Genomic DNA, 57,671 nt, shown 5'->3' with positions numbered 1-57,671 from the left:
CAGCCGTAAGCGCCTATTTCCGGGCCTTCTCCGCAGCGATCCACGTATTCGTCTGCGCGTCGAGCGCATCCATCGGCACCGCGCCCTGACCGAGCACGGCGTCGTGGAACCGGCGGATGTCGAACTTGTCGCCCAGCTCCTTTTCGGCGCGCGACCGCAATTCCTCGATCTTGCGCTTGCCGATCATGTACGCGAGCGCCTGTCCGGGGACGGAGATGTAGCGGTTGACCTCCGCGTCGATGTTCGCGTCCGTCAGCGCTGAATTGTCCTTCATGAAGGCGACGGCGCGCGCCTTGTCCCAGCCCTTCCAGTGGATGCCGGTGTCGACGACCAGTCGTGTTGCCCGCCACATCTGGTAGCTCAGGCGTCCCATCTCCTTTTGCGGCGTGTCGTAGAGGCCCATGTCCGTGCCGAGCCGCTCGGAATAGAGGCCCCACCCTTCGACGAACGCGGTGAAGAAGGTCGTCGACTTGCGCCACTGCGGCATGTCCAGCTCCTGCTGGATCGCGATCTGCTGGTGGTGGCCGGGCACCGCTTCGTGGACCGACAACACCGGGATTTCCCACAACGGCCGCTGGTCGAGCTTGGTCGTGTTGACGAGGTAGTTGCCGGCGATGCCGCCCTCGGGGCTTCCCGGCTGGTAACGCGCCGTCGTGTCGGTCGGCGCGGTAGCGGCGGTCATCGGCTTGATCCCGTAGGGCAGTCGCGGAAGACGCCCGAAATAGGCCGGCATCTTTCCATCGATTGTCTTGGTGACGATCGCGGTCTTCTCCATCAGCTCTCCCGGAGTTTTGACATACCACTTCGGATTAGTGCGCATGTCGGCGATCATCGCCTCGCGGCTGGCAAAACCCGCCTTCTTCGCGACCGCCTCCATCTCGGCCCGGATGCGCGCGACTTCCTGAAGTCCGATCTCGTGGATCTGGTCCGGCGTGAGATCCGTCGTCGTATGGTAACGAACCAGCGCTTTGTAATAGTCTTTGCCCTGGGGCTGCGTGGAGACGGAATCTACCTTGCGGCACTTCGGGACGAGCTGGCGCGCCGCGACGGTCGAAAATGCGTGGTAGGACGTGGCGATCGGACCGGCGATGGCCTCACTCGCGCGAGCTTGCAGGCCATTCCATTCGGACGCCGGGATGGCCTGCGGACGCGCCGCCGCGAAGGGACTGTAGAACGGCGACTGGGTAACGTCCGCCGGCACGAGCGCAAGCGTCGAGCCGGGCAGCGTCTTCATCCATTCGCATGCCTGCGTGTAGCCTTCCGAAGCGGCCTTCACGCTCATGTCGCTGTACGCCTTCATTCGTGCCGGAACGAGCGCCAGCCGGGCGAGATAATTCTCATAATCGGCCTTGGTTCGCATGGGGATCGTCTCCCCCATCGTCGCCAGAGCTTCGTGGTAGCTTCCAAGCGAAGAGTAGAGCAACTGGCGCTGCCCGAAGTGGTTGAGCAGGATCTGGTCCTCCAGCGTCCGCTGCAGCACCGCGCGGTTGCTCTGGTCCATCGGGCTCAGTGAGCCGGCGGGGATCGCCTGCAGGCGAACGAGAATGGCCTGCGCTTCGGATGCCTGCCGGTCGAACTCGGTAAGGCTCAGTTCGCCAAGATCGCGGTCATAGGTCTGGACGCCGACCGAACTTGCCGTGAGCGGATTATCCTTGAGATAGGCCGCCCAATAGTCGTCCATCAGCTTGTGGAAGTCCTCGGTCGGCCCGGCGATCGCGGGCGTTGCAATGGCGATCGAAGCGACGGTCGCGAGTGCAAGCGTCAATTGGCGCATGTCTGAATCCTCCCCTGTTGCACCGGAGCCTAGCCGTGCAGCGCTTTGGCGCAACGCGCGTTTCGACGGACGGCGGCGAGCCTCCATTGTGCTGCGCCTTCGGGGCGACTAGCCCTTGCTTCACGCTGCTCGGGAGACTGCAGATGACCGTTGCCGACGCCACTCCGGACCTCGAACATATCGACCAGTCCGATCGCGCTTTCATCGGTCATCCAAAGGGACTCGGCTATCTCGGCTTCACCGAAGCCTGTGAGCGCTTCTCCTATTACTCCATGCAGACCCTGCTCACGCTTTACATGGTCAATTACCTCTTGTTGGCTGGCCACATAGAGGGTGTTGCCGGACTTGGCTGGTTGAGAGAGTGGCATTACCCGGGCTTGGAGGGCCAGCCGCTCGCATCGGCTATTTTCGGTGATTACACGTCGCTCGTTTACCTCATGCCAATTCTCGGCGGGATTATCGCCGACAAGTTGACGGGGCGCCGGGTCGCATTGATCGCCGGAGGGCTAGTCATGGCGCTAGGCCATTTCCTGATGGCGATCGAAGGCGCATTCCTGTTCGCGCTACTAGCGCTGATTGTCGGGGTCGGCCTTTTCAAGGGCAATATCGCGACCCAAGTCGGTGAACTCTACGGCGAGCATGACCTGCGCCGTGCGATGGCGTTTCAGATCTTCTACATCTTCATCAACGTCAGCGTGATCGCTGCCCCGCTCATATCGGGGACGCTCGGACAGGAGGTCGGCTGGCATTATGGCTTTGGCTGCGCCGGAGTGGTGATGGTCCTCGGCCTAGGCATTTATTTGTCCGGCCAAAAATGGTTGCCGGCCGATCTAGGCGTCGCACAGCAGGATCGCAGCAAACTCATAGGCCGCGTCGTCGGCGGTGCCATCGGCATCGCGGCGCTGGTTATCCTGTGGCTGATGATCTCGGGCATTCTGTTTTCGAGCTGGGTTGTCGGAACGATCAGCGCCCTGGCGCTCATCGCCTTGCTCTACTGGTTCCTGACGAGAAATCTCGGAGATGCCGATAAGTCGCGGGTGCTTTCGCTTTGCATCCTGATTCCAGTGCTGGCCATCGCGCTGCTGACCAATCAGGAGATTTTCAACGCATACCTCATCTGGGGCGACCAGCAGTTCAACCTGACATTCATGGGGAGAACACTGCCGTCGAGCTGGCTCATCACCCTGGACGCAATTCTAAGCTTCTCGATGCTCGTGGCTGTCGCCGCTTTCTGGAAGTGGTGGAGTTTCAAGCGCCGCGAGCCCGACGAAATCAGCAAGATGATCATCGGCAGCCTGTTCACGATCGCCGGCGGCCTGTGCCTGTTCATGGCAGCCCTGACACAACCCGAAGGCGGGAAAATCGGCCTCTTTTGGCCCGTGATGTTTCACCTGATGAACAGCATCGGCTTCGCGCATATCCTGCCGATCAGTCTTGCGCTGTTCACCAAAATCGCGCCCAAGCAGATTACGGCCACGGTGATCGGACTGTACTATCTGTCCTTCTTCGCTGCGAACAAGGCCGTCGGCTATGTCGGCGGCCTCTATTCCAGCCTGCCGACCACGACCTTCTGGCTGCTTCATATAGCGAGCGCGGCCTTCGGCCTCGTCGCTTTCATCGTCTTCAAGATGATGATCGGAAAGAGGATGACGGGTGGAGCGCCGGCCAGCGCGACGGCGTGAAGCCTGAGGACGCGCTTCCCGACGATCTCGCCGGCGAGAGCCGCTTCCAGCTGCTGACCCGGCTGGGCTTCGCCGGGCGGGGCCTGCTGTACATCATCATCGGCCTGCTGGTGATCTTCGCGGGCCGCACCGAAGACCTGACCGGAGCGCTCGAGTATCTTGGCCACGGCGTCGGCAAACTGCTTCTGGCCGTGCTCGTCGTCGGCACGGCCGTGTATGGGCTCTGGAGGCTCACTGACGCCGTGTTCGGGATCGAGAGCGGGAGGCATCACTGGAAGGCCTGGCGCAAGCGTGTCGCTGCCGGGACAAGCGGAATCATCTACTCCTTCCTCGCCTACAAGGCGGTCCGCATCCTCTTCTCCCAGCGAGTGAGCGGGAACGACGCGCAGCAGCACGCGGCCGATGCTTTCGATCTTCCGGGCGGCGAGATAATAGTCCTGATCGCCGCGGCAATTCTCTTCGGCGCGGGCATCGTCCAGCTGGTCAAGGCAGCGAAGTGCAGCTTCCTTGCACGTCTCGACTGCGACGATCGCCAGAAGGTCTGGATCCGATGGCTGGGCCGAATCGGTTATGCGGCGCGCGGGATTATCTTCCTGGTTGTCGCCTGGCAGCTCGAACAATCGGCCATCCATCGCCGGGCATCGGAAGCAGGCGGGCTGGAACAGGCGCTGGATTTCTTCTCGCCAACGGTTCGAGGCTGGGTCGCGGCGGGCCTGATGCTGTTCGGCTTCCTCAGCCTCGTCGAGGCTCGCTTCCGCCGAATTCACCGGCCTCCGCCGGTCGATCGAGTCGCAGATGGTCTGAAAGACGCAGTCCGCCGCTGATCCGCGCCAGGCCGACTCCCTTCATCGACCGACAGCGAAGCTTCGTCGAAGCCGAGGTCCGGTGGTCGAAAACGACTCCGGCTCCGGCGAAATCGCAATGCGGGACCCACCAAGGCAGTTCATCCCACCGCCGTCCACAAGCGGACAGATGGGATGGCAACAATGCGAAAGAGTAGAATTCTTTCCACGTTGGCAGCCGCCTCGGTAGCAACCGCGGGCCTGTTCCTGCCATTTGCGTCAGCCACGGCGAAGGACCGACCCGTGCTCGTCACGGCTCCGTCCGACCTTGTCGTGCGTCATGTGAGCTATTCGGACCTCGACCTCGCCGCGCCGGCGGGAAAGGCGGCCCTTTACGACAGGGTCGGCTTCGCGATCGGCGACGTGTGCACTGAGGCGAACCATTTCGACAATGGGAGCTTCGCCTTCAAGTCCGGCCTGAAGCAATGCTCGAACGTCGCCTGGAGCGACGCTCGCCCGCAGATCGCTCGTGCCGTGGAAAGGGCGACGGGCACGTCTTCCATCGCCGCCGCTGCGATCACGATCTCGACGGCGCGTTGACCGGCTGCGCAGGGCGTGGCTCCGGCGCCTCGGAGCCACGCTCGAGCGATACCGCTAAACGCCTGTATGGACAGGAGAAGTCTTAGAACATATTGAGAACGAATGGCCCAACTGGACCTGCAGTCGAAGCTCGCGATTCTCGCCGATGCGGCCAAATATGACGCATCCTGTGCGTCTTCGGGATCGTCAAGACGCGACAGCCGCGGCGGCAAGGGGCTGGGCTCGACGGAGGGGATGGGCATCTGCCACGCTTACGCGCCGGACGGCCGCTGCATCTCCCTGCTAAAGATCCTGCTGACCAACAGCTGCATCTTCGACTGCGCCTATTGCATCAACCGCAAGAGCTCGAATGTCCGACGGGCGCGCTTCACCATCGAGGAGGTCGTCCGACTCACGCTCGAGTTCTACAAGCGCAATTACATCGAAGGACTGTTTCTCTCCTCCGGCATCATCCGCTCGTCCAATTATACAATGGAGCAACTGGTCGAGGTCGCGCGGTCACTGCGCGAAGAGCATGACTTCCGCGGCTACATCCACCTCAAGACCATTCCCGACGCAGATCCGGAGTTGCTGAGTCAGGCCGGGCTTTTCGCCGATCGCGTTTCGATCAATATCGAGCTTCCCACCGAAAGCGGGCTTCAGCGCCTTGCGCCTGAAAAGGATGGCGGCCGGATCGAAAGCGCGATGCGGGACACGCGCGCAGCCATCGACGACGGCGCAGACGCCAAGTCGAAATACAAGTCCGCTCCACTTTACGCTCCGGCCGGCCAATCGACCCAGATGATCGTCGGTGCCGACACGGCCAGCGACGGCGACATCATCGTTCGGGCGAGCGCGCTCTACGACCGCTTCCGACTGCGGCGCGTTTATTATTCGGCCTTTTCACCGATCCCGGATGCGAGCGCCGTGCTTCCACTGAAGCGCCCGCCGCTGATGCGTGAGCATCGGCTTTACCAGTCCGATTGGCTGATGCGCTTCTACGGCTTCAAGCCGGCGGAGGTGGCAGGCGCCGCCGACGCAAGTGGCATGCTTCCGTTGGACATCGATCCCAAGCTCGCCTGGGCGCTCAAGTTCCGGGAGAGCTTCCCGGTAGACGTAAACCGGGCACCGAAGGAACAGCTTCTGCGTGTGCCCGGCCTTGGCACCAAGGCGGTCGACCGGATCCTGTCCTCGCGGCGCTGGCGGAATCTTCGGCTCGCCGATGTTGCACGACTGACGCTTTCGATCGCCAAGGTTCGGCCCTTCATTACCACCGCGGATTGGATCCCGACCCTCATGACCGACCGAGCCGACCTGAAGGCGCTGGTCGCGCCAAGACAGCAGCAGCTGGAACTGTTCGCTGCCTGAAGTTCTATTCTGGGATAAGCCCCGTATCGGTCAGCCAGCGGCGGCGCGTGGCGAAGGCAAACAGCCGATTGATCACCGGGTTCGACCAGCCGCTGTTGGTCGCGAAATCGCGGGTCAGTGTGTCGTGGTGGAGTTGATGGGCCCGCGGGGTCATCAACAGGCCGACAGCCCGCATCGCTCGGACGATCGCAGGATTGTCCTCGCGGTGCAGCGTGCCGTGGAAATATTGGGCGAACGTGCCGCCAATGATCAGGACGACCGCTCCGAACGTGAACCAGCCGGACAGCGGCAGCAGCAGAGCCGTCAGATTGAGCGCAAGCGATGCTGGGAGCGCCACGAAGATGATGGTCGACCCGATCTGCATCAGCATCGGTCGTCGGCCCAGGGCCTCTGGCCGCGGATGGTGGTTCTTGAAATCGTAGACCAGCTTTTCGAGTGGCCCGATCTTCCGCCAAATGCTGTCCCTCAAAGAGAGATAGTCCTCGGATTCACGCGACCCCGGGTAGAAATACAGACGGTCGAGGCCAATACCCGGCGTGCACGGTCGGTAGTCCATGTACATGTGCGTGAGGCCCGACAGCAGGTCGGCGACATACCAGGCGGCGAGAGCAGCCGGAGCCCACAGCCAGTCCGGCGCTCCGGCGAGCCACAGGTTGAACGCCATCGACGCCAGGAACAGGGCCGTCACCGGCCAAGGCGCTGCCTTCATCATTGCTCTGCGTTAAAGCCTTTGAACTCTTTGGGAAACCCGAACCGGGCGCAACTCGCCGCGGTTAACTCGGTTAACGTCTGACGTGTTGCAAGAAGGACCCATGATCGACGCGCATCGCGTCACCCTGGCCTCGGAGGACGACTTCGACGGCTGGCGCGATGCCGCCCGCGACCTCGCCGAGGCAGGCGTCCCGCCGGACGCAATCGTCTGGCGCGTGGACGGATCGGAAGACGACCTTTTCGCCAAAGAGGCTCGGCAGCCGACCGGCGCCAGCTTTCCCGTTCCACGGCCCTTCATCGACCTCGCGAAGAGCGTCGTCTGCCACACCGACCCCGAACGGTTCGCTTTGCTCTACGCAATGCTCTGGAAATTGCGCTCCAACCGCCATGCCATGGAAGATCGCGCGGATCCGCTGGTCGACCGGCTCGAGAATTTGGCCAAGGAAGTCCGCCGCGACGTGCACAAAATGCACGCTTTCGTCCGCTTCCGGGTGGTCGAGCAGCCCGACGGAATGACGCGCTTCATCGCCTTCTTCGAGCCCGACCATCACATCGTCCGGCACGCCGCCGGCTTCTTCGTACGCCGCTTCACAAACATGCGGTGGTCGATCCTGACGCCCGAGCTTTCGATCCATTGGGACGGCGAAACGCTTTCTGAAGGTCCTGGCACGACGCGCGCGGAGGCGCCCGGCGGCGATCCGCTCGAGGCGATGTGGACGACCTATTATGCCTCCATCTTCAATCCGGCACGCCTGAAGGTCGGCGCAATGCTGAAGGAGATGCCGAAGAAATACTGGCGCAACATGCCGGAGACCTCACTCGTTCAGCCTTTGATTGCGAGCGCTCGCAATCGGGAGTTGGAAATGATCGACCGGGCAGCGGCCAAGGAAGGCCTCAGAGAAGCGCTGGAAGCGGAACGGCGGATTGAGCCAGGCGGAAACCTGCGCAAGTCCTGGGAGGCCCTGTTCAAGGAGGCGCGCGGGTGCACCCGATGCGACCTCTACAAGCGCGCCAACCAGACAGTGTTCGGCGAGGGCCCGCTCGACGCGTCCATCATGTTCGTGGGCGAGCAGCCCGGGGACCAGGAGGACGTCGCCGGACGCCCGTTCGTCGGACCGGCCGGCCAGGTTTTTGACGAGGCCTTGGAGAGAGCAGGGATCCCGCGTTCGGAAGTCTACGTCACCAATGCGGTCAAGCATTTCAAGTTCGAGCAGCGCGGCAAGAAACGCATCCACAGCAAACCCAATGCGGGCGAGATCGAAGCTTGCCGCTGGTGGATCGACCAGGAGCGCTCGCTGATCCGCCCGCCGGTCACCGTCGCGTTGGGAGCGACCGCTGCCCGCTCGATCCTCGACAAGGTCGTCACGATCAGCCGCGTGCGCGGCTCGCCCATTGCGCTTCCGGACGGCGGCGAATGCTGGGTGACCGTCCACCCGAGCTTCCTGCTCCGCATCCCCGAACCGGACCGTAAGCGCGAAGAACGGGCGAAGTTCGTCGACGACCTCAAACGCGTCCGCGATCGCGCGGCGGAGCTGGCTTCCTAGAAGCCGAACCTCAACTGTGCCTTGATCGCTCGCGGTCCGCCGGGAGCGATGTTGTTGTCGCTGTGGGCGGTCGGGAAATAGTCGGCCCCGAAGATGTTCTCGACGTTGATCTGCGCCTCGATGCCCAGCATCAGCTTGTAATAGGCGGCAGCGTCGACCCGTGCGTAGCCCGGCAGCTTCACGTTGTTGCTGATCGAAGCATAGGACTTCGACCGGGCAATCACGCCAAGCCCGAGACCGATCGTGTCCGAGACATCATAGCGGTTCCAGAGCGAGAAACTGTGCTTCGGAACCAACGGCACGTCGCGGCCTGCCGGAGCTGACGCAGTCGTCTTGGTAATCTCCGCCTTCTGCCAGGAATAGCCTGCCGAGACCTGCCAGCGGTCACTGATGCTGCGCTCGAGACCCAACTCTAAGCCCTTGCTTCGCTGGGCGCCTGTCAGCACGGTCTGCTGCGTAAGCGGGTCTATCGCACGCGTGTTGGTACGGTCGAGCCGATAGATTGCGGCGGTGGCGAGCAGACCGTCGATCGGGGCCCACTTCGCGCCCAGCTCGTAATTGTCGAAGCGTTCTGGCTTCAGGTCGGCGGTCGTCGAGGTCAGGCCGCTGAACTGGTCCCCCGATTGCGGCAGATAGGATCGGCTGTAGCTGGTGTAGAGTGACAGATTGTCGCGCGGCTTCAGGATCAACCCGAAGCGCGGCGACCAGAGCTCGTCCCGTCGGCTGAAGTCTTCGCTCGCAGGGCGCAGGTCGTTCACCGATAGCTTGAAACTGTCGAACCGCAGGCCCGCGACGATCTCGAGCCATTCGGCGGGGCGGATCTGATCCTGGACGTATACTGCCGCGACCGTCGCCCGGGTGCGGTTGTTCGCATCGCTCGCAGACGAAGTGAAGGAAACGTTCTTGTCGACGCTCGCATCCGAAATCGGCGTCGTATTTCCGTTCAGGAAGGTACCCGACATCCGCTGGTTGCGGGACTTCTGCCGCCCGAACTCGAAGCCGAACAGCAATGTCTGGTCGATCCCGCCAAGGCGATTTTCCCAGACCAGGTCCGTCTGGCTGAACAGGTTCTGGCGGTTGTTGCGGTTGTTGTAGGCGCCGAGCGTAACCAGTCCCGTCGCGGAGCTAAACGAGCTCGGATAGATGTTCTGGTAGAACTTGTCGTAGTCCGCGAATTGCGTGTGGTTCTTGAGCGTCAGGCCGTCCGCAAGCTCATGCTCGACACTGAATGTGCCGATGTTGACGTTCGCCTTCGAATGGCTGTCCTCGGGATCGCCGAAGAAGGTCCGGTCAAAGCCCTTGATCGGCCGGTCGCCGTCGGCCGGGACGCCGCGGTCTGACGTCCGGTAGTCATGGAAATATTCGTAGCCGATATCGATGCGGGTGTTCGGGCCGGCCTGGAACGCGAGCGTAGGGTTCACGCCATAGCGTTCGAGGTTGACGTGCCGGCGGAAGCTGTCGCCATTCTCGTAAAGGCCGTTGACCCGGAGCCCGACACCGGAGGCGATCCCCTGATCGACGTCGCCGGTGAGACGAAACCCCCCGAAGCTGTCTGTCGAGGTCAGCGCCTCGCGATAATCGCCAAAAGTCGCGCGCTTCAGGACGCGGTTGACGACCCCACCGCCACCGCCGCGTCCGAAGATCATCGCGTTCGGGCCCTTCAACACCTCGACGCGATCGACGTTGTAGAAGTCGCGGAAATATTGCGCGTCGTCACGGACGCCGTCGATGAAGAAGTCGGCGGTCGAGTTGTTGCCGCGCAAGGTGAACTGGTCGCGATTGCTCTCGCCAGTCCCTGGAGTGGCGCCGGGAACGAATGTCAGCAGCTCCGCGACGGAGCGGATCGACTGGTCCTCGATCTGCTTCTCCGAGATGACCGTCAGCGCCTGCGGGATGTTGCGGATGTTGGTGTTGGTCTTGGTAGCCGTGCTCGTGTCTCGCGCGCCATATTCGCTGCGCTGGCCCGTGACGATGATCGCCTGGTCGGCCGCTTCGGCAGCCGCCGCCGACGTCGCCTCGGACCCAGCCCCTTCGGACAAATCCGCCGCGGCAAACGCTGGAGAAGACATGCCTGCCAACAATGCGGCGGCGAACGATACAGTGGTGAGCCCCTTCATGCGGACGGCTACTATCGTTATTGATAGTCATTCGCAATAGCAGAACTGGCGCTTGCCGAACTGTCCGATCAAGCTTCCCGATAAACCCCTGAATTCGTTCAGCGCGTCGATAGCATAAGCGGAAGACCACCTTCCTGGCGCAGAGTGACCATTCCGGACGGACGCACCTTTCTTCCAGGGACGGGGGCGAATCTCCACTGGCTGAGCCACGTCGCGAGGATCGTCAGCGCTTCAGCCATTGCGAAGCGAGCGCCGACGCAAGTGCGCGGGCCAGCGCCGAACGGCAGATACTGGAAACGGTGCCGTTCCTGCCTGCGACCAGCAAACCGATCGGGATCGAACGCATCAGGCTCGTCCCACAGGTTCCTGTGACGCTGAATGATCCACGGCCAAATGGACACCAGGTCGCCAGAATTCACTTCATGCTCTCCGAGCATGTCTGGCCCGACCGCCTCGCGATCGAAGCGCGGAACGGGCGGATAGAGGCGGAGCGTTTCGTCCACGACCGCCCGAAGGAATGGCAGCCGATCCGAAAGACCCGCATCGACCCCATTCTCCAGGGCCGACCGCGCCTCCTTGGCGACCCGCTCCTGCAATTCCGGCTGTTCGCTAAGGACAAACAAGGTCCAGCTCGTCAGGTTGGCCGTCGTCTCGTGGCCGGCGAGATAGAAGGTTGCAGCGTTGTCGATCGCCAACTCGATCGCTTCCTCACGCGGGAATTGGTCGAGCAGCGCCCGGATCATTGCCGTGACGAAATCGTCCGGCGCGTCGCTACCGAGCCGCTCGCGCACGATCGCGCCCAGCGTCGAACGCAGGAACTGCTGCCCTGCCCGGCCCCGCCGCCCCTTTCGAGTTACCGGGATCAGTGGCATGCCCAGCAACGCCTGGATCCGGGCTTCGCCGACGCCCTCCATGGCGGCGGTGATATGGTCCATCGCCTCTGGCGTCGTGAGCCGAGGGTCGCCGCTGAACAAAGCCGTGGCGATCACCCGCATCGTCGCCGAGGTCGCTTCGACGGCCATGTCGCGCGTGCCGGCCTGCCATGACTGCGCAATGTCCTGCCCGACTTCGCCGAACAAAGGCATGAGCGCGTCCACCGCGGGTGGTGTGAAGCTCGCCGCAACAATCTTGCGCTGGGCGCGCCAAAGCTCGCCCTCCGACGTCAGAAGGCCCCGCCCGATCGTCGGCCCGAGGATGCGCTTCACCAGCTTCGGCTTCTCGTAGTTCGACGCGTTGTCGAGCAGCACGCGCTGCACCCAGTCGGGTTGCAGGACAACATGCACCGTGTGGCCCAGGATGTTGCGCTTGAAATACCAGTTCTGGAAGGCGAGCTGGGACCAGCCGTACACCGCGGTCCGCGCCCGTTCCCCCAGGAAGCCGCGCCAGGTCGGAACGGGCTTCGGCCGGCGTGGAGGATGCGGCGGGACCCAGAGCTTTGTCACCGGCCTGCCAAGCGCTCCGCAGCGGCGCGGACGCGCTCCTCCCTGTCGGGCGCCATGCGATCCGAGCGCTCGTAGACTTGTTTCACGAGCTGTTCACCCGCCTTGGACGGAGTGCCGGAATCGAACGGCGGATGCGGATCGTACTCGAGCCCCAGCTGGATCGCGCGTGCGTAATCCTCTCCCTCGATCTGCGCGGTGAGTGCCAATGCGAAATCGATCCCGGCCGTCACTCCGCCGCCCGTGACCCGGTTGCGGTCGAACACGACGCGCTCCGCGACCGGCTCCGCCCCAAACAGCTTGAGATAGTCGCGCCATGCCCAATGAGACGTCGCACGATAGCCTTCGAGCAGTCCGGCCGCACCGAGGATCAGCGAACCAGTGCACACGCTCGTCATCCATTGCGCCCGTTCGCCGACGCTCCAGACCCAGGCAAGCGCGTCGTCATCGTGCATGACATCGACGCAGCCGAAGCCGCCGGGGATGCAGAGAATGTCCGCTTCGGTCACCTCGTCGAGCGTTCCCGTCGGAAGCAGTGCAAAGCCGCTGTCGGTCTGGACCGGATCGAGCGACTTCCAAACGAGATCGACCTTCGCATTTGGTAGGCGCGAAAGCACCTGCGCCGGACCGGTAAGGTCGAGCTGCGTGACGTTGGGAAAGACGAGGAAGACAACGCGTGTGGGCTTCATACCCCTATTCTGCAGCGAGAAGCGTCTCCGCGCCACCGAGGTCGACAGAAACCAGCCTGCTGACGCCTTTCTCGATCATGGTCACGCCGTAGAGCCGATGCATTCGGCTCATCGTCACTGCGTTGTGAGTCACGATCAGGTAGCGCGTGTCCGTCTCGCGGGTCATGCGGTCGAGCAGGTCGCAGAACCGCTCGACGTTCGCGTCGTCCAGCGGCGCGTCGACTTCGTCCAGCACGCAGATAGGCGCAGGATTGGTCAGGAACAAAGCGAAGATCAGCGCAACGGCCGTGAGCGCCTGCTCGCCGCCTGACAGCAGGGTGAGGGTCGAGAGGCGCTTGCCAGGAGGCTGCGCCATGATCTCCAGTCCCGCCTCCAGCGGATCGTCGCTTTCGACCAATTCGAGATGCGCCTGCCCACCATTGAACAAGGTCGTGAACAGGTCGCGGAAATGCGTGTCGACCTCGCGGTATGCGTCGAGCAGCCGCACCCGGCCTTCGCGATTGAGATTGCCGATGGACCCGCGCAGGCGATGAATCGCCTGAGTCAGTTCCTCTGCTTCCTCGGCACCCTTCACCCGGGCCTCGTCTAACTCGGCCAGCTCCTGCTCGGCAACGAGGTTGACCGGGCCGATCCGTTCGCGCTCGGTGGTCAGGCGTTCTAGCAGCGCCGATTGCGCGTCCGCATCGACCACTTCGTTTTCGTCGAAGCCAAGCTTCTCGGGTAGCCGCTGAGGAATGCACTCGAAACGCTCGAAGCAGACGCGGCCATATTCCGTGCGGCGCGCTTCTTGCGCTTCTGCCCGCGCCGAGGCCGCGGCGCGGCGTTCGCGAGCAGCAGACAGAGATTCGTTGGCGGTCGCAAAGGCCGAAGCCGCCTTGGCGACTTCGCCCTCCGCAGCACGCTCGGCCTCCGCAGCGGCGGAGGTCAGGCGGCCGCACTCGCCGGAGCGATTCTCCAATTCGCCGATCGCCTCGTCGAGGCGCGCGGGTTCCTGGCTGAGTTGCTCGCGCTCGGCGCTTTGCTGGCACTGGCGTTCGACGGCCAAGGCGAGGCGGCGTTTCGCGTCGGCGTGACGCTTGCGCCATTCCTCCTGCTCACGGCCCGCAGTTCCGTGACGTTCCCGCGCTGCGGCAGTCTCGCGCGCACGCGTCGCGGCTTCGGCACGCTTGTCGGCGACGGCCGATCCCGCGCCCGACGCCCGCGACCGCGCACTTTCGACATCGGCTTCAAGCGCCGCCGGATCGGGCAATCCAGCGATGACCGCTTCAGCAGCGCGGAGTGCTTCGGCCGAAGCTTCGGCTACCGGCTTCAAGTCTTCCGCGCGCTGCGAAATAGCTTCGCGCTGGTCGTTCAGCCGATCGATCGCAGCGGCCGCGGCGTCGGCTGCGCGATCCGCCTCGCGGCCGTCGCGCTCGGCAGCGGAGGCAGCTTTACGCTGCTCGTCACCCTCGGTGCGCCAGCGTTCGACATCGCGAGCCGCCTGGTCGCGCTCTGCCGAAGCCGTGTCGACCGCCTTCTCCAAGCCCGGAAGCTGCTTTTGCAACTCGGCCAGCCTGTTCGCGCGGATCAGGCGCTCAGCCGCGGCCGCACCGGAGCCGGTCGAGACAAAACCGTCCCACCGGCGCAGCCCGCCCTCCAGCGTTACGAGCCGCTGGCCGACTGCAAGCTGCTGGCCCTTATCTTCATCTGCCACGCCGATCTGACGAAGGCGCCGAAGAAGCTGCGCGGGCGCCCGGACATGATCGATCAGCGGCTCCACGCCGGAGGGGAGCGATGGATCGCTCGCCATAGCCTCGCTTCCGGTCCACCGCCTCGGGCCGCCTCCGCCGATCGCCGCATCGGCATCTTCGCCGAGTGCCGCGGCCAAGGCCCGCTCATAGCCCGAATCCGCCGACAGGCTTTCGATAGCCGAGCCACCGCCATGCTGGAGCGCCCGCTCCAGCGCCTGAGCCTCTGCCTTCGCTGCGGATAGCGCGGCGCGTGCCGCCGCCAGGTCGCTCTCCGAAGAATCGCGGCGCTCGGCGGCGGTTGCGCGTTCGCGTTCGGCGGCCTCGAGCTTCTGCTCGGTATTTGCCTGCGACCTTTTCGCGGCCTCTGCGCGTTTCAGGGCCTCGTCGCGTGCCGACTGCTCGGCTGATCCCGAGCCGAGCGCCTCTAGCTGCGAAGCAAGCCGCTGCTTTTCCTGCTCGGTCCTTTGAAGCTGCGCTCGCGCGGCCTCGAGGGCAGCTTCGGCAACCCGGCGCTCGGCTCGCATCGCGGCCTGGCGGGTCAGGAGGTCGGCAAGAGCCGCCTCGGCTTCGCGCGATTTGGTTTCGAGATCGGCGAGCTCACGCCCAATCCGGGCCGACTGCGCTTCATCATCGGACAGGCGGTGATCGATTGCCGCACGCTCGGCGTCCAGCTCGGCGATCCGAGCCTCGGCGTCGTGACGAAGCGCCTCCTCGCGCTCGACATCCGACGCAAGCGAGGCATCCAACCGGTCGAGCTCGGCAAGCCTCCGAACGACCGTGTCTCGCCGCGCGCGGGTCGTCGCCAGCTCATGCGCAAGCTCGGTCGCGCGTTCGCGCGCTTCCGCCAGTTCGTGACGGCGCTGGTTGAGAAGCGCCGCGGCCTGATCCTGCGCCTGCTGCGCGTTCGCCATCGCGCCCTGCAGCGCCGAGACCTGCCCTTCGGCTTCCCGCGCCTCTTGCGTCGCTGCGGTCGCTGCCAAATCCGCCTCGACCCAGCGGGCGTGAACCAGCCGAGCCTCAGCCGAGCGGATCTTGTCCGACAGCTGGCGATAACGCTCGGCCGCGCGCGCCTGCCGCCTCAGTTGCGCAGCGCGCTGCTCCTGATCCGACAGAAGCTCGGCCAGCCTCGTAAGATTCGCCTCGGTCGCACGAAGTTTCTGCTCGGCGTCCTTGCGGCGGGCATGAAGGCCGGAAATGCCAGCGGCTTCCTCGAGCAAAAGCCTCCGCTCGGTCGGCTTGGCCGCGATGATCGAGCCGACCTTGCCCTGACTGACCAGCGCCGGAGAGTGCGCGCCAGTCGCCGCGTCGGCGAACAGCAGGGAGACATCCTTGGCGCGGACGTCGCGACCATCGATCCGGTAGGCCGAGCCGGTGCCCCGCTCGATCCGCCGGGTGACCTCGCTCTCGCCCGCCTGCCCTTCATCGCCGTGCTGACGCTCGAGGAGGATCGAGACTTCGGCGAAGTCGCGCTGCGGCCGCGTCGCGGTGCCGGCGAAGATGACGTCGTCCATCCCGCCGCCGCGAAGCGACTTCGGGCTGCCTTCGCCCATCACCCAGCGAATGGCTTCGAGGAGGTTGGACTTGCCGCATCCGTTCGGACCGACGACTCCGGTGAGCCCCGGTTCGATCCTTAGCTCCGACGCTTCGACGAAGCTCTTGAACCCGCTGAGTTTCAGCCGGCGGATGCGCAACTTGTCTCCCCCACCCTCACATGGCCGCTATCCGCGTTCGCCGAGGGCGTCGCGGAGTTGCGGTTCAAGCTTGTCCCAGGTCGCGGTCTGCTGGAGGAGCTTGCCGTTGATGACGAAGCTCGGCGTGCCGCTGAATTCGGGGAATTGCGAGGTCGCGTCGCCGTTCATCTGGACCAGCAAGTTGATCTCGTTTTGGTCCGCCAGGCAGACATTGCTCTTCGCCGACGGAATACCGCGCTGGGCCGCCCACGGCACGAGGCCGGCGAGCTTGGCAATTTCCGTGAACTGCTTTTCCGGGCCGACGTTCTGCAGCGCCTCGAACTGCTCCTTCGGCACTTCCTGCAGCTTGCCCGTCCATTCACGCTGATTGGTATAGAGAGCGCGAGTTACCGGGAAGAAGCGGTCCGGACCGCCGCAGCGAGCGATGAGCGCCGCCGTAAGGTCGAAAGGATCGCGGACGAAATTGCGGAATTCGTAGCTGACCCGGCCGCTCTTCACGTAATTGTTGATGAGCGGTTCGCCGCCCTTCTCCTCGAATTCGGCACAGTGCGGGCAGGTCATCGAGCCGAACTCGATGAGCTTCACGTCTGCCTTGGGGTTGCCCATCAGGAACCCACCTTCGGGCGTGCGAACGACCATCTTGGTCCAGTCGCCACCATTCGGGGCGGCGACGGCTTCGATCGGCCCGGAGTCGGTCTTCGTCGTCGATCCCTTTTCGGCATTGCAGGCCGCGCTTGCGAAGATCGCCGTTGCGGCGAGCAGGACGTAGGCTGGCTTCATCAGATCATACACTCCGAAACGTAATGGGTATGGGATTGTCGTCGGGTCCATCGACCGTCGGCGTGCCGCTTGTAGACACAATTTTTCCGGCAAGCGATTCGAGACAGGCGCGAAGCTCCGGGTCGGCAATCTGGCGAAGTCCCTCACCAAGCTCTTTGGAAACAGGGCTTGATTGCGGCCGTTCTGGTTTTGGAGAGCGCGCCAACGGCCTTCCCTGACGGAACACGACCCTGTCGATGGCCTGATATCCAAAGAAACGGTTCACGCGCTCGATGATCAGTGGCGCGAGATGCTGAAGCAGAGGTGAATGGGCGCCTTCGACCAGCAGCGTCAGGACGCCGCCTGATTTCTTGCCGGTCGGGAATCTGATCGATTCGGGTGATGAAACCCGGGCATAGCGCTCGCCAACGATTTCGCTCCAGCGGCTGACGATTGCGCTCTGGACGAAGCCGAAGCGGCGGAACGCCACTCCGCCGATCTCGCCGACAAGTTCGCCGGCCGCGCGCGCACGGCCGGAGCGCGGTGCATCTTCGGCGCCGGCTTTCCGCTTCGTCGTTGGAGACTTTGGCTTCGCCATCTCAAGGAGGTCATGCCATAGGGAAAGTGTGCCCGCCAACCGCTTGCTCCAACATTATGTGGATAACGCCCGGCGGCTTCCGTGGCGGGCAATGCCGGGAGAGACGGCGCCGGACCCTTATCGCGTCTGGTTAAGCGAGGTGATGCTCCAGCAGACTACGGTCGCGGCAGTCACGCCGAGGTTCGAACGGTTCATTGCGCGATGGCCGACCGTCGAGGCGCTGGCTGGCGCAAGAGACGAGCACGTGCTCTCCGAATGGGCGGGCCTCGGCTATTACGCCCGCGCCCGCAACCTGATCGCCTGTGCTCGGGAAGTGGCAGCTCGCGGCGGGTTCCCCGACACGGAGGAACAGCTTCGGCAGCTGCCGGGGATCGGGGCCTATACGGCAGCCGCTATCGCTGCGATTGCGTTCGGACGGCGCGCGCTGGTCATGGATACCAACGTCGAGCGGGTGGTCGCGCGGTTGCACGCGATCGAAGCCCCCATCGCCGAAAGCAAGCCGCGCCTCCGTGAACTTCTGGACATGATGACCCCGGTGGAACGCGCGGGGGACTTTGCCCAGGCGATGATGGATCTCGGGGCCACCATCTGCAGGCCCAAGTCACCCGACTGCCCCGCTTGCCCGCTGAACGCCGGTTGCTCAGCCTTTGCTTCCGGCGAGCCCGAACGTTTCCCCGCTCCAAAGCGCAAGGCAGTCCGCCCAGCACGATATGGTGTCGCCCACTGGATCGAGCGAAGCGGCAGCATCTGGCTGGTTCGCCGCCCGGCCAAGGGGATGCTCGGTGGAATGGCGGCACTACCGGGCCCGGACTGGACCGATGAGCCCGCGCCGGCCGAGACAGCACTCGTCCACGTGTCCCACGTCTTCACGCACTTTCACCTCGAGCTGGCGGTCGTAGCGTCCGACAGCCCAACAGGCGAAGGCTGGTGGCAGCCGCTCGACCGGCTTGTCGACGCGGGCCTGCCGACGCTGTACCGCCGCGCCGCCGATTCGGTACTTGAAGCCAGGAGCGCCCTTGCGGCCTGAACCTTTTTTCTCCGGCCCCGGAATCGATCGCGCGGACCAGGTCCGTGTCGACGAGGCCCGGCTTGCCGAGATCGCTAATCGGGAAGATGGCCTGCAGCTTCAGTGGCGGGAGGGATTGCCCGCCATCGGGGCAGATGGAAGGCTGGAATGGCAGCCTGCCGCCTCGTCAGATTTGTTCCTCGGAATTCAGGACGGCGCTCCCCGTTTCTCCGCGACCGAGCAACCGCACGCCAATGCCAGGGCAGCCTTCGATACGATCGGACTGCTTCGCGATGACGAGGCGCCCCTGTTCGCGGCCGCCCTCAGCCTCGCCTGGTGGCATTCGCGGCATCAATTCTGCGCCAATTGCGGAGCTAGCACCGAAATCGAGCGCGGCGGATGGTCGAGGCGCTGTCCCGAATGCTCGGCCCAACATTTCCCGCGCGTCGACCCGGTCGTCATTATGCTCGCCGAGCATGAGGGCCGCCTTCTTCTCGGACGCCAGCCGCAATATCCGCCCGGGCGCTACTCCGCGCTCGCGGGCTTCCTCGAGCCTGGCGAATCGATCGAGGCGGCAGTCGCCCGTGAGCTGCACGAGGAAGCAGGAATCGCGGTTGCGGACGTCACTTACGTTGCAAGCCAGCCCTGGCCTTTTCCCTCGTCGCTGATGCTGGGGTGCCACGCCCGAGCACTCGGCAGCGATCTGACCATCGACACCACCGAGCTCGACGATGCCCGCTGGTTCACCCGGGACGAGGTCATGGCGGCGCTCGCAGGCCATCCTGACGCGACCTTCCAGCCACCCCCACGCTTCGCGATCGCGCGAACGCTCCTGGAGCAATGGCTCGCGGCTTGATGAACTGCAGAGTCGTCCGTAAAGGAGCGGCGCAAATTCCATTCAGATAGCCTCGGCATTCGCCGTCGGGAGACCCATGGACGACCGTTTCAACACTATCGCCGGCTGGACCTTGTTTGCCGGAATCGTGGCTCTTGGAGCCTCCATCGTCGCCGGCGAAACCTTCAAGAGCGAGCGGCCCGAGGAGATGGGCTATCCGATCGAGGGAGTCGTTCAGGAAGGTGCAGGCGCTGCCGAAGCAGAGAAGCCGATCGCTTTCTATCTCGCGAGCGCGGATCCCGCGGCCGGCGAGCAGGTTTTCAAGAAGTGCACGGCGTGCCACAATGCGGACAAGGGCGGCGCCAACGCCCTTGGCCCGAACCTGTGGGACGTGCTCGGCGAGCCCGTCGGCAAGGGCAAGGGCTTCCCCTTCTCGCCTGCGCTGTCGGGCGTTGGCGGCACGTGGAACTGGGACAACATGAGCGCCTGGCTGACGAGCCCGAAGAAGTTCGCGCCGGGAACGAAAATGACCTTCGCAGGCCTCAGCAACCCGCAGGACCGCGCGAACGTGATCGCGTTCCTGAATACCCACAGCGACAGCCCGCTCCCGCTTCCAGCCGCACCGGCCGAAGCTGCTGCGCCCGCCGCCGGCGAAAAGGCCGCTGGCGACAAGGCGGCTGGCGCCGAAGCCGGCAAGGAACCCGCGGCTGCGGAAGCCAGCGCGGAAGCCAAACCGGCCGCCAAGGAAGCCGCTCCGGCCCACTAAGAACGGCGCGACGAGCCGCCTATTCCGGTGTGCCGGTCCGCTCTCGTGGCGGCGCCGGATGCTCTTCGTAGAAGCTCTCGACGAAGTTCCACGCTTCCTTTGCATCTTCGCACCAGTGGAAGATGTCGAGGTCGTGCGGTGCGATCACGCCCTCCTCGACCAGCGCCTCGAAGTTCACGACTTTCGTCCAGAACTCCTTGCCGAACAGGAGGACCGGCAGCGGCCGGACCTTGCCGGTCTGGATCAAGGTCAAAAGCTCGAAGAACTCGTCGAACGTGCCGAACCCGCCCGGGAAAACGGCAACCGCGCGTGCGCGCAGCAGGAAGTGCATCTTCCGAAGCGCGAAGTAGTGGAACTGGAAGCTGAGGTCCGGGGTAACGTAGCGGTTCGGAAGCTGCTCGTGCGGAAGGACGATGTTGAGGCCGATGAACTCGGCCCCGACGTCGATCGCGCCGCGGTTCGCGGCTTCCATCACCGACGGTCCTCCACCCGAACAGACGACGAAGTGCCTCTTTCCGTCCTCGTCGCAGCCGCAGCTGCTGGCGAGCTGCGCAAGCTCGCGGGCAACGTCGTAAAAGAGCGATTTGGCTTTCAGCCGCTCCGCGATCGCGCGCTGGCGATCGTCGGTCGCGCCGGCTACGAGCGCATCGGCTAGCGAAGGCTCGGGGATTCGCGCCGACCCGTAGAAGACGAAAGTCGATCCGATCTTCGCTTCATTCATCAGCAATTCGGGCTTCAGAAGCTCGAGTTGGAAGCGAACCGGCCGCAGATCCTCGCGAAGCAGGAAGTCGATGTCTTGGAACGCGAGCTTGTAGGCTTCGCTCTCGGTCTGTGGGCTGGAGGGCACGTGCCGAGCGGATTTCGCATCGACCTTTGCCTCCGGAAAAATGCGCTTTGGCGGTACTGGATCAGTCATCGGGTTGGGGGCTTAGCCGAGCAAGCCCCCAACCCCAAGTGCTAGACTTCTTCCGGCTTGCGCGGAGCGCTCCAGTCGACCCGGCGTGTCCCGTACATGACCCCGGCAAGCGCCGCGAAGAGCAGCAGCGAGCCGATCAGCAACGAGAAGGCCTCGAGGCTGAGAAGCACGTAAAGGACCGCATAGAGCCCGACGAGCAGGCCGCCGATGAAGTATGCCCTGCGCCAGCTGTTCAGCACGGCTGCGGAATAGGCGGTGTTCAGTCCCGCGATCGCCGCCGACGCGACGATGTAAGCGAAGGTGAAACCAATCACTTCCGCGAAGGCCAGCAGCAGTACGAAGAACAGGACGATTGCCGCGCCCATCAGGAGATATTCGACCGCGGACACGCGAACGCCGCCGATCACGTCGAACATGAGCAATGCGAGGAAAGTGAAGCCGATGAACAGGAAGCCGTACTTCGTCGCCCGGTTGACCTGCGAATAGAGATCGACCGGCTGGATCAGGTTGATGCTCGCCACCTGCGGAGCGCCTGCATCCCTCGCGACATAATCGTCAGGAGTCGCGGGCCGTACCTTCTCGACGACATTGCTCTGGCCTGCGTCGCCGGTGGAGACGAGCGACTTTCCGAGCGCGAGGTTGCCGATCCGGTAGGTCGCCTCGAACCCCTTCGTGTCGACGCTTCGCTGCTGGGGAAGGAAATCGCCTCCGAACGAAGGGTGCGGCCAGCCAGAGCGGACGGTCCAGACGGTCTCGCCGGCCTGCGGCGCATAGGTCAGCGACGAATTGCCGCGCAGCTCGTACTGAAAGCGGACGGCGATTGGCTGGGAGGTTAGGCTGCTGGCATCGATCCAGGCAAAGAAGCCGCGCCCCCCTCCGCTTCCGCCGCCCGGCTGGAGGCGAAGGCGAGCGCCGTTCACGATGACCTGCGGATTGGCGCCCAGGCCACGCGGGTCGCTGACGCCGAAGCGAAGCTCGGCCCGCGACAGGTCCATGTCTTCGATCTTCACCCCATTGCGCGAAAGGTCAGGCGGAAAGGCGAAGCGAGCCGAACCGGAAAGTTTCGCATCATAGACGACCGCCTCGTAGATGGAGCGCTTGCGACGTTCTGGCGCGACCGTCGTCGAAAGCTCGGCCACCTCCGGCGAAAGCGTAAGTTCGCGCATGACCTCGCGGCTGCGGGTGATGCTCTGCCCGCGATCGACGATCGTGTCGGTGGTCATCGCGCGATAGGGAATGACGAGCATCGGGCCCGACATCGCCTGCGGCCCGCCCCAGCCCTCGGTGATCGAGCTCGTTGCTTGTTCGGATTGTGTCTGGCGGTCGTAGACCAGCAGCCAGACGGAAAAGAGCGGGATCGACAATGCAGCGCCGATCAGGATCGCCAGCAATAGTTTGAAGCCAGGCGTTCGCTCGCCTTCGGTTCTCAGCACGTATTCCTCCAATCAGGTGATCACGAGCCTGGAACTGTGACCTGATCACCCTTGAGCGGCCTGAGCAACTCCTGATGCTTTGGTGAAAACGGTACTTAGCGGTCGAATTGATTACGTTTCATCGCGAAGGCGATTGCGGCGCCGGCTCCGGCAAAGATCAGGGCGAAGCTTGCGTTCAGAGACAAATCGAGCCGCCAGAAGGCTGGTCGCTTGTCTTCAGCGGTCAGCAGGAAAATCAGGCCCCAGCCGACGATCGTCACAACCGTGCCGGCAAGCATGGACGGCACGATGCGCCAACCGAGTTGCTGGACTGTAAGGAAGGCGACGGCAGCGCTGACCAGGTACAGCAGCCAGAGCAGGGTCTCGTTCAATACACGCGCGCCTTCGGCTTGATGTACTTGATGTCGTCGGTAAGCGTGAAGTCGTGGACCGGGCGATAGTCGATCTTCACCGATCCGCCCTTGCCGCCCCAGCCGTCGAACCAGGCGACGGTGTGCTTCATCCACTTCTTGTCGTCGCGGTCCGGGAAATCTTCGTGCATGTGCGCGCCGCGGCTTTCCTTGCGATTCTCGGCGCAATGCATCGTCACCACCGCCTGAGCGAGGAGGTTGTCGAGCTCGAGCGTCTCTACGAGGTCGCTGTTCCAGATGAGGCTGCGGTCGCTGACCCGCACGTCCGCCATCTTCCTGTAGACCGCATCGATCTTGCTGACGCCCTCGGCAAGCGTCCGCTCCGTCCGAAACACTGCGCAGTCGGCCTGCATCGTGCGCTGCATTTCCAGCCGGATCTCGGCGGTCGGCGCATCTCCCTTCGCCTCGCGAAAATGGTTGAGCCGCTGCAGCGAAAGGTCCGCCGAATCCTTCGGAAGCTCCTTCTGCGCCGCATTCGCCTTGAGGATTTCGCCGAGACGGAGACCGGCCGCGCGGCCGAACACCACCAGGTCGATCAGACTGTTGGAGCCGAGGCGGTTGGCGCCGTGCACGGAAACGCAGGCCGCTTCGCCGACTGCGAACAGGCCGGGGACGACAGAGTCCGGATTGCCGTCCTTCAGGGTAACGACTTCGCCGTGGAAGTTCGTCGGGATGCCGCCCATGTTGTAGTGGACCGTCGGGACAACCGGGATCGGTTGCCGAGTCAGGTCGACGCCCGCGAAGGTCTTCGCGGTCTCGGTGATTCCCGGAAGCCGCTCGTGCAGGATCTTCTCGTCGATATGATCGAGGTGAAGGAAGATGTGGTCCTTGTTCTCGCCGACGCCCCTGCCCTCACGGATTTCCATCGCCATCGAGCGTGACACGACGTCGCGGCTGGCGAGGTCCTTGGCGCTGGGGGCATAGCGCTCCATGAAGCGCTCGCCCTCGGAATTCGTCAGGTATCCGCCCTCACCGCGCGCACCCTCGGTGATGAGAACGCCCGCACCGTAGATTCCGGTCGGGTGGAACTGGACGAACTCCATGTCCTGCAGCGGGAGGCCCGCGCGGAGCACCATCGCATTGCCGTCGCCGGTGCAGGTGTGTGCGGAGGTGGCGGAAAAATAGGTGCGGCCATAACCGCCGGTGGCGAGCACCACGGCCTGCGCACGGAAGCGATGGATGGAACCGTCGTCCATGCACAGTGCGACGACGCCGCGGCACTCACCGCCTTCCATGATCAGGTCGAGAGCAAAATATTCTATGAAGAAGTCGGCATCATACTTCAGGCTCTGCTGGTAGAGCGTGTGAAGCATTGCATGGCCGGTCCGGTCGGCAGCGGCGCAGGTCCGCTGCGCGGCCGGCCCTTCACCCATGTTCTGCGTCATTCCGCCGAATGCGCGCTGGTAGATCTTGCCGTCCGCCCTACGGCTGAACGGCATGCCCGCATGCTCGAGCTCGATAACCGCAGCGGGAGCTTCGCGGCAGAGATATTCAATCGCGTCCTGGTCCCCGAGCCAGTCCGAGCCTTTGACGGTGTCGTACATGTGCCAGGTCCAGTGGTCCGGACCCATGTTGCCGAGGCTGGCGGCGATTCCGCCCTGCGCGGCGACCGTATGGCTGCGTGTCGGGAAGACCTTGGTGATGCAGGCGGTCTTCAGTCCCTGGTTCGCCGCGCCCATGGTGGTGCGAAGGCCGGCGCCACCTGCGCCGACGACGACGACGTCGTAAGTATGATCGACGATCTTGTACGCGCTCAAGCTGCGCCTCCAAATGCGATGCGGCCCAGCGCGAACAGCGCAAACGCAGCGCCCCCGACCGCTACGAACAGCAACAGGGTGTTCAACGCGAAATTATTTCCCGGCTCGTGCACGTAATCGTCCACGACCACCTTCAGGCCCTCGAGCCCGTGGTAAAAGGACGTGATCACGAACAATGCCATCGGCACCGCTCCAAGCGGCGAGCGCAACCATTCGCGAACGGTCGCATAATCCAGAGTCGGCAGGAACAGCAGCGAAGCAATCAGCCAGACGCCGAGAACGAGCAGCGCGAGGCTGGTCACTCTCTCTGAAATCCAATGGTCCCCACCTTCGTGCGCGGAGCCGAGGCCACGGACCTTGCCAAGCTCGGTCGAGCTATCACCCAGGCTCATTTCACTACTCCGAGAATGTAGAACCATAATGCCGCCGTCAGGACGACGGATCCAATGATCGTCAGCAAAGCAAAGGTCTTGTTGGGACCGAGCTCGAAGTTAGCGCCCGTATCCATGACCAGATGGCGGACGCCCGACAGCAGATGCTGGAAGAAGGCCCAGGTCAGTCCGATCAGGACGACAAGGCCGACCCAGGTGCCCGCGATGGCGCTGAAGTCGCCATAAGCTTCATTCCCGCTCGCCAAAGAAAGCAGCCACCAGGTCAGCACCGCCAGGCCGGCCACGGTAAGCGCTCCACCGGTAATCCGATGCAGGATGGAGACGGTCATGCCCGGCCCCCACCGCCAGATACCGAGGTGCGGCGACAGCGGCCGCGCGCGTTGTTCTGCCATGAGGGCTACTCTCCTGTTGGTCTGCAGGCCGTGCCGGCCCTGAAGGTCGAAGCCCGATTAGGCGCGGGTCCGGCGTGAGGCAAGATTCGTGGCAGCCACGTTCAGGGGCCTAACCCGCCCTTAACCATTGCCGGAGCATGTGGTCGGCAACATTCGAGTGAGAGAAGGCGGGAACTAAGAGCATGAGCGGCGACATCGGGAATCTTCAGCGCCTATCCGACGAGCAGGTTTCCTCGCGGCTTCGGGCCTACACCGACGGCGGCCGTTTTCAGGACTCGCTGCGCTGGCTTTGGGGCCAGGCCGGCGATGTCATCGAGGAGTGCTCGCGCCGCCATTTCGGCGAGGAAGCCGTCAAGCTGAACCGCGCCTACTTCACCATGAAGGTCGACCAGTCCTGGGTCCGCGCCGTCGCGGAGCAGGGCGTGCACATGTTCACCAACAAGAAGAGCGTACCCGAGTTCATCGCTGCTCATGCTTCCATGTCGCGCGACGTGATCGCCGAGTTCGAAGTGCGCTTCGAAGGCAAGAGCGAAGACAAATTAACGGCAATCGACGCGTTCAACCGCGCGCTCGCCTACGCCGAAGACATCATCCTCGCCCAGATCGCCGTTCTCGAAGCCAATGATGCCGCCGAGGCTCGCGGGAAGCAGAGCGACGAGTTCGAACGCCGCGTTACGGATTTGGTCCGCGCCAGCAGCGACCAGTCGAAATCGCTGACGGAGCGCACACGCTCGACTGCCGCTTCGGCCCGCGGAATGCTGGGCAAGACGAGTGAAGTTGCCGCCGCCGCCGAACAGTCGGCAGTCGCCATGCGCGAGGCTGCCCAGACCGCAGCCGGCCTGATCCGCGCGATCGAAGATGCGCGCTCGGAAGTCGAAGTCGCTGCAGACGTCGCGACCCGCGCAGGCGACCAGGCCAGCCAGGCAGTGAAGGTCAGCCAGGCGCTGTCCGGTCATGTCGAAGCAATCGAATCGATCCTTGGCCTGATCCGCGACATTGCGGGCCAGACCAACCTGCTCGCCCTCAACGCCACCATCGAAGCCGCTCGCGCAGGCGACGCCGGCCGTGGCTTCGCGGTCGTCGCGCAGGAAGTGAAGAGCCTCGCGTCGCAGACTGCTCGCGCAACTGACGATATCACCGCCAAGATCACCGCGATCCAGCAGGCGACTCGCCAGACCGTCGAGGCCAACGGCTCCATCCAGGGCACCGTCGAGGAGGTCCAGACCTCCGCCGACCGCATCCGCCAGGCGATGGAGCTGCAGGCCCAGACGGTGACAATGATCACCGCTGCCGTCGACGAGACTGCGCTCGCGGCCGACTCGATGAGCTCGACGATCGCCGCAATCCGGACCGACACCGAAAATGTCGCGAAGGACATCGATCAGGTCGAGCAGGGCTTCGGCCGCTTCTCCGAGCAGATCGCCGACTTCACGTCGAAGACCAAAGAGTTCGTCGCTCGCGTAGCCGCCTGACTTCCCCCGCCGCGTCGGCGGGGCTAGTCGGCGCTCATGAACATCCTGATCACCGGAGCCAGCCGGGGCATCGGCGCCGCCGCCTACGAGCTGCTAAAGTCACGCGACCACAATGTCGTCGGCCATTCCACCAAGGGCAGCCAGGAACTGATCGCCGGCGACCTGATGGATCCAGCCGCGCCGCGGAACATCTGGGACACGGCGCTCGACGAGCTAGGCGGGCAGATCGACGTCCTCGTCAATAATGCCGGCATCTACGAAGCAGTGCCCGACAATGCGACTGACGACGAATGGCGCGCCGCCTGGAATCGCACACTAACGGTCAATCTCCAGGCTGCGGCCGACCTCTCGAAGCTAGCCGTTTCGCACTTCCTCGACCTCGGCATCCCCGGCCGGATCGTCAACGTTGCCAGCCGCGCGGGCTGGCGCGGGGACAGCCCGCAGCACTGGCACTATGCCGCGTCCAAGTCGGCGCTGATCGGCATGACCAAGACGATCGCGCGCGGCTATGCAGCCGAGGGAATTCTCGCCTTCGCGGTCGCGCCAGGGTTCACCGTTTCCGAAATGACCGAGGAATATTTGCAGGGCCGAGGCGGCGCTGCGATCATCGCCGACATCCCACTCGGCCGCGTCGCCAGCACGGACGAAGTCGCGGAGGTCATCCGCTGGCTCGCGACCGAAGCGCCTGCGTCCTCGACCGGCTCCACCATCGACGTGAACGGCGCGAGCTATGTTCGCTAGCATCGCCGCCGCTGCACTTGCCGCGGCGAATCCGGCCACCGTCGCAGAGCATCAGGCTGCCTGTGCCGGCAAGGACGGCTGGAGTGATCCTGCGCCGCCGGTACGGGTCTTCGGCAATGTCTACGATGTCGGAACCTGCGGGATCGTGTCGCTGCTCATCACCGGACCTCGCGGGCATATCCTGCTCGATGCCGCGACGGCGGAAGCCGCGCCGTCGATCGCCGCGAATGTCGAGCGTCTCGGATTCAAGCTCTCCGACGTGAAGCTGATCGGCGCGAGCCATGAGCATTTCGACCATGTCGGCGGAGTTGCCGAGCTGCAGCGGCTGACCGGCGCGACCGTAATGTCGATGCCGGCGGCATATTTGACGTTCGAGACCGGAATCGTGAATCGCGAGGACCCGCAGTGGGGGATGCACAAGCCCTTCCCCGGAGCGAAGGTCGGGATCATGTTGTCCGACGGCTTCGTCGCCCGTCAGGGGCCGCTCAGCCTCACGGCATATGCGACGCCTGGCCATGCGCCTGGAAGCACGACCTGGTCGTGGCGCTCGTGCGACGGAAAGCGCTGCGTAAACATCGTCTATGCGGACAGCGTGTCGGCGGTCTCGGCGGAGGAGTACCGCTTCTCCGACCACAAGAAATATGTCGCGGCCTTCCGCGACAGCCTGTTCAAGATCGCCCGTCTTCGTTGCGACCTGCTGATCACACCGCATCCGGGCGCGAGCAATTTCTACGACCGCCTCGCCGGAAAGGCGCCGCTGATCGATCGCAGCGCGTGCAAAGCCTACGCGGACCGCGGCCGCAAAGCATTGGATGAGCGGCTGGCGAAGGAGCAGGCGAAATAAGCTACCGCGTCACCATCCCCTGTACGCGCGCACAAGGCGAGGCGGTCCCCGAAGCCGACCTTTTCCTCGCGAGCGCGTCGCCGCCCGTCGTCGTCGCCGATGAACCTGATGAGGCCCGGCCCAATGAATGGGTGATCCACGCCTATTTCGATTCTGAGCCGACCGACGACGAACTCGCCGAGCTGAAGCAGCTGGGCACGGGAGAACCCGAGATCGAGCATCTCGAAGATTCAACCGACTGGGTGACGAAGAGCCAGCAAGGACTTCAGCCGATCCGCGCCGGCCGCTTCTTCGTCCATACTCCGATGCATTACGCCGACCGGCCCGCCGACACGGTCAATTTCGAGATCGATGCGGGTCTCGCGTTCGGCACTGGCCAGCATGCGACCACAGCGGGCTGCCTCGATGCGCTCGACCGGCTTGCCGTATCAGGCGAGCGATTCTCCAACATCGCCGACATTGGAACGGGAACAGGTCTGCTCGCCTTCGCGGCGCTCGCGCTTTGGCCGGATGCGAAATGCATCGCGACCGACATCGACCCGATCGCCATCGACGTTTCGCGCGACAATGCCGCGATCAATGCGGTTAGGACCGGGCATGGCGCGGGCGAATTGTTGCTCGCCGTTGCGGACGGCATGGATTCGCCGATGCTTGCCGCGCGAGCGCCGTTCGACTTGCTGATCGCCAACATCCTCGCCGGGCCGTTGATCGAGCTTGCCCCAGCCTTCACGGCGGCGCTTGCGCCGGGTGGAACGATCATCCTCGCGGGCCTGCTCGACACGCAGGCCGATGCAGTCGCCTGGGCTTTTGAAAAGCAGGGCCTTGAACTCCAAGATCGTGGCACCGGAGAATGGCCGGTCGTCGTGCTTAAAGGACCGACCCGGAAATGAATCTCATTGTTGCTGCACTTCTCGCGACGCAGATTGCGCCGGCCGCGACGCCCGTCTCGGAACCGCCGAGGGCAGAGGCTCAGAAGCCGGCCGCGACGCCCTCGAAACCCACCGAACCTGCGAAGCCGCTCTTCCAGCCCACCGAAGTAAGATCGACCGGTTCGGTCTCGGTCGGCGGACGAAAGATCGCCTACCACGCCGTGGCGGGGACATTGGTCGTTCATCCGAAGGACTGGTCGGACACCGACGCGATCGAAGCGGCCTCGCAGAAGTCCGACAAAAAGGATGACGACGAGCCCAAGGCCGAGGCCTCGATGTTCTACGCCGCCTATTTCCGCGACGGCGTTCCCACGTCCGGCCGCCCGGTCACGTTCCTGTTCAACGGCGGCCCGGGCTCATCGACGGTCTGGCTGCACATGGGCGCGTTCGGACCCGTCCGCGTACTTGCGCTGGATGAGCAGCACACGTCTGCCCCCTACAATGTTGTCAATAACGATCAGAGCCTGCTCGACGCTTCCGACCTCGTCTTCATCGACGCCCCGGGAACCGGGTTCAGCCGCATCGCCGGCAAGGACAAGGAAAAGGCCTTTTACGGCGTAGACCAGGACATCGACGCCTTCGCCCAGTTCATCACCCAGTTCCTGTCGAAATACCGCCGCTGGGATTCGCCCAAATATGTGTTCGGTGAAAGCTACGGAACCATGCGCGGTGCGGGCCTCGCGCTGGCGCTGCAGAAGCGCGACGTCGACCTGAACGGCGTAATCTTGCTGTCGGACATCCTGAACTGGGACCTCGTTCCCGACGATCCGCAGCTCAATCCGGGAATCGACCTGTCCTACGTCGTCGCATTGCCGACCTATGCGGCCACCGCCTGGTATCACAACCGCGTCGCGAACCGACCGGCTGACCTGCAGTCGTTCCTTGCGCAGGTGGAGACGTTCGCGACGACCGATTATGCGTTGGCGCTGATGAAGGGCAACGAACTGTCCGACGCGGAACGCCAGCGTATCGCGCAGCAACTGTCGGCGTACACCGGCCTGTCCGTCGCCTACCTGCTCAAGACCAATCTGCGGATCGAATATGGCGCGTTCCAGAAGGAGCTTCTGGCCGACCAGTCGGCGACCACCGGGACGCTCGACACGCGGTTCGTCGGAGCGACGCTCGACCCGCTCAGCAAGGTTGCGACCTGGGACCCGCAGAGCAGTGCAATCAGCGCCGCCTATGTCGGGGCGTACAACAATTACGTCCGCGACAGGCTTCATTACGGAGATGGAATCGAGTTCAAGTCCGGCATCGATATCTACGGAAGTTGGGACTACAAGCACCAGCCGCCCGGAGCGGACAAGGCGTTGATCGCGCTGCCGAACGTGCTTCCCGATCTGGCCGTCGCGATGAAGCAGAACCCAAGCATGAAGGTGATGGTCAACGGCGGCTATTACGACGTCTCGACACCCTATTTCGCGGGCAAGTTCGAGCTTCGCCACCTGCCCGTCCCGCCAAGCCTCTCAGCCAATATCGAGTATCATTACTACGAGGCCGGCCACATGGTGTACGCGCACCACCCGTCGCTCATCGAAATCCACGACAAGGTCGCGAATTTCATTCGGCGGACTTCCAACTCGCGGTAGGTGGGCCGAGAGCTAATGTCCGCTTTCGACCCATTGCAGACATTAGAGGATGCCTGAATGAGACTATTTCAGCAACGGTACCAAGTGTTGGATCCCATAAAGTCGCAGTGGCAAAGCGCGTCGAGCGACACACTTTGAACGCGGAGAACGTTGCCAGCCTCATCGACCACGTGCACGGCATGGGACACCTTGGCGTCAAAACATGTGGCGGCTTTGGCCAGGCTCCAGATGATGCGTGGTTGGGCCTCGCGCAGACGACCATTCCAATCACCGCGCGAGATTTGAACCTGTGCAGTTGCGCTCCCGCCGCTAATCACGCCAGCTGAAGAGGGACCAGTCAGGTAACCCCGGGTTTCGCCACATTCCAACATGGGAACAAATCGCTGATGGAATCGGGCCGGACCCTATTCGTGGGCCGCCTGACATCTAGGATTTAACTGGTTTGACTAGCAGGCCGTGCAGCAACCGTAATACCTGGGTTAGGTTCGGCGAGCATGACGATCCGAGCGGTATGTTCGTCAGCTCGAGGCGCCGAGAGGGGTTGGCTCTTCGAGTCTCCTGACGAGCAGCCGACGACTAAGAGCACCGAAAAGAGGACGGAACGGATCATCGGTGATCATTACTCGAGCGCGAGATGAACTAGATCTGGATCGCATGCTGTAGTGTTCGAACTCCACCCATTGCGGACTCTCGTCCTCGCGGATCACATCGGAATGCATTCCGGCCAAGGTTGTCTCCCGGCAATTCTCACGGTGACGATCCACCGATCGCGCTCCTTGCTTCAACGCGCACAACCAACTCTTTGCTGCCTTTCTCTTTCATAAGACTTTGGGTCAAACCTCGCGTCGACTGACTGCTGCAAGACCCTTTCCGCTGCTTGCGCGAGATGCGCCAATGAACCACCGAAATAATCCCGTGCGACTTCCAAAAGTGCCCGATTCTTCACCGCATCGGGCGTAATTGCCGGAGAATAGAGATAAGGGATTCGGCGATCGCCGGGGATATGAGACCCTGTAATCTTGCGCCTCTTCAGAATCCCTTTCTTACACATCCGGCCAAGCATCGAGCGGATCGCCCCGTTGGATAACTTTCGCGGCAACCGGGCTTCTATTGTCTTCGCGGTGGCCGATCCCTCAAGATAGATGATGACCGCGACCTCTCGTTCGCACCGCGCAAGATTCAAAACTTGAGGCGGAAGAAGACCCTCATAGCGCTCTGGCTCAACCGATTTGTCACGCATTACGACTCCTCCCTGAGAGTGGGGCCCGCCGGAAAGGGGAACCCGCCGGCGGGCTTGGGCCAGTGACGTGCACACCAGCCCCCAGCCGAGCATTCCGCGCGCTCGGCTGAGCTGAATTCATCCCGCTAACCGCGCTCTGGCGCAGGCGGCGGCGGAGGCGGCGGAGGCGGCGGGGCCGGGCAGGCCTCGGTCGCCAGGATCACCGAACCATCCGGGCAGGTCTGCGTGGCAGGCGGCGGCGGAGGCGGCGGCGGGGCTGCCGGCACAACCGGAGCCGGAGCCGGCTTCGGAGGCAGGAAGTCGATCGTCGCACCAACCCACAGCAGGCGGCCGAGAGCATCCCAGGTACCCGGGTAGGTGTTGCCGTTGCACGGGCCGGTCGGACATAGGTTCGATCCGCCGCGCGCGGCATTGCCACCCGTGATACGCGGCGGGTCGTTGTCGAACAGATTGTTGATACCTGCCCGCAGGCTGACGTGATCGATCGGGCTGAATGTTGCCGAGAGGTCGAGGTAGTTCTGGCCCTTCACGTTCAGGCCCGGATCGAAGTTGAAGTCGCCTCCGACGGTGTTGTTCTCCTGAAGCGTTTCAGCCTTGACCTTGCCGACATAGCGCCACTGCAGCGACAGCCCGAGACCGAAGTTCGACTGCCACGAAGCACGCAGCTTGTGGCGCCATTTCGGGATCGGTGCCGCGGCCGCGACGCCGCCGCCCGAGCAAACCGGGCCAAAATACCCGACGCAATCGTATGGTTGGGACAGGCCGTTATCGACCCGCGCCTTTAGCATGCGGGTGCCGATGAAGCTCCACGACATCTTGCCGAAGTTGAACAACGGGTGCGAGTAGGCGACGTTGAAATCCATGCCGCGGTTACGCATTTTCGCGGTGTTCAAGGGTGTGTCGACGACATAACCCCCGGCCGTCAACCAGATCGACCCGGCCGGGTCGCGGACGACCATTTCGCACGCAGGCGACGTGAACGAAGCGGTCGACTGAGATACGCAGGTGTTCAAGACCGCGTCCGCGCCAAGACCTTGGATCGCGTCCTTCAGCTTGATGTCCCACCAATCGACCGTCAGCGCGAGTCTCGGGATGAAGCTCGGCTGAAGCACGACGCCAAGGGTGGTCGTGGTCGCGGTTTCCGGGATCAGGTCCTCGTTGCCACCAAGCAAGCCGTTGTACTGGCCGGCTGGGTTCGGAGACGGCGACTGACCAACAACCAGACCCTGTGCGAGACAGCCATAATCCGTTGCGGTGATGACCTTGGCGCACGGATCGTTGCTGCCGTCGAGGGCGACAATCTGTGGTGCGAACAGCTCCTGGATGTTCGGGGCGCGGACCGCACGGTTGTAGGCGCCGCGGAACCGGACACCGCGGATTGGAGCGAACTCAAGTGACAGCTTGTAGGTGTCGGTATCGTACTTTCGGCCGTTGCTCACCGTATACCAAGACTTGCGGTAGCCTAGGCCGAGGGTCAGCTCATCGATGAACCTGTTCTGGACGATTGGGATCTGCGCTTCGCCGAAGACTTCCCAGACCTTGAAATTGCCGCTGACCGGGAGGACCGCAGTGCCCTGCCCCGCAAGGTCGCTTGACGGAAGCGTTTGGAACGCTTGATCGGGGTTAAGCTCGAGGGATTCGCGTCGATACTCCACGCCGGCATTTAACGCGACACCGTCTTCCGCCCATGGAGTCTTCCAGCCCATCTCGCCGAGCAGGCCGGTCACGTTGAAGTTCGCGATCTGCTCGGAGGTGATACCCTGCTGGGTTCCATAAACGTTTAGGTAATTGACTGCAGCGGCTGTCGGGCCGGTGCCGAACGGATCATAGGGCTGACAAAACGGGTCCGTTCCGTCCACGACTGAGCGGCAAACAGGTTGGAACGGGCTCGTCGGCGTATTTGCGATCGTCGGATCGTCAATCACGTCAAGAGCTCGAGTGAGACGCGAGATCGAGAACTCGTTCTTGTAGATCAGCTCGTAGAGCGTACGGCCGTACTGGAAGTAGGTGTCGTACGAGAAGACATTCGACAGGTCGCCGCGTGCCCCGAGCACCCCGCGCCACGCCTGGTGACGAAGGTCGGCGATGCGGGGTCCGCCTTCCGTATTGCGGCGAAGGAGCTGGAAGTACGCGCGATTATAGTCCGCGCCCCCCGGGACCGTATTGGGGAAAAGGACCGCTGGGTCTCCCGGGTTCGGATTGTACGGCGCCCCCACTGCCAGCGGGAAGCTTCCCAGAAAGCCGTTGATCAGGTTGTTCGAATTGCCGCAGATGACGTCAAACTGCGCCGTCGACATGAATGGATTGTCGCAGTTGATGGTCAGCGTATTGCCGAAGTCGCCCGAGGGAGCGATCTGCGCCGCCGTGCGATCGTCCATGAACATGAACTCGAGATAGGGCTTGATTGCCGGGCTGATCTCATAGTCGGCGAAGGTGCCGGCGATGTAGCGCTCGTCCGGCCGCTGGAAGTAGTTCAGCGGGCCATAATTGTAGATATTCGATCCGAACGGAGCGATCGTTCCCGGGCCGAGTGCGGCGAGGGTAGAGGTAATGCTGCCTTCGGTGGTCGTCGCGAAGATAACCGCGTTACCAGGGTTTGCCGTCGCCGACCCGCCGCAACGCGGGATGCCTCCGCCGGTGTTCTGGATGACACAGGCTGAGTAGTCGCGATCGCGCTGGAGAACCGGTTTCGTATTGCGATAGCCGAAATATGCAACCGCATGGCCGCGGCCGTCATCGAACCCAGCGCCGATGGTGACGGTGCCGTCGATCGAGCGGCCGTCCGTCACGCTGCCGGTCGGTTGGGCGTATCCTCGAGAAGCGAGGATGTCGCTCATGTTGAGGCCACCCGACACGCTCGGATCATCCTGGTTGTGCTGCCAGGTGCTCCAGTTGCCATCGAAACGGACCCCCTCGAAGCTGGTGTCCATGATGAAGTTGACGACGCCCGCAACCGCGTCCGCACCGTACACCGACGATGCGCCGCCGGTCAGGACTTCCGCGCGGCGAACCAGCGCCGACGGAATAACGTTCAGGTCGGCCGACTGATTGGTACTGACCGGGTCACCCGGCATGAGACGCCGGCCGTTTACCAGGACCACCGACCGCTTCGGGCCGAGGTAGCGAAGATCGACTTCCGCGGTACCGGTCGCGCCGTTCGACACGCCTGACGCCTGGGCGGCGCCAACCGACGGGAGCTGGTTGAGGACATCCTCGATCCTGGAGGTACCGGAAAGTTTGATGTCCTGATCGTTCACGACCGTCACCGGACTGGCGGATTCGAGGTTCGGCTGCGGAATGCGCGAACCGGTGACGATGATGTCCTGTCCTCCTTGGACGTCCTCACCCTCTGCCGAAACCGACGGCGTTAGCTGGGTCTCAACCGGACCGGTCGGTTCGGACCCCGCCGGTTCGGTATCCTGCGCCATTGCGGGCGTGCCGAATGCCGACGCTCCGACGAGCAAGGTTGATCCCAGCAAATGTTGGCGAAGTGTGAGTTTCATAATCTCCCCCGTGTAGTGGCCGACGGATATCCATTCCAACGGAATGTAGTACGTTTCGTTCTTTATGCCTTCCCCGGTCAGTTAGCAGCATGCTTTGTTTCAGTGTTATGAATTTGGTACGTGTCGTAACATTTTCTCCGTCTGGTGTGGCCTAGATGACACGCCGGCGTCCCTTTGACCCCTCGGAACTTCGGCGCGGCATTGCCGGCTCAAGATTCGGTCTTCGAATGTCGGTGCGGTTTGCACCGAACGATGTTTCGCTTGAGGGTTGAGGCAATTGGCGGCCTGACTTAAGACCTTGCCATGACATGCGCCGCCGAGACCGAGACGAAGGCCGGACCTCAGTGGTAAATCAAAAGGCCTCGATGGAGGTCGACGTCACGGAGCACGAGGGCATGCTGCTTTCGGTTGCCCTTCGTCAGCAGCCCGTCACAGCCTACCAGCTTGTGAAGGCGTTCGAGCTCTCGCCGGTCACGTCGATCAACGCAAGCAAGGGGCAAGTTTATCCAGCTGTTCGCCGATTGAAGGCCAAGGGTTTTCTCAGGGCCCGAAAGTTGAAGGGCGATGGCCGCAACAGCGAAGAACTCGAGGTGACAGCGGCTGGAAGAGCGGCGGTTCGGGCATGGGTTCTCAAGCTTGAAGACGCCTTGGTCGTCGTTGACGATCCGTTGAGAACACGGATGCTTGCCCTGGAGCTTCTGTCCGACGCTGAACGGGTCAAGTGGATCATCAGGGCTAAGTCGCTGGTCAAGAGGCGCCGCGAAGTGCTCGACGACTATAATCAGTCTGTTACCGTGCCCTATCAGGAGATCGCCTACCGAAGCGTCGTCGAGAGCCTTCGGGTCAAGATGGATTGGCTGGACGAGCTACTTTATGCGGTCACCAACGAGAAATAGGCGCAGACACTCTTTTCGATTGCCGCATCGATCCGCGTGATGGGCACTGCGCTCCCAGTCGTAGGTACGCCTCGCCTACTCCTTCGACCGGTTGCTGAAGAGGACGCAGCTCCAACTGCCAGGCTGGTCAGCCCCGACGTCGCCAGCCAGTTGTCGACCTGGCGCAGTCCTATGACGGAGGAGGAGGCGCTCGATCGAATCCGAACATCGGAAAACCTTCTCTCACAGCGAAAGGCCGTGAATTTTGCGATCGTCCGGAAGGCGGACGGCACTTTGCTCGGGTGGGTCGGTCTCTGGCTCGTTTCCGATCGGCTTGCGAGGATCGGTTACTGGATCGGAACGTCATATCGAAGACACGGCCTGACGACCGAGGCTCTGTCCAATGTCATTCCCGCTGCTCGAGAATTTCTCGGCTTTTCCACAATCGAGGCCCTGGTTCTACCGGACAACCAGGCTTCGAGAACGTTGCTCGGCAAGCTCGGTTTTGTCGAAGCTGGACTGGCAGACGAGTTTATCGCCAGCCAAGGACAGTCGAGGTCCTGTGTCCGCCACCTTCTCGACTTTGATGAGGCTGGCAAAACAAAGCGGGCGGCAGCACAAGGCCACCGCCCGCCAGATTAGGCGCTGACCCCGATTCTAGAAGATCTTGGCCTGCGCGTTCACGAAGAACGTCCGGCCACGCACGTCGAAGCCCGCCTGCAAGGGGACGTTCGCGATCGTGTTCACGAACGGATCCTCAGACGTGATCTTCGGGGGCTTCCTGTCGAAGACGTTCCGTACGCCAAGCGTCAGGCTGTACCTGTTCGACGGTTCGAACCGGATCGATGCCGTGTGTAGAAAATAATCAGGCACCGAGAAGTCGTAAACCGCGGGATCGAAGTCGATCACCCCATCACCATCCACGTCTTCGGTAATGAAGCGGTCATCGGTGCCCTTGATATAGTCGACCCCCCAGCGAGCGTACCACGGCCCCCAGTCATAGCCGACATGCGCTGTGCCCGCCCATTTCGGATTGCCGATCGAACCGGCAAAGTCGAACGGCGCGGTGTCCGGATCGGTCTGGTTGATCCGATCAAGGATCTTCACTGCCTGGATACCCACATCAAGTTTGCCCGGACCCAGCTCGCGGTCGTAGCGAAGCACGAAGTCGATGCCCTTCACGATGTCGGTGGCGATGTTGACGAAGGTGGTCGTCAACGTGAGGGCGCCAGTGCCCGTTCCCGTGTAGGGAGCGCGGCTTACGAACTGGCAGTATTCGGGATGAGTGCCGTTGTAGCAACCACTGGCGATCGTACCCGCGCCGAGCTGTGACACACCGTTGCTCACCTCAACCCGGAAGTAATCGACCGCCAGCGACAGATTGCCGAACGATCCGAGAGTTGGCTGAAGCACTCCGCCGAAGGTCAGGTTCGTTGACGTTTCGGCCTCAAGCCCCGAATCCGCACCGCCTCGCTGGATCACGGTAACGCCGCTTAGCTGCCGAAAGCTGTTGGGCAGACCTTCCGAAAGACACTTAGCCCGAACGGTCGGGTTGGCCACCGCCGCAAGGTCATTGCAAGGATCTGCCGTGCTGGCGAGGAAGCCGGTGGTCGAACCCAGGAACTGTTCCGCCAGGGCAGGAGCCCTGTACGACGTACCGTAGCTGCCGCGGAACGACAGCCATCGAGTCGGCGACCAGAGGCCGCCGAATTTGTAGGTCGTGTCGGAACCGTACGACTTGTAGTCGGTGTAGCGACCCGAAACGTTGACAGTCAGGGCCTCGGCAAACGGGACATTGCGAAGGATCGGGAAATCGAGCTCGGTGTAGGCTTCCCAGACGTTGTCGGAGCCCTTGGTGACCGGCGCAGAGGTGAAGTTGTAAAGGTTGCCTCGAATGCTGTCTTCAGCGGGCCGGTCGTTGATACTGGACTTGCGGTATTCGAGGCCGACCACCGCCTGGGCCTTGCCGCCCGGCAATTCGAACAGGGGGCCGTCAACCGTTAGGTTGGCGGTCCACTCGCGGAACTTTGTGTTCCCGACGACATCGTCCGTGACATAATCCCGCCACGCAGCCGGGAACTGCCCGGCAATGATTGCCGGCGTCAGGATCGGCGCAGCAACGCAGCCGCCGCTCAGGTCGCGGCAGCGGAAGGTGCCGTCCGGATTCTGGACGACGTCCAGGCTCTGTGCGACCCGGTCAGTGAGACCCGTGTTGAAGCTGTACATGCCGTCGGCCCAGCTCTTGGCGGCGTACAGGTCGTAGCGCCAAGACGGAGCGAACGGCAGGTCGCCGCGAAAGCCGCCTGAGACTTTCACATAGTCCTGAACCTGATGGCTGTCATAGACGCCGTAATCTGCGAACACGCGCGTGCGGACTCCGCCGCCGAGAGCGCGGGGAGTGAACCCAAGGCCGGCCGCAACCAGAGGACTGTTGGTTGGATAGTCGACAAGCAGCTGCCTCCCCGCGCCGTTTTGCTGGGACTTGCGGCGGGTCACCAGCAGCTCGGTATAAAGCTGCCCATTACCGAATAGGTTCGTGTCGTAGGTTGCGGTCAGGAATCCCGTATAATTGCGGGTCGGCGACACGATATCCGCCTGAAGGAACGCAGGCGTGGATGTGTCGCGGACGTTGAGATTTGCGCCGTAGCCCGTCGGGCCAACCGGGCTATAGATCAGTCCACCCACGCATTCGAATCCTGGTAGCGTGCCCGTGGTGTTCGCCGGGTTGGGCCGCCAGCGGTTGCAATAGAGGTAGTAGCCCGCCGGAACCGTTTCGAAACCGGACGCCAGATCGGCTGGATCGTCGAGGAAGTAATAACCGGTTCCGATCGTGTTGACGGTGGCGCCACCTTCCTCGAGCGGGAAGCATTTGTCGGTATCGTTGACGCCGAGCGGGCTGAGCCGGAGTTGCTGCGGGCAGCGGGCCCAGGGCTGGTCACCTTGAGTGATGCGGTTGCGATCGAATAGCTCGAGCGATCCGAGGATCGAGAAACGCTCGCCGGACGCACCGGCAGTTATCGCGTAACGCTGCGTCGCGCCGTTGCCTATCTCCGGCGCCTGGATCGAGGCCTCGGCGGCAAGGCCATTGAATCTGCTGAGCGTCACGATGTTGACGACACCTGCGACGGCGTCCGAACCGTAGACGGACGAAGCTCCGGTGTTCAGGACCTCGATGCGATCGAGAACGGCATTCGGCAACACGTTCAAGTCGGCAGCCTGGACCTGGCCGCGCGTACCGGCCGGAGCAATTCGCCGTCCATTGAGCAAGATCAGAGTCCGGCTGGGCCCAAGTCCACGGAGCGACAAGGTGTTGACGCCCGGGCCGCCCCGGACGACGAGCCCGCCGAACGTGTCGTTGATCTGCCCCGTGCCTCCAGTGACGCCCACGTTCTGCAGAACCTCGGCGGTCGAATTGAATCCGGCGTCAACCGCTGCGTCGCGATTGATGACCGTTATCGGGTCGATCGCATTGAAGCGATCCCGGCGGATGCGCGAACCGACGACGACGACGCCGCCTTCCTCAGAAGCCGGTCTTGCCGCTTGCCCTTGAGCGATCGATTCGACGGCCGCCGAGTCCGTCGGCGCGCAGGCTGCGTTGGGATCGCGCAGATCGGCCGGAGCCCGGCACGGGTCACGATCCGGATTGACCGGGTCGGGTGTCTGCGCGTTGGCGGGCTGCGCCAGCGCAAGGGACGAGACAACGAAAGCCGACACAAGCGCAGTCGTGTTCAATAAACCGGATTTCAGCATGGATTCCCCCTTGACGTAGAAGTACGACGCGTACTCATACGCAACGGGCGGATAGCTCAATAGCTTAAGTGAAATATAGTACTATTAATACTATGTTCTGTGTCCTGAGAGCCACAGACTCAAGCCCCGCCGCCAGTCGATCGTCCACGCACATGGGAATGGCCGGTTGCCCCTCCGCACCCGAGAGCCCCGTTCAGCGTTCTATTCAGCGACGTATCGCCATTCATCCTTCGGAGCCGCGCGACGCCAGATTGTGAAGAAGGGAATCCGCGTCAGCCGGCCCGGAGGAGTCGCGCCGTTTCGGTCGAGGTAGCCGAACGTCACGCCGAGATCACCGCTCGACGAGACAAGGACTCCGTCAGGAGCCCAGCGAACCGGGCTGCCCTTGGCTGCGTCGCCGCCCTGCGCCTCGGCGATCGCATCATTGCCGAAGGTGAAGTCGGCTTCTCCGCCGACATTCATGGCGTCCGCGCTTCCATATTTGCGGAACGCACGTCCAATCCCCATCGTCTGCGCGTCAGCGGAGAATCGCCGCTCGGTCGCATCGAGGCTCTTGCGATACTGCTCATGCGCAAAATTATCCTTGGCTGAAGCCGCAAACTTTGTTGGAAGCGCAGGCTCGCGCCGGCCCGTCGAAACGGTGCCTTCCGGCCGGGGAACCCATTTGAATGCCGCGACCTGCCAACCCGCGGCGCTGCGCACCCAATAGGCAACATATTTGCCCAACTTCAGCTTATCTCTGCCGACGTTCATGAAGCCGAAGCTGAAGCCTTGGGTGCCATCGGACGACAGCCCGACGCGGATCGGCACGGTAGTCACGACCGACTGGCCCGGTCCGAACGCCTTGCCGAGCACCTGTCGCGCGTCCGCTTTGTTTCGGGCAAGGCCCGGAACGGGTATGGCAAACAGAGCGACGTCTTCGGTCAGGAGCGACGTGATGGTCGAACTTCCATCCGCAAGATCGAAGGGTCCGGACAATTTGCGGTCGGCCGCGATGAGCGTTTCAAATTGCGCAATCGTAGGGGCGTGGGAACGCGCCAGCCCTGCACCCGGAATCGACGGGCCAATGACGCCGGCCGCCAAGATCGAAAGCGAATACACTATTCCCCTCACAAAGGATCCTTTCAGAGAAACGACAGGCCTTGCAGACAGGCCGGGACTGGCCCCGACCGTCGGGGGCACGGCCGGGACTTCGCCAACGCGCACTGCACCCATTTAGTGCGATTCGCACTATTACACAAGGAACCTTGAATTCAGCCGAAGCGCAAACCGAGGTCGAAAGGCAGAGCGGGGATCGGCGGGGTCGGATTGCCTAGCGAGCACCTGCCAATCGGCCAGCTATTGCCGGCACGAGCGAGAGCCCGAATCATCGAACTAATCGCCAGGCTCGAAAATTCTTCCAAGGGCCCGGCATTTTGGGGGGCGGTCGCGCTAATGTCCGCTTTCCACCCAAAGCAGACGTTAGAGACGAATGAGACCCGCTGCCCAGGCGAGCAGGGCGATTGCGATTAGAGCAATGCCCAGCGCCGACTTCGTCTTGGCAATCTCAAGCAGTGTCGGCTTGGTTCTGTCATTTGGGACGTTGCGCACCGCGTGAGCCTAAGGGAGGCAATGTCAGCTTTCCACCCATTGCGGACTCTTCAATTGTGGCCCGCTCCGAGGGGCTCGAACCCCCAACCTCCGGGTTCGAAGCCCGGCGCTCTCTCCAGTTGAGCTAGGAGCGGTCACCGACAAGCAGGATCCGTCGCCGACCGCATGTCGACTTTCGACCCCAAGCTGCTGCGGCAGCTTCCGTTCCAAAGCGGATCTTCGGCGAAGCAGACCTACTGCGGTCGCTCTGCGCGCGCCTTCAGGTATGCGTAAACTGCGTCACGCTCGTGCGGCGTGAGGTGCGAGAAGCGACTGCGGGCAACTTGGCCCATCAATGGGTTTTTGAGTTTGCGGCCGCCCGACGGGATGCCTTTGATTAGAAGCGTATCGAACTCTGCGCGGCTGTAGCCACTGGCGACCACCAGGTCGGGCGTACTTCCTTCTTCGTCATGGCGGCCCTCAAGTTTCGTTCCGTGGCATTCGACGCATGTTACTTCGGTGATGTAGCGACCAAGCCCGTGTGAAGGGCCGGCGTCGAAAGGTAGCATATCGCGCCGTTCGCGGACGAGCGCCGCAGCAGGCTTTACCTCGCCGCTCCTGATCTGACTCAATGCGCGAGGACCTGGCCGTGGGTCTGGAGTCGCCTCACCGGCGGGCTTTACCGATCGAAGATGCGCAATCAGTGCGTCGACGTCCGCTGACGACAAGTGTTGAAACATTTGCGAGGGCATTAGCCAAAGATCCCGTCGACGCGGGTGTATTCCCTTCGTTAGAACGTCGCGTAGCTGCGCATCGGTCATTGCCGGAATTGCGCGAGTAAGGTTCGAGGCCCAGAGTACACCATAGCCTTTGGGATCATTATCCCAGTTCTGGCCCTGCAAATCCTTGCCGTGGCAGCCGCGGCAGCCGAGGACGCGAGAAAGGCGCTCGCCGTGAGTTCGCATCGCTGCAGCCTCAGTGACTTCTGCCCCATCGAAGGTGATTTCTGCGGGTTTTACCGCTGACCTCGGTTGTTGTTGGCACGCGCCCGCGACCAGCAATACAATCCATTGATATTTCATGGCAGGTTCCCCCCCTGACCAAGGGCTTTTAGCACATCAGGAGCCAATTACGCCGACCCTATCGATGCGGGCGGCGAACCTTTGGAGTCGCAGCTTCCCACGCATTCCTGCCATATCGGAGTGGCGGCTTCCGACCCATTGCGGACGTTTGCGTTTCTCAGCACTTCCTCACGATTTGCTCATGAATCTCATACAGACCGGCAGTACGACGCCCGGGAAAGGCGACGGAGGGGCGACGTGATTTTGATCGCAAAGGTCAGTGCCTGGCTGGGCGTTGCATTGATGATCAATGGCATTCTTTGGCCAATCGGTTTGGCGCTCGTCCTGCCGCCCAAGAAGTCGCCTGAGGCAGGGACACACCAACCACCTGAAGTCGCCTCAGCGCGAGTTTCGACTTACATCAATGAAGATGCTGTATGGATTAGCTGGCTGGCCTGGCTGATCTATGCCGCCGTCACCCTCAGTGCATTTTCTCGCGAGATATTCACACTCTATTCCAATGCCGGTTTGGGTTACGTTTACATTGTCCTTGGGATGCCTGCTTTTCTCGTCGCATGGCTCGGTCTGATCATCAATGCGAGCGTTCGATTGCTTCCCGCACGCTGGTTATTCGGGGCTCTCGGAGCTGGCGGTCTGATCGTCTTCGGTTACGCAAACATCAACTAGGCAGGCGAGCCGCAATGTCCGCTTTCCACCCATTGCAGACTTTAGCGTCTAGGCTTCAGCGACGATCTTCGCCCACTCCGCTTCGTTGATCACGCGAATGCCGAGCTCTTCGGCTTTTTTGAGCTTCGATCCCGCGCCCGGTCCCGCCACCACGAGGTCCGTCTTTACACTGACCGAACCAGCCGCGCGTGCACCCAGCCGTTCCGCCTGAGCCTTCGCCTCATCGCGGCTCATGGTTTCTAGACTGCCGGTGAACACGATCGTCTTGCCGGTCCATTCCGTCTGCTTTGCGTCGGTGACGAACGGCTTCGGGCGGACTTCGGAGAGAAGGTCGTCCAGCGCTTCACGATTGTGCTCCTCGTGGAAGAAATCGACGAGCGCTTCTGCAACGACCGGCCCTACGCCCTCGACCGCTGCAAGCTCGGCATGCGCATCCGGGCTTGTCGCAACACGCCGAAGCTCCTCGATCGTGCCGAAGCACTTCAGCAGGTCTTTGGCGGTGACGATGCCGATGTGTCGAATACCGAGCCCGAACAGGAAGCGCGGCCCGTCCGGCTCACGCTTCGCCTCGATCGAGCCGAGCAGATTGTCGACCGACTTCTCCTTCCAGCCCTCGCGGCCGATCAGCTGGTCGCGCAACTTGCGCAGGCGGAAGATGTCGGCGGGCGAATGAAGCCAGCCCAGCTCGATGAACTCCGCGATCGACTTCTCGCCCAGTCCTTCAATGTCGAGCGCTCCGCGCGACACGAAATGGCGCAGCCGCTCGAAACGCTGCGCTGGGCAGACGAGCCCACCCGTGCAACGGACGTCGACTTCGCCTTCCTCGGCGACCGCCTCGCTCTGACATTCGGGGCAATGGTCGGGGAAGACGTATGGCTCGCGAACCTCATCGCGGGTGAGGTTCTCGACGACCTGAGGGATGACGTCGCCGGCGCGCTGGATGCGCACGCGATCGCCGATGCGCAGCCCAAGCCGCTGGATCTCGTCGCGGTTATGGAGCGTGACGTTGGCGACTATCACGCCGCCGACGCCAACAGGAGTCAGCCGCCCGACGGGCGTGAGCTTGCCGGTGCGCCCGACCTGGATGTCGATCGCTTCAAGCGTCGTTTCCGCCTTCTCCGCCGGGAACTTGTGGGCAAGAGCCCAGCGCGGAGCGCGCGCCACGAACCCAAGCCGCTCCTGCAGGTCCAGCCGGTCCACCTTGTACACCACGCCGTCGATGTCGAACGGCAGGTCCGCCCGCGCCTTCTCGATCGCCCGATAGTGGGCGAGCATCGCGGTCAGATCATCGCAGCGGACCAGAAGCTCGCTGACCGGAATGCCGAGTAACTCGATCCGCTTCATTGCTTCGAACTGCGAGTCGGCCAGCGGCTCCGAAATTTCGCCCCAGCCATGCGCCAGGAAACGCAGAGGGCGAGCCGCCGTAATGCTCGCGTCCTTCTGCCGGAGCGAGCCCGCAGCGGCGTTGCGGGGATTGGCGAAGATCTTGCCGCCGGATGCTTCCTGCCGCTCGTTGAGCGCCTCGAAGTCCTCCTTCGACATGTACACTTCACCGCGCACTTCCAGCACATCGGGCGCTCCGGAAAGTCGCTTCGGAATGTCGGAGATCGTCCGCACGTTCGGCGTCACATCCTCGCCGACCGCTCCATCACCCCTCGTCGCCGCGAGAACCAACTCGCCGCGCTCGTAGCGGACCGAGCAGGAAAGGCCGTCGATCTTGGGCTCGGCGGTCATCGCCACGACCGCGTCCGGCGACAGGTTCAAGAACCGGCGAATCCTCGCCGAGAAATCCGCGACCTCGTCCTCGGAGAAGGCATTTTCCAGGCTGAGCATCGGCCGCGCGTGGGTAACCTTGGCGAGCACGGTCGTCGGCGCGGCGCCAAGCCGCTTCGACGGAGAGTCCGCGCGCACGAGTTGCGGGAAGCGCTCCTCCAGCTCGCGGTTCTCACGGACCAGCGCATCATAATCCGCGTCGCTGATCTCCGGCGCGTCCTGATCGTGATAAAGCTTGTCGTGGTGCGCGATGAGCTTGGCCAGGCGCATCAGCCGGTTGGCGGCCTCCGCCTCGCTGATCGTGTCAGCCATGCTCAGCCGAACACCTCCTCGAGCAGGTTGATGAAGCTCGTCCACGACCGCTCGGCGGCCAGTTCGTCGTAGCGCACCGCGTCGAGGCCGATCTGGTGGGCGTTGGGATTGGTGAAGCCGTGGCGGACGTTGCCGAAGGCGTGAATTTGCCAGTCGGCGCCGGCCTCCGTCAGTTCCTTGCCAAGCGCGACGACATGATCCGGCGGCGCCATCGGATCGTCCCAACCGTGGAAGGCGACGATCTTTGTGCTTGTCTTCTCCGTCGGCCAGTTTGGCGGATCGAGAAGCCCGTGGAACGCGACCGCTGCGGCAATGTCGACGCCGGTCCGGGCGACGTCGAGAGCGCATTTCCCGCCGAAGCAATAGCCCGCGACGACCAGCTTGCCGCCTTCCACCTCCTTGAGTCCGCGGACCTGCTCGACGATCGCCAGCAGCCGGCGGCGTAATGCGACGCGGTCATTGCCTAGGCGATTCATCTCGCCGAACATCACGTCGCGCGGCGAACCGCGGAATTTCTTGCCGAAGATATCGGCGACGAAGCCGTTGTAGCCAAGCTCGACGAGTTGCTTCGCAAACCCGATCTCGAGGTCGGAAACGCCCATCACCGTCGGGATCAGCATCACCGTCGGGCGAGCCTGCCCATCGCGGCGTCCGACGAATACTCCTTCCAGCGCCTCGCCTTCGAACTCGAGTGCAACTGATGTCTGCTTGCTCATGCCGCCTCCAAAAGTCTTGCCGCTTGCGCGCGGGCCTCGTCCGTCACTGCAGCGCCGGACAACATGCGCGCAATCTCTTCCCGACGCTCGGCATCATCGAGACGACGGACCGTCGTGCGGGTTCCGTCCGGCCCATGCACCTTTTCAATCCGGAAATGGTGCGCGGCACGGGCCGCAACCTGCGGCGAATGAGTGACCACGAGGACCTGCGACTGCTTGGCCAGCCTTGCCAGCCGCTCACCGATCGCGCTCGCGACCGCTCCGCCGACCCCGCGGTCGATTTCGTCGAAGATCATCGTCCCCGCGCTGCCCGCCTCGGCGAGCGCGACCTTGAGGGCGAGGACGAACCGTGACAGCTCGCCGCCGCTTGCGATCTTGGTCAGCGGCCCGAACGGCGCACCGGGATTGGTGGAGATTTCGAACTCAACGCGGTCGGTTCCGGCCGGGCCCGGCTCGGCCTGCGCAATCGCAGTCTGGAAGCGCGCCGAGTCCAGCTTGAGGGGATGAAGCTCGGCCGCGACGGCCTCATCGAGCTTCCGGGCGGCCTCGTGCCGCTGACGGCTCAGCTCGGCCGCAAGCTCCGAATAATGCAGCCGCACCTTGCTTAACTCGGCATCAAGGTGGGCAATGCGCTCTCCGCCTGCTTCGATCTCCGAAAGTTGGGCACGCATGCGCTCGGCAAGCTCGGCCAGTGCGTCCGGCTCGACCCGATGCTTGCGGGCAAGTCCCCGGATTTCGAACAGGCGCGTCTCGGCCGCTTCCAGCCGGGCCGGGTCGAACGTGAGAGCATCGGCCGCCCTCTCGATCTTATCCTCGGCCTCGCTTGCCTCGATCAGCGAGCGGTCGAGGGCCGCAAGCGCTTCGGCGAGCAACGGATGGTCGGCCGCTCCGCGTTCGATCTTTCGAGCCGCAAGCCTCAACTGCGCCAAGGCACCGTCCGATCCACCAAGCAGTTCGTCGATGCCGGACAGGCTTTCCCCCGCCTTCAGGCCCGCCTGCATCGCGGCGCGCTCCTCGGCCAGCCTGGTTTCCTCGCCGGCTTCAGGCGCGAGCGCATCGATCTCCGAAAGCGAATGAGCGAGATAGTCGCGGTCTCGCGCGGCGGCCGCCATCTCGGCGCGCGCCTGGGCCAGCTCCGCTTCGATCCGAGTGACCTCGGACCAGGCGTCGGCGACCTTCGTCACGTCCGACGCGGCAAATGTATCGAGGAGGGCGCGATGCCCGCGCGGGTTCAGCAATCCACGCTCATCATGCTGGCCATGAATCTCGACCGCCAGAGCGCCGATCTCGCGAAGCACTCCGGCAGGGACGGTGGCAGCTCCGACGAAGGCGCGGCTTCCCCCATCTGCCTTGAGCGAGCGCCGCAGGATGAGCGATTCACCTGCGTCCGCTTCAATGCCCTGCTCGGACAGGAGGGCATGAACCGGATGATGGGCCGGAAGCTCTATCTCGGCCGACACTGCCGCAGCGTCCGTACCGCTTCGAACCAGCCCGGCGTCCGACCGCGCGCCAAGGGCCAGGCCCAATGCGTCGAGCAGGATCGATTTACCCGCGCCAGTCTCGCCGGTCAGGACTCCAAGACCGGCGTCGAACTCGAGCTCGAGCTGTTCGACGAGCACGACATTTCGAATCGCGAGCTGCCTCAGCACGGCGCGCTCGCTGGTTGGATCATTAGCCCTGCGGAGCAGTCTGCGGCACGTGCCGCGAAACGAGCTTGTAGGCCCGGTGATACCAGTCACTGCCCGGATAGTTGCGGCCTAGGACCGCCGCAGCCTTCTGCGCTTCCTGCGGGATGCCAAGCGCGAGATAGCATTCGACCAGCCGCTCCAGGGCTTCCGGAGTGTGGTTCGTCGTCTGGTACTGCTCCACGACCTTGCGGAAGCGGAGGGTTGCCGCAAGCCACTTGCCTGACCGCTGGTAGAAACGGCCGATCTCCATCTCCTTGCCGGCGAGATGGTCGTTGATGAGGTCGAGCTTCAGCCGCGCGTCCGATGCGTAGCGGCTGTCGGGATAGCGCCGCATGAGCTCGCCGAACGCCTGCTGGGCGTTGGCCGTGCTAGCCTGGTCGCGGGTCACGTCCTCGATCTGCTGATAATGGCTCATCGCGATGAGGTAGTGCGCGTAGGGTGCGTCCTTGTTGCCAGGGTGGATCGTCAGGAAGCGCTGGGCCGAGCTGATCGCCTCCGGATACTTCTGCGCCATGTAGTAGCTGAAGGCGCTCATCATCTGCGCGCGGCGGGCCCAGACCGAATAGGGGTGCTGGCGCTCGACCTCGTCGAACAGCTTCGCGGCGTCCTCGTACTGGCCCTTGTCCAGCTTCTGCTTCGCGAGCGCGTAGAGGCTGTTCACGTCGCGGGCGATGTAGGCGGTGTCGGATCCGGTCTTGTTGCGGGCGCAACCGGCGGCCGGGATCACGATCGCGCAAGCAAGCAACAGGGCGGCGGTACGGGTCAGCTTCGGCGGCATGAAGACCTCATTAGCGTGGGGCCATGGACAGGCCAAGCGGGAGATGGACGCACTTTGCTTGGCGCCAGATGAACGGTGTCAGACGGCAGCCGGCCCGGGAGCCTTCTCGTCTTCGGCACGGACGAAGGTGTCGGGCTTCACTCCAAGCCAGACAAGGACCGGCGAGGAGATGTAGACCGACGAATAGGTGCCGACGAAGATGCCGATGAAGATGGCGATTGTGAGCCCGAAGATAACCTCCGGCCCGAGCAGCAGCAGCATTCCGAGCGCGAGCAGGATCGAGAGCGAGGTGACCATCGTTCGCGACAATGTCTCGTTCAGCGAAAGGTTGAGCAGCGGGACAATCTGCATCTTGCGGAATTTCCGCAGATTCTCGCGGATTCGGTCGTAGATGACGACCGTGTCGTTGAGCGAATAACCGACGATTGTCAGGATTGCCGCGACGACGTTGAGGTCGACCTGAAGCTGCGTCAGCGAGAAGAAGCCCAGGGTCATTGACACGTCGTGGAACAACGTAACGAGCGCCCCGACGCCGAACTGCCATTCGAACCGGAACCAGATGTAGATGGCGATCCCGAGCATCGCGAGGCCGATGGCGAGGCTTCCGTCCCAGGCCAGCTCTTCACTGACCTTGCCGGAAACAGTCTCGACCGAATCGACGCGCGATCCCGGGTACTTCTGGCCGAGCATGCTCCGGACCTGCGAAGCGGCGCGGTTGGCGGCCGCTTCGCCGCCTCCAGGCTTCGGCAGGCGGATCTGGAAGCTCCGCGGGCCGCCAGTTTCCTGAATGCTCGCTTCGCCGAGGTTCAGCGAATCCACGTCGTTCCTGAGTGTTTCTACGTCGACCTTCTGCGAGAAGGTCACGCGGATCATCTGACCGCCGAGGAAGTCCACGCCGAGGTTGAGGCCGCGGACAGCGACCAGAGTCAGGCTGGCGACCGTGACGATGATCGACAGGACCAGCGCGATGTTGCGCCAGCGCATGAAGTCGAGGTTCGTATTGTCGGGGATGAGCTTCAGGAGCTTCATGACTGGCCCTTAGATATGCAGCACGCGCGGACGCTTACGGCGCACCCACAATGCGACGAGCATTCGCGTGAAATTGACGGCGGTGAAGACCGACGTGACGATTCCGATCATCAGGACGACCGCGAAGCCGCGGATCGGGCCCGAGCCGAAGTACCACATCAGCACCGCGGCAATGACGTTGGTGATGTTGGCATCGAAAATGGCGGTCGAGGCTTCCTTGTAGCCGGTCTCGATGGAATCGAGGGTCTTGCGGCCGCGCCTTTGCTCCTCGCGGATTCGCTCGTTGATCAGCACGTTGGCGTCGACTGCCGCGCCGATCGTCAGCACGAAGCCAGCGATTCCCGGTAGGGTCAGCGAGGCGTTGAACACCGCCATGATCCCGAGGATCAGCAGCGCGTTCACGACCAGCCCGTAGGTTGTGTAGACCCCGAACCGGCCGTAGGTGATCAACATAAAGACGATCACCGCGAGCGTCGCGACGATGCTGGCGATGATGCCCTTTTCGATCGAATCCTTGCCGAGCTCAGGACCAATGGTCCGCTCTTCGATGACGTTGAGCTTCACTGGCAACTTGCCCGATGCCAGGCTTACTGCGAGCTGGTTCGCGCTCTCGACCGTGAAATTGCCGCTGATCTGCGCCTGGCCACCGAGGATTGGCTCGTTGATGTTCGGCGCCGAAAGGACCTTGTCGTCGAGGATGATCGCGAACGGCTTGTTCACGTTCTCCTGAGTGACGCGGCCGAAACGGCGGGCGCCGGCGGTATTGAACTTAATCGACACGACCGCCTGGCCGTTCTGGTCGAAGCTCTGTTTGGCGTCGACCAGCTGGTCGCCCGAGACCATCACCCGGCGCTTCACGGCGATGAAGCCGCCGCCTTCCGCCATCTGCAGAACCTGGCTGCCCGCCGGCGCATGGCCCTGCTGGACCTGGGCGGGATCAGCGGTCATGTCGACCAGCTTGAACTCAAGCCGCGCCGTCTGGCCGATCAGGCGCTTGAGCGCCTCCGGATCCTCGACGCCGGGCACTTCGACCAGGATCCGGTCCGTTCCCTGGTTGATGACGGTGATTTCCTTGGTGCCCTGCGGGTCGATGCGGCGGCGGACGACGTCGCGAGCGACGGTCATCGCGTCCTTCATCGCGCGCTGTGTGCCGGCCTGCGTCGGCGTCATGACGATCCGCGTCGAATCGATGACTTGGACATCCCAATCGCGGCCGCCCGTCAGCGCTACCGGCTGGGTGATCGCACGGAGGCGCTCGACCGCGGTGTCAACTTGGGTCGGGTCGCGGACGAGGAAGGAAACGCGCCCACCGGCCGTCGAAATATCGCCGATCTCGACCCGCGGCGTACGCCGAAGCTCGGTCGTGACCTGGTCCTCCATGCCCTGGAGCCGCTGCTTGGCAGCGTCGCTCTGGTCCGCTTCGAGCAGAAGCTGGCTTCCGCCGGCAAGGTCGAGGCCGAGGTTGATCGTCGCACTGGGAAGGAACTTCGGATAGCGCGCCTTCAGGTCGGACGGCAGCATGCTCGGAATGGCGAACAGGATGCCGACCAGGATGACCAGCGAGATCGACCAGACCTTCCAGCGAGGGAAATCGAGCATCAGTCGTTCGCTGGCTTGGCAGACTTGGTGAGCACCTGGCTCAGCGTGCCCTTGACCACGCGAACCTTCACGCCCTGCGCAATCTCGACCTCCGCCTCGTCATCAGTGACCTTCGTCACCCGGCCGCGGATTCCGCCGCCGGTGACGACTTCATCACCCTTCTTGATTGCCGCGATCGCAGCCTGGTGTTGCTTCACCCTCTGCTGCTGCGGGCGAATCATCAGCACATAGAAGATCACGAAGATCAGGAGCCACGGCGCGAGGGCGAAGAAGATTCCTGATGCGCTGTTCGGATTGGCGCTCGCGGCGGCGAGTGTCTGCAGGAGAATGTCTGTCATTGGCTGAGGGAATGGTTCCTAAGCGGAAGTCGGCGGGCGACTATCACGGCAGTGAAGAAAGGCGCAAGAACAGCCCTTTGGTTTGATGGTCGGGGCGACTGGATTCGAACCAGCGACCCCCACACCCCCAGTGTGATGCGCTACCAGGCTGCGCTACGCCCCGACCGAGGGCTGGCATCTAGGCACCGCTCGCAGATAACACAAGCGGATGGCCCGAAGACGCAAACGCAGAAAAAGCAATTGGGTCCGTCGCTTGGTCCTGGCCTTCGCGGCGATCCCGGTCGCTTACCTGATTGCCGCCTTGATCGGCTCATTGGTCCCGGTGAATCGGGATTGGAGCGAGCCTGACCAGGGCGTCACCATCTATCTGGCCAACAACGGAATCCATTCCGACATCGTCATGCCGGTTAAGGCGCAGGGCCTGGACTGGGCGCCGTTCGTTCCGAGATCCGACTTCGCCTCTCCCGACCCGAATGCCGGCTGGGTCGCCTTCGGTTCGGGTGAGGAGCACGTCTACCTCGACACGCCCCGCTGGCGCGACATCCGGCCCGGAACCGTCTGGTCGGCGCTAACGGGCGGAAAGCGGGTGATGCACGTCGAGTGGGTCTCCAACCCGGAATTCTACGCCGACCGGACGATTCGCCTTCGACCCGAGGAATATCGCCGCCTGTGGGCAGCGATCCGCTCCGATTTCCGTCTGAACGCGGACGGCAAGCCCGAGCGCATCGGCCATGCCGGCTACGGCCGTTCGGACGCCTTCTACTGGGCCACCGGCAGGTTCCACGCCCTCAAGACCTGCAACACCTGGGCGTCCGGTCGCTTTCGCCTTGCCGGCGTGCGGACCAGCCTTTGGCCGCCCTTCGTGCAAGGCTTCGTCTGGCGCTATCGCAAGATCAGCGAAGATTAGAGAACGTAGCGGCTGAGGTCGGCATTCTTCGCAATGCCGGCGAGCTGACCTTCAACGAATGCCGCGTCGACGACCAGCGTCTGCCCACTCCGGTCCTCGGCTTCGAAGCTCACGTCCTCGAGCAGCTTCTCCATCACCGTCTGCAGGCGACGCGCGCCGATGTTCTCGACCGCCTCGTTCACTTCTGCGGCGATGCGGGCGAGCGCCTCGATACCGTCGTCCGCGAAGGTGACGGTCACGCCCTCGGTGCCGAGCAGCGCCTGATATTGCTGGGTCAGGCTCGCCCGGGTCTGCGACAGGATGCGGACGAAGTCCTCCTGCGTCAGGGCCTTGAGCTCTACGCGGATCGGGAGGCGGCCCTGAAGCTCCGGCAGCAGATCTGCCGGCTTCGCGATGTGGAATGCTCCGGACGCGATGAAGAGGATGTGATCCGTCTTCAGCGGCCCATACTTGGTCGCGACCGTCGTGCCTTCGATCAGCGGGAGCAGGTCGCGCTGGACGCCCTCGCGGCTGACCGAGCCCCCACGCACGTCGCTGACCGCAATCTTGTCGATCTCGTCGAGGAACACGATCCCGTTCGCCTCCGCATCCGCCAAGGCGACGCGGTTGATGTCGTCAGGATCGACGCGCTTGTCGGCCTCTTCGTCCGTCAGGCGCTGGAAGGCGTCTGGTACCTTGAGCTTGCGGCGCTTGCCGGGCTGGTTGCCGAACGCCTTGCCCATCATCTCGCTGAGGTTGATCATGCCGACTTGGCCGCCCATTCCGGGGATCTCGAACGGCGTCGACGGGGCTTCATGCACCTCGATCTCGACTTCGGCTTCGGTGAGGCTGCCGTCCTTGTAACGTTGGCGAAAGCTTTCGCGGGTGGCGGCGCTGGAGCCCTTGCCGGTCAGCGCGTCGAGCAGCCGTTCCATCGCGACTTCCTCGGCTCCGGTGCGGACTGCTTCGCGGCGGCGTTCGCGCTCCAGCCGAACCGCTTCTTCGACGAGGTCGCGGGCGATCTGCTCGACGTCGCGGCCGACGTAGCCGACCTCGGTAAACTTGGTCGCCTCGACCTTCACGAATGGCGCGTCGGCGAGTTTTGCCAAACGGCGGCTGATCTCCGTCTTTCCGCAGCCGGTCGGGCCGATCATCAATATGTTCTTCGGCGTCACTTCGTCGCGAAGTTCCGGCGAGAGTTGCTGGCGGCGCCAACGATTGCGAAGCGCGACGGCAACCGCCTTCTTCGCGTCGTTCTGCCCCACGATATGCTCATTGAGCGCCGCGACTATCGCCTTGGGAGTGAGCTTGTCCTTCAGCATTTCGGAAGCCCCGCCGCTCTGGGGAATGGATCTGTGGTAGTTCATTTGAAAGCCTAGATTGGAGGCGCGGTGGCCCGCTTCAAGCGGACCTATTCGACCGTCTCGATTGTCAGCTGGTCGTTGGTGAAGACGCAGACCTCCGCGGCGATCTGCATCGCGCGGCGGGCCAGCTTCTCCGGATCCTTCTCATAATCGGTGAGCGCGCGCGCTGCGGCGAGCGCATAATTGCCGCCCGAGCCGATCGCCGCGATGCCGCCCTCCGGCTCCAGCACGTCACCGTTGCCGGTCAGGATCAACAAACTGTCCTTGTCCGCGACGATCATCATCGCTTCCAGATTGCGAAGGTATTTGTCGGTCCGCCAGTCCTTGGCGAGCTCGACAGCCGATCGCATCAGCTGGCCATTGTACTGCTCCAGCTTCTTTTCCAGCCGCTCGAACAAGGTGAAGGCGTCCGCGGTCGCGCCGGCGAAGCCGCCGATGACCTTCCCGCCCTCGCCGATCCGGCGGACCTTCTTCGCGTTCGGCTTGATCACCGTATTGCCAAGGCTGACCTGGCCGTCCCCGGCAATAACTGTCTTGCCGTCCTTCTTCACGCCAAGGATCGTGGTTCCGTGATACTTTTCCATGGCGAGGATGTGGGAAGGCGTCGTTACGCCTGCAACTAGGCCCGAACGAAGCGGCGGTCGGGGATCAGCCAGATCGCAGCGACGGCTACGTAAATGGTGACAGCGATCGGAGGCGAGACGAACGCGATCACGACCGCCGCCACGTAGAGCGCGAAGCTAACCCATTCCTTCGTTCCACGTCCCACCGCCTTTTTCACGCCGGAGTCCTCGCCGTCCGCGGCGATCAGAGTCCGTTCGAGGACCAGGTACGAAATCGAAGCGCCGATAAGGACAAGGCCGAACGAAGCGACCGGCAGGTGCGCCATCCCGGCCTCGTCGATCCAGCGGATCATCAAGGGAAACAGCGTAAGCCAGAAAAGCAGCGAATGGTTCGCCCACAGCACGCCGCCTGTCACCTTGTGCGCCGACTGCATCATGTGGTGATGGTTGTTCCAGTAGATGGCGACGTAGATGAAGGCGAGCAGATAGGCTGCGAGCAAAGGCAGGACGGCGAGGACTGCCGCGAAAGTAGGCTCCTCCGGGAACTTCAGCTCGAGCACCATGATCGTCAGGACAATGGCGACCACACCGTCGGTCAATGCATTAAGCCGCTCCGGCCGCATCTCCCGCCCCCTTGCTTTAGCGCTCCACTCCCTTGACCTTACCCCAGGTGCGGGCCGCCGTGTAGCCGAGGTAGCCGGTGCCGAAGAGGGCGTAGAGCTCCTCGGGAATCCGCGCAGAAATGCTGTCATGCCGTCGGCTATTCCCTTTGCATTGCGGGGGTCGGCAGCCGCGATCAGGCCCATCGGGATCGTCCAGAGGATCAGCGCGTACATCATATAGAGAAAGCTCGGCCGCGCGCGGCTGGTCCACGGGTCTGAAGACTGCGCCTCGGCGAGACGGAGGTAGCGCTCGCCCTGGAGCGCTTCGAGCGCGCGCATCAGCACGGTCTCGCCGCCCTTCGTCCCGAGCGTTTCAAGGGAGGCGTCGAGCGCATGCAGGGTGAGCGGGCCCACGCGTCAGTCTTGCGTCAGGTCCATCTAATCCTTGGCATTGCGGTTAAGCGCCGTGAGCGCGCGCTGGAGAAGGTCGTCGCAACCGCCGGCCCACGTTGACCCGTGTGTCGAACAGCTCGGCCGCGATCCTCGGCGAGCGCCTGGCGACCTGGTCGAAACGAGGTCGAAGCCAGTAAAGGCGCCGATAGACCAGCCGCCTCGTCTCGCGGCAGCTTCTTCATTGCACCGGCAAAGCCGTTCCGTGCGACCGCCTTGGTAATGCCGAAGCAGGTCGGCCCGCCTTGTCGGCGGGATGGTTCACATAGCCGCCCTCACGCTCGATCAGGTCGCCGATCAGCGCATCGACATCGAAATCTCATTCTCCAACGCTGTCTCTCACAACTAACGACCGAGTCGTGGCGTGATTAACCTCTTTGGTTCATTGTGGGACAGGCTTCTGAACCGCTAAAGGCCGAGGCGGCCCATCACGCGCGCGGTCAGCGCGGCGCAATCGGCTCCTGCAAACGGGAACGTCCCGGTCAGCGCCTCATGCACTTCGGGCGCGAGCGCTTCCTGCAGCCGTCTCCTCGCGCGCAGAAGGCGGGTCTTCACGGTCGAAGCAGGAATGCCGAGCGCGTCAGAGGTGTCTTCGACCGACAGGCCCTCGATCTCTCGCAATACGAATACCGTCCGGAAGATTTCGGGCAGCCCGGCGATCGCTCTTTCGAGGACCCTCCGAAGCTGCTCCCGTGCAACTGCGGCATCCGGAGCCAGTGTCTCAGATCCGGCCATCAGCTTCTCCCGATAGGCATCGAGTACAGGCACTCCTGCGGCATCCAACTGGGCACGGCGGCGGCGCTCCTTCCGAACACGCCCCAGGGCTTCGTTGATCACGATGCGGGTCAGCCAGGTCGTGAGCGACGAGCGTCCTTCGAAGCTGCCGATCGACGAGAAGGCCGAGACATAGGCGGCCTGCAACGCCTCTTCCGCTTCGGCCCGGTCCTTGAGAATGCTCCAAGCTGCGCGGAACAGACGCTGATTGTTGGTGGTGAGCACATGCCGGACTGCCTCGGGATCGCGGCCCGCACAGAGAGCGGCAAGCTCACCATCTCCGAGGATGGAATAGTCGCGTTTGGCCCGAACGGTCATCTCGCGACCTTTAGCACGCCGCGCATACCCGGATGATATTTGCACATGAAGGCGATCGCTCCCGCTTTCCGGACCACGGTTTTGCCCTTGGCGCCCGCGGGAAGGTCTACATTGAAGCTGCCGTCCTTCGCCATCGCGGTATGCTGGAACATGTCACGGTTGTCCCAGATGATCGTGTCGCCCGCTCTAACATCCGCCGGAAGCGCGCCGAACTTCATCTTTTCGATCGTCACGACGTGCGTTCGCTGCGTCGCTGCTGCCAGGGAGGGGGCAACAAGCAGCAGCAACGCCGCCGCGGGGCCAAATGCGGGCCAGCCCCGCATGGCTATTTCAGGCTCGCCGAGAGGTGTTCGGCATGCTTCTGATGCTCGCTGAAGAGCGTCAGCCCGGTCTCGAGCAGTGCCTTCAGCTCGCCATTCTCGGCGGACGGAATGAGCGCGGTCTTCAGCGCACCGTTGACCGTGTTGTGATAGGCAACCTCGTTCGCAACATAGGCGCGGTCGAACGCCTTGCCATTGAGCTTGGCCAATTTCGCCCGCGTCTCGTCCGCCTGCTTGGTCAGACCTTCGCTCGTTGCGTTCGGCTCAGGCGTAACTCCGAGCTTCGCGACGAGAGCCAGCGCCTTTTCGTTCACCGCCTCATGGTCGCGAACCATTTCCGAAGCGAATTCGCGGACGGACGAATTCTTCGACTTTTGAAGCGCCAGCTTCCCAGCCTCGATGTCGAGCGAGCCCGCGGTGTAGGCGATATGCGCGATCTGGGGATCGGTCGGGCCGTCGGCAGCGAAGGCGACGGAGCCGGCCAGCAGCGTGGCCGAGGCGATCAAGGCGATCTTGGCGGTCATTCAATCC

51 protein-coding genes, 2 tRNA genes and 3 pseudogenes (1 of these 56 only partly in view) are annotated in these 57,671 nt (G+C 63.2%); 18 read left to right on the top strand and 38 right to left on the bottom strand.

Annotated elements, in window-relative coordinates; all coding sequences use genetic code 11:
- Positions 1–9, top strand: the 3' portion of a protein-coding gene (locus tag ACMC5O_RS00595; protein WP_187708136.1) for a hypothetical protein. It extends 402 nt beyond the left edge of the window; 9 of the gene's 411 nt are visible here — the last part of the coding sequence; its start codon lies off the left edge, out of view; the stop codon is at positions 7–9.
- A 4-nt stretch (positions 10–13) separates the two neighbouring features.
- Here ACMC5O_RS00595 and ACMC5O_RS00590 read toward each other — a convergent pair whose 3' ends face one another.
- Complete coding sequence (locus ACMC5O_RS00590) at positions 14–1,774, bottom strand: DUF885 domain-containing protein (RefSeq protein WP_426693089.1); 1,761 nt, start codon at positions 1,772–1,774, stop codon at positions 14–16.
- A 143-nt stretch (positions 1,775–1,917) separates the two neighbouring features.
- On the opposite strand from ACMC5O_RS00590, the gene ACMC5O_RS00585 reads away from it, so the two are divergent.
- The 4 genes from ACMC5O_RS00585 to ACMC5O_RS00570 all read left to right on the top strand — a co-directional run bounded on the left by ACMC5O_RS00585 (position 1,918) and on the right by ACMC5O_RS00570 (position 6,185).
- Entirely contained in the window at positions 1,918–3,456 is a 1,539-nt protein-coding gene (locus tag ACMC5O_RS00585) for a peptide MFS transporter (RefSeq protein ID WP_187708137.1), read from the top strand.
- On the top strand, positions 3,453–4,280 hold the full coding sequence (locus ACMC5O_RS00580) for a DUF1206 domain-containing protein (protein ID WP_187708138.1): 828 nt from the start codon (positions 3,453–3,455) through the stop codon (positions 4,278–4,280). Before ACMC5O_RS00585 ends, ACMC5O_RS00580 begins: the two co-directional genes overlap by 4 nt.
- A 189-nt stretch (positions 4,281–4,469) precedes the next feature.
- Positions 4,470–4,838, top strand: coding sequence for a UrcA family protein (locus tag ACMC5O_RS00575; protein ID WP_187708139.1), 369 nt, complete (start codon positions 4,470–4,472; stop codon positions 4,836–4,838).
- A 102-nt stretch (positions 4,839–4,940) separates the two neighbouring features.
- A complete protein-coding gene (locus ACMC5O_RS00570; protein ID WP_187708140.1) occupies positions 4,941–6,185 on the top strand; it encodes a putative DNA modification/repair radical SAM protein in 1,245 nt (414 codons plus the stop codon).
- Positions 6,186–6,189: 4 nt separating this feature from the next.
- Here the strand turns inward: ACMC5O_RS00570 and ACMC5O_RS00565 are convergent, their stop codons facing one another.
- Positions 6,190–6,897, bottom strand: coding sequence for a fatty acid desaturase CarF family protein (locus ACMC5O_RS00565; RefSeq protein WP_187708141.1), 708 nt, complete (start codon positions 6,895–6,897; stop codon positions 6,190–6,192).
- A gap of 100 nt (positions 6,898–6,997) precedes the next feature.
- Between ACMC5O_RS00565 and ACMC5O_RS00560 the strand changes: the two genes are divergently transcribed.
- Positions 6,998–8,440, top strand: a complete 1,443-nt coding sequence (locus tag ACMC5O_RS00560; RefSeq protein WP_187708142.1) for a UdgX family uracil-DNA binding protein — start codon at positions 6,998–7,000, stop codon at positions 8,438–8,440.
- Here ACMC5O_RS00560 and ACMC5O_RS00555 read toward each other — a convergent pair.
- The 6 genes from ACMC5O_RS00555 to ACMC5O_RS00530 form a co-directional block, all read right to left on the bottom strand.
- Positions 8,437–10,557, bottom strand: coding sequence for a TonB-dependent receptor (locus ACMC5O_RS00555; protein WP_426693088.1), 2,121 nt, complete (start codon positions 10,555–10,557; stop codon positions 8,437–8,439). The two genes, ACMC5O_RS00560 and ACMC5O_RS00555, sit on opposite strands and share 4 nt — an antisense overlap.
- 98 nt (positions 10,558–10,655) lie before the next feature.
- Positions 10,656–11,999, bottom strand: coding sequence for a cytochrome P450 (locus ACMC5O_RS00550; RefSeq protein ID WP_426693087.1), 1,344 nt, complete (start codon positions 11,997–11,999; stop codon positions 10,656–10,658).
- Complete coding sequence (locus tag ACMC5O_RS00545) at positions 11,996–12,685, bottom strand: DJ-1/PfpI family protein (protein WP_426693086.1); 690 nt, start codon at positions 12,683–12,685, stop codon at positions 11,996–11,998. Before ACMC5O_RS00545 ends, ACMC5O_RS00550 begins: the two co-directional genes overlap by 4 nt.
- A gap of 4 nt (positions 12,686–12,689) precedes the next feature.
- Positions 12,690–16,106, bottom strand: a complete 3,417-nt coding sequence (locus ACMC5O_RS00540; protein ID WP_187708148.1) for a chromosome segregation SMC family protein — start codon at positions 16,104–16,106, stop codon at positions 12,690–12,692.
- 27 nt (positions 16,107–16,133) lie between these two features.
- The gene (locus ACMC5O_RS00535; protein WP_187708149.1) at positions 16,134–16,886 is read right to left on the bottom strand and encodes a thioredoxin domain-containing protein; all 753 of its coding nucleotides are present in this window, start codon (positions 16,884–16,886) and stop codon (positions 16,134–16,136) included.
- A gap of 4 nt (positions 16,887–16,890) precedes the next feature.
- Positions 16,891–17,463 (bottom strand): DUF721 domain-containing protein, encoded by a 573-nt coding sequence (locus ACMC5O_RS00530; RefSeq protein WP_187708150.1) that lies wholly within the window; start codon positions 17,461–17,463, stop codon positions 16,891–16,893.
- A gap of 91 nt (positions 17,464–17,554) precedes the next feature.
- Between ACMC5O_RS00530 and ACMC5O_RS00525 the strand changes: the two genes are divergently transcribed.
- From ACMC5O_RS00525 to ACMC5O_RS00515, 3 genes are all read left to right on the top strand, one after another.
- Positions 17,555–18,490 (top strand): A/G-specific adenine glycosylase, encoded by a 936-nt coding sequence (locus tag ACMC5O_RS00525; protein ID WP_426693085.1) that lies wholly within the window; start codon positions 17,555–17,557, stop codon positions 18,488–18,490.
- Positions 18,480–19,325, top strand: coding sequence for an NAD(+) diphosphatase (gene nudC / locus ACMC5O_RS00520; RefSeq protein ID WP_187708151.1), 846 nt, complete (start codon positions 18,480–18,482; stop codon positions 19,323–19,325). Before ACMC5O_RS00525 ends, nudC begins: the two co-directional genes overlap by 11 nt.
- A 76-nt stretch (positions 19,326–19,401) precedes the next feature.
- Positions 19,402–20,070, top strand: a complete 669-nt coding sequence (locus ACMC5O_RS00515) for a c-type cytochrome (protein WP_187708152.1) — start codon at positions 19,402–19,404, stop codon at positions 20,068–20,070.
- A gap of 19 nt (positions 20,071–20,089) precedes the next feature.
- Here ACMC5O_RS00515 and ACMC5O_RS00510 read toward each other — a convergent pair whose 3' ends face one another.
- The 6 genes from ACMC5O_RS00510 to sdhC form a co-directional block, all read right to left on the bottom strand.
- Positions 20,090–20,986 (bottom strand): LOG family protein, encoded by an 897-nt coding sequence (locus ACMC5O_RS00510; RefSeq protein ID WP_426693084.1) that lies wholly within the window; start codon positions 20,984–20,986, stop codon positions 20,090–20,092.
- A 41-nt stretch (positions 20,987–21,027) separates the two neighbouring features.
- Positions 21,028–22,419, bottom strand: a complete 1,392-nt coding sequence (gene creD, locus ACMC5O_RS00505; protein WP_426693083.1) for a cell envelope integrity protein CreD — start codon at positions 22,417–22,419, stop codon at positions 21,028–21,030.
- Positions 22,420–22,514: 95 nt separating this feature from the next.
- On the bottom strand, positions 22,515–22,790 hold the full coding sequence (locus ACMC5O_RS00500) for a hypothetical protein (protein WP_187708154.1): 276 nt from the start codon (positions 22,788–22,790) through the stop codon (positions 22,515–22,517).
- Entirely contained in the window at positions 22,787–24,586 is a 1,800-nt protein-coding gene (gene sdhA / locus ACMC5O_RS00495; protein ID WP_426693082.1) for a succinate dehydrogenase flavoprotein subunit, read from the bottom strand. The genes ACMC5O_RS00500 and sdhA overlap by 4 nt, the downstream gene beginning before the upstream one ends.
- Entirely contained in the window at positions 24,583–24,978 is a 396-nt protein-coding gene (sdhD, locus tag ACMC5O_RS00490; protein ID WP_246444118.1) for a succinate dehydrogenase, hydrophobic membrane anchor protein, read from the bottom strand. The genes sdhA and sdhD overlap by 4 nt, the downstream gene beginning before the upstream one ends.
- Positions 24,975–25,370 (bottom strand): succinate dehydrogenase, cytochrome b556 subunit, encoded by a 396-nt coding sequence (gene sdhC / locus ACMC5O_RS00485; RefSeq protein WP_426693081.1) that lies wholly within the window; start codon positions 25,368–25,370, stop codon positions 24,975–24,977. Before sdhC ends, sdhD begins: the two co-directional genes overlap by 4 nt.
- A 182-nt stretch (positions 25,371–25,552) precedes the next feature.
- Between sdhC and ACMC5O_RS00480 the strand changes: the two genes are divergently transcribed.
- From ACMC5O_RS00480 to ACMC5O_RS00460, 5 genes are read left to right on the top strand one after another with little or no spacing between them, the layout of a single operon-like run.
- Positions 25,553–26,842: a methyl-accepting chemotaxis protein gene (locus ACMC5O_RS00480; RefSeq protein ID WP_187708156.1), complete on the top strand. Its 1,290-nt coding sequence runs from the start codon at positions 25,553–25,555 to the stop codon at positions 26,840–26,842.
- A 36-nt stretch (positions 26,843–26,878) separates the two neighbouring features.
- Positions 26,879–27,583 carry an SDR family NAD(P)-dependent oxidoreductase gene (locus ACMC5O_RS00475; RefSeq protein WP_187708157.1) on the top strand — a complete coding sequence of 235 codons (705 nt, stop codon included), beginning with the start codon at positions 26,879–26,881 and terminating at the stop codon, positions 27,581–27,583.
- A complete protein-coding gene (bla, locus tag ACMC5O_RS00470; protein ID WP_187708158.1) occupies positions 27,573–28,427 on the top strand; it encodes a subclass B3 metallo-beta-lactamase in 855 nt (284 codons plus the stop codon). Before ACMC5O_RS00475 ends, bla begins: the two co-directional genes overlap by 11 nt.
- The gene (locus ACMC5O_RS00465) at positions 28,424–29,317 is read left to right on the top strand and encodes a 50S ribosomal protein L11 methyltransferase (protein ID WP_426693540.1); all 894 of its coding nucleotides are present in this window, start codon (positions 28,424–28,426) and stop codon (positions 29,315–29,317) included. The genes bla and ACMC5O_RS00465 overlap by 4 nt, the downstream gene beginning before the upstream one ends.
- The gene (locus tag ACMC5O_RS00460) at positions 29,314–30,945 is read left to right on the top strand and encodes a S10 family peptidase (protein WP_426693080.1); all 1,632 of its coding nucleotides are present in this window, start codon (positions 29,314–29,316) and stop codon (positions 30,943–30,945) included. The genes ACMC5O_RS00465 and ACMC5O_RS00460 overlap by 4 nt, the downstream gene beginning before the upstream one ends.
- Before the next feature lie 781 nt (positions 30,946–31,726).
- Here the strand turns inward: ACMC5O_RS00460 and ACMC5O_RS00455 are convergent.
- The gene (locus tag ACMC5O_RS00455; RefSeq protein WP_222949816.1) at positions 31,727–32,185 is read right to left on the bottom strand and encodes a BlaI/MecI/CopY family transcriptional regulator; all 459 of its coding nucleotides are present in this window, start codon (positions 32,183–32,185) and stop codon (positions 31,727–31,729) included.
- Between the two features lie 125 nt (positions 32,186–32,310).
- Complete coding sequence (locus tag ACMC5O_RS00450) at positions 32,311–35,688, bottom strand: TonB-dependent receptor domain-containing protein (protein WP_426693079.1); 3,378 nt, start codon at positions 35,686–35,688, stop codon at positions 32,311–32,313.
- Positions 35,689–36,032: 344 nt separating this feature from the next.
- Here ACMC5O_RS00450 and ACMC5O_RS00445 point away from each other — a divergent pair, with 344 nt between their 5' ends.
- Entirely contained in the window at positions 36,033–36,584 is a 552-nt protein-coding gene (locus tag ACMC5O_RS00445; protein ID WP_187708162.1) for a PadR family transcriptional regulator, read from the top strand.
- Positions 36,585–36,623: 39 nt separating this feature from the next.
- On the top strand, positions 36,624–37,205 hold the full coding sequence (locus tag ACMC5O_RS00440) for a GNAT family N-acetyltransferase (protein WP_187708163.1): 582 nt from the start codon (positions 36,624–36,626) through the stop codon (positions 37,203–37,205).
- 15 nt (positions 37,206–37,220) lie between these two features.
- Here ACMC5O_RS00440 and ACMC5O_RS00435 read toward each other — a convergent pair whose 3' ends face one another.
- The 6 genes and pseudogenes from ACMC5O_RS00435 to ACMC5O_RS00410 all read right to left on the bottom strand — a co-directional run.
- Positions 37,221–40,313, bottom strand: a complete 3,093-nt coding sequence (locus ACMC5O_RS00435) for a TonB-dependent receptor plug domain-containing protein (RefSeq protein WP_426693078.1) — start codon at positions 40,311–40,313, stop codon at positions 37,221–37,223.
- A 201-nt stretch (positions 40,314–40,514) separates the two neighbouring features.
- Positions 40,515–41,414 (bottom strand): hypothetical protein, encoded by a 900-nt coding sequence (locus tag ACMC5O_RS00430; RefSeq protein WP_187708166.1) that lies wholly within the window; start codon positions 41,412–41,414, stop codon positions 40,515–40,517.
- Positions 41,415–41,774: 360 nt separating this feature from the next.
- Complete coding sequence (locus ACMC5O_RS00425) at positions 41,775–41,903, bottom strand: hypothetical protein (RefSeq protein ID WP_281389381.1); 129 nt, start codon at positions 41,901–41,903, stop codon at positions 41,775–41,777.
- 57 nt (positions 41,904–41,960) lie between these two features.
- A tRNA-Arg gene (locus tag ACMC5O_RS00420) sits at positions 41,961–42,037 on the bottom strand.
- Between the two features lie 99 nt (positions 42,038–42,136).
- Positions 42,137–42,514 carry a c-type cytochrome gene (locus ACMC5O_RS00415; protein WP_246444122.1) on the bottom strand — a complete coding sequence of 126 codons (378 nt, stop codon included), beginning with the start codon at positions 42,512–42,514 and terminating at the stop codon, positions 42,137–42,139.
- 69 nt (positions 42,515–42,583) lie between these two features.
- Positions 42,584–42,847, bottom strand: a pseudogene (locus tag ACMC5O_RS00410) (hypothetical protein); the annotation flags it as partial.
- Between the two features lie 354 nt (positions 42,848–43,201).
- On the opposite strand from ACMC5O_RS00410, the gene ACMC5O_RS00405 reads away from it, so the two are divergent.
- Entirely contained in the window at positions 43,202–43,630 is a 429-nt protein-coding gene (locus tag ACMC5O_RS00405) for a hypothetical protein (RefSeq protein ID WP_187708168.1), read from the top strand.
- Between the two features lie 48 nt (positions 43,631–43,678).
- Here ACMC5O_RS00405 and ligA read toward each other — a convergent pair whose 3' ends face one another.
- The 8 genes from ligA to ACMC5O_RS00365 form a co-directional block, all read right to left on the bottom strand.
- Positions 43,679–45,715 carry an NAD-dependent DNA ligase LigA gene (gene ligA, locus ACMC5O_RS00400; protein ID WP_187708169.1) on the bottom strand — a complete coding sequence of 679 codons (2,037 nt, stop codon included), beginning with the start codon at positions 45,713–45,715 and terminating at the stop codon, positions 43,679–43,681.
- Between the two features lie 2 nt (positions 45,716–45,717).
- Complete coding sequence (locus tag ACMC5O_RS00395) at positions 45,718–46,431, bottom strand: dienelactone hydrolase family protein (protein WP_187708170.1); 714 nt, start codon at positions 46,429–46,431, stop codon at positions 45,718–45,720.
- A complete protein-coding gene (recN, locus tag ACMC5O_RS00390; protein WP_187708171.1) occupies positions 46,428–48,080 on the bottom strand; it encodes a DNA repair protein RecN in 1,653 nt (550 codons plus the stop codon). The genes ACMC5O_RS00395 and recN overlap by 4 nt, the downstream gene beginning before the upstream one ends.
- A gap of 22 nt (positions 48,081–48,102) precedes the next feature.
- Positions 48,103–48,897, bottom strand: a complete 795-nt coding sequence (locus ACMC5O_RS00385; RefSeq protein WP_187708172.1) for an outer membrane protein assembly factor BamD — start codon at positions 48,895–48,897, stop codon at positions 48,103–48,105.
- Positions 48,898–48,975: 78 nt separating this feature from the next.
- On the bottom strand, positions 48,976–49,926 hold the full coding sequence (gene secF / locus ACMC5O_RS00380; protein ID WP_426693077.1) for a protein translocase subunit SecF: 951 nt from the start codon (positions 49,924–49,926) through the stop codon (positions 48,976–48,978).
- A gap of 9 nt (positions 49,927–49,935) precedes the next feature.
- Positions 49,936–51,525, bottom strand: a complete 1,590-nt coding sequence (gene secD / locus ACMC5O_RS00375; RefSeq protein ID WP_187708173.1) for a protein translocase subunit SecD — start codon at positions 51,523–51,525, stop codon at positions 49,936–49,938.
- Entirely contained in the window at positions 51,525–51,863 is a 339-nt protein-coding gene (gene yajC, locus ACMC5O_RS00370) for a preprotein translocase subunit YajC (RefSeq protein WP_187708174.1), read from the bottom strand. Before yajC ends, secD begins: the two co-directional genes overlap by 1 nt.
- 86 nt (positions 51,864–51,949) lie before the next feature.
- Positions 51,950–52,026 (bottom strand) — tRNA-Pro (locus tag ACMC5O_RS00365).
- Positions 52,027–52,116: 90 nt separating this feature from the next.
- Between ACMC5O_RS00365 and ACMC5O_RS00360 the strand changes: the two genes are divergently transcribed.
- Positions 52,117–52,770: a TIGR02117 family protein gene (locus tag ACMC5O_RS00360; RefSeq protein WP_187708175.1), complete on the top strand. Its 654-nt coding sequence runs from the start codon at positions 52,117–52,119 to the stop codon at positions 52,768–52,770.
- On the opposite strand, the gene hslU is transcribed toward ACMC5O_RS00360, so the two are convergent.
- The 8 genes and pseudogenes from hslU to ACMC5O_RS00320 form a co-directional block, all read right to left on the bottom strand.
- Entirely contained in the window at positions 52,767–54,068 is a 1,302-nt protein-coding gene (gene hslU, locus ACMC5O_RS00355) for an ATP-dependent protease ATPase subunit HslU (protein ID WP_426693539.1), read from the bottom strand. The genes ACMC5O_RS00360 and hslU overlap by 4 nt on opposite strands.
- A 92-nt stretch (positions 54,069–54,160) precedes the next feature.
- On the bottom strand, positions 54,161–54,697 hold the full coding sequence (gene hslV, locus ACMC5O_RS00350; protein ID WP_187708176.1) for an ATP-dependent protease subunit HslV: 537 nt from the start codon (positions 54,695–54,697) through the stop codon (positions 54,161–54,163).
- 35 nt (positions 54,698–54,732) lie between these two features.
- Positions 54,733–55,275 (bottom strand): annotated as a pseudogene (locus tag ACMC5O_RS00345) (TMEM175 family protein); the annotation flags it as partial.
- A gap of 40 nt (positions 55,276–55,315) precedes the next feature.
- Positions 55,316–55,575 (bottom strand): annotated as a pseudogene (locus ACMC5O_RS00340) (3TM-type holin); the annotation flags it as partial.
- 160 nt (positions 55,576–55,735) lie between these two features.
- Complete coding sequence (locus ACMC5O_RS00335) at positions 55,736–55,885, bottom strand: glycosyl hydrolase 108 family protein (RefSeq protein WP_222949980.1); 150 nt, start codon at positions 55,883–55,885, stop codon at positions 55,736–55,738.
- A gap of 251 nt (positions 55,886–56,136) precedes the next feature.
- Positions 56,137–56,820, bottom strand: coding sequence for an RNA polymerase sigma factor (locus tag ACMC5O_RS00330; protein ID WP_187708178.1), 684 nt, complete (start codon positions 56,818–56,820; stop codon positions 56,137–56,139).
- Positions 56,817–57,143 carry a cupredoxin domain-containing protein gene (locus tag ACMC5O_RS00325; RefSeq protein ID WP_187708179.1) on the bottom strand — a complete coding sequence of 109 codons (327 nt, stop codon included), beginning with the start codon at positions 57,141–57,143 and terminating at the stop codon, positions 56,817–56,819. The genes ACMC5O_RS00330 and ACMC5O_RS00325 overlap by 4 nt, the downstream gene beginning before the upstream one ends.
- Positions 57,144–57,145: 2 nt before the next feature.
- On the bottom strand, positions 57,146–57,664 hold the full coding sequence (locus tag ACMC5O_RS00320) for a DUF4142 domain-containing protein (RefSeq protein WP_187708180.1): 519 nt from the start codon (positions 57,662–57,664) through the stop codon (positions 57,146–57,148).
- Between the last annotated feature and the right edge of the window lie 7 nt (positions 57,665–57,671).

This window comes from Sphingomonas sediminicola, from assembly GCF_049991885.1.
In the GTDB taxonomy this organism is placed as follows: Bacteria; Pseudomonadota; Alphaproteobacteria; order Sphingomonadales; family Sphingomonadaceae; genus Sphingomicrobium; species Sphingomicrobium sediminicola.
The sequence above is the reverse complement of the archived record's forward strand: the minus strand, read 5'-3'. Positions and strand labels throughout refer to the sequence as shown.

Coding starts and splice junctions, on each gene's coding strand:
- hslV (WP_187708176.1), bottom strand. CDS start 54,697: ATGGAAAAGTATCACGGAACCACGATCCTTGGCGTGAAGAAGGACGGC.
- ACMC5O_RS00330 (WP_187708178.1), bottom strand. CDS start 56,820: ATGACCGTTCGGGCCAAACGCGACTATTCCATCCTCGGAGATGGTGAG.
- ligA (WP_187708169.1), bottom strand. CDS start 45,715: ATGGCTGACACGATCAGCGAGGCGGAGGCCGCCAACCGGCTGATGCGC.
- secF (WP_426693077.1), bottom strand. CDS start 49,926: ATGAAGCTCCTGAAGCTCATCCCCGACAATACGAACCTCGACTTCATG.
- ACMC5O_RS00435 (WP_426693078.1), bottom strand. CDS start 40,313: ATGCTGAAATCCGGTTTATTGAACACGACTGCGCTTGTGTCGGCTTTC.
- ACMC5O_RS00475 (WP_187708157.1), top strand. CDS start 26,879: ATGAACATCCTGATCACCGGAGCCAGCCGGGGCATCGGCGCCGCCGCC.
- ACMC5O_RS00395 (WP_187708170.1), bottom strand. CDS start 46,431: ATGAGCAAGCAGACATCAGTTGCACTCGAGTTCGAAGGCGAGGCGCTG.
- ACMC5O_RS00460 (WP_426693080.1), top strand. CDS start 29,314: ATGAATCTCATTGTTGCTGCACTTCTCGCGACGCAGATTGCGCCGGCC.
- ACMC5O_RS00545 (WP_426693086.1), bottom strand. CDS start 12,685: ATGAAGCCCACACGCGTTGTCTTCCTCGTCTTTCCCAACGTCACGCAG.
- ACMC5O_RS00565 (WP_187708141.1), bottom strand. CDS start 6,897: ATGATGAAGGCAGCGCCTTGGCCGGTGACGGCCCTGTTCCTGGCGTCG.
- ACMC5O_RS00450 (WP_426693079.1), bottom strand. CDS start 35,688: ATGAAACTCACACTTCGCCAACATTTGCTGGGATCAACCTTGCTCGTC.
- ACMC5O_RS00385 (WP_187708172.1), bottom strand. CDS start 48,897: ATGCCGCCGAAGCTGACCCGTACCGCCGCCCTGTTGCTTGCTTGCGCG.
- secD (WP_187708173.1), bottom strand. CDS start 51,525: ATGCTCGATTTCCCTCGCTGGAAGGTCTGGTCGATCTCGCTGGTCATC.
- sdhD (WP_246444118.1), bottom strand. CDS start 24,978: ATGAGCCTGGGTGATAGCTCGACCGAGCTTGGCAAGGTCCGTGGCCTC.
- bla (WP_187708158.1), top strand. CDS start 27,573: ATGTTCGCTAGCATCGCCGCCGCTGCACTTGCCGCGGCGAATCCGGCC.
- ACMC5O_RS00440 (WP_187708163.1), top strand. CDS start 36,624: ATGGGCACTGCGCTCCCAGTCGTAGGTACGCCTCGCCTACTCCTTCGA.
- ACMC5O_RS00560 (WP_187708142.1), top strand. CDS start 6,998: ATGATCGACGCGCATCGCGTCACCCTGGCCTCGGAGGACGACTTCGAC.
- ACMC5O_RS00515 (WP_187708152.1), top strand. CDS start 19,402: ATGGACGACCGTTTCAACACTATCGCCGGCTGGACCTTGTTTGCCGGA.
- ACMC5O_RS00510 (WP_426693084.1), bottom strand. CDS start 20,986: ATGACTGATCCAGTACCGCCAAAGCGCATTTTTCCGGAGGCAAAGGTC.
- ACMC5O_RS00325 (WP_187708179.1), bottom strand. CDS start 57,143: ATGCGGGGCTGGCCCGCATTTGGCCCCGCGGCGGCGTTGCTGCTGCTT.
- ACMC5O_RS00585 (WP_187708137.1), top strand. CDS start 1,918: ATGACCGTTGCCGACGCCACTCCGGACCTCGAACATATCGACCAGTCC.
- ACMC5O_RS00455 (WP_222949816.1), bottom strand. CDS start 32,185: ATGCGTGACAAATCGGTTGAGCCAGAGCGCTATGAGGGTCTTCTTCCG.
- yajC (WP_187708174.1), bottom strand. CDS start 51,863: ATGACAGACATTCTCCTGCAGACACTCGCCGCCGCGAGCGCCAATCCG.
- ACMC5O_RS00480 (WP_187708156.1), top strand. CDS start 25,553: ATGAGCGGCGACATCGGGAATCTTCAGCGCCTATCCGACGAGCAGGTT.
- ACMC5O_RS00555 (WP_426693088.1), bottom strand. CDS start 10,557: ATGAAGGGGCTCACCACTGTATCGTTCGCCGCCGCATTGTTGGCAGGC.
- sdhC (WP_426693081.1), bottom strand. CDS start 25,370: ATGGCAGAACAACGCGCGCGGCCGCTGTCGCCGCACCTCGGTATCTGG.
- ACMC5O_RS00525 (WP_426693085.1), top strand. CDS start 17,555: ATGCCGGGAGAGACGGCGCCGGACCCTTATCGCGTCTGGTTAAGCGAG.
- ACMC5O_RS00320 (WP_187708180.1), bottom strand. CDS start 57,664: ATGACCGCCAAGATCGCCTTGATCGCCTCGGCCACGCTGCTGGCCGGC.
- ACMC5O_RS00535 (WP_187708149.1), bottom strand. CDS start 16,886: ATGAAGCCAGCCTACGTCCTGCTCGCCGCAACGGCGATCTTCGCAAGC.
- ACMC5O_RS00590 (WP_426693089.1), bottom strand. CDS start 1,774: ATGCGCCAATTGACGCTTGCACTCGCGACCGTCGCTTCGATCGCCATT.
- ACMC5O_RS00570 (WP_187708140.1), top strand. CDS start 4,941: ATGGCCCAACTGGACCTGCAGTCGAAGCTCGCGATTCTCGCCGATGCG.
- ACMC5O_RS00530 (WP_187708150.1), bottom strand. CDS start 17,463: ATGGCGAAGCCAAAGTCTCCAACGACGAAGCGGAAAGCCGGCGCCGAA.